Source organism: Streptomyces filipinensis, from assembly GCF_014649495.1.
GTDB classification, from domain to species: Bacteria; Actinomycetota; Actinomycetes; order Streptomycetales; family Streptomycetaceae; genus Streptomyces; species Streptomyces filipinensis.
Genome location: NZ_BMTD01000004.1, coordinates 1 through 54999 on the forward strand (window position 1 = coordinate 1; position 54999 = coordinate 54999).

Consider the following 54999-nt stretch of genomic DNA (forward strand, 5'->3'; position numbering starts at 1 on the left):
CGCAAGCAGTCCGAGGGGACGGGCCCGAACGGGGAGCGGACCATCGTCCAGCTCATCCACGACGGCGAGGTCGATCTGATCGTGAACACCCCGTACGGCACCGGTGGCCGTCTGGACGGGTACGACATCCGGACCGCGGCCGTGGCCCGCTCGGTGCCGTGCCTGACCACCGTCCAGGCCCTGGCCGCGGCCGTCCAGGGCATCGACGCCCTCAACCACGGCGACGTCGGCGTCCGCTCCCTGCAGGAACACGCCGAACACCTGACCGCGGCCCGCGACTAGGCGGTTTCGTTTGGATCACCTGTCCGACTCCCTCACCGAACTCGGCACACTTCTCCCCCTGGTGCCAAGTGCTGCTCAGCACCGTTGTCGAGTGGGCATGGGGGCGTGATCGCGCACTATGCGGTCGCAACGCCCAGGAAGCGCAGCACCGCCAGGACGCGGCGGTGGTCGGCGTCGGCCTTGGGCAGGTCGAGCTTGGTGAAGATGCTGTTGATGTGCTTGGCGACCGCGCTCTCGCTCACGACCAGCTCGGCGGCGACGCCGGAGTTGGACCGGCCGCCGGCCATCAGCTCCAGCACCTCCCGCTCGCGCGGTGTCAGCCGGTCGAGCGGATCGCTGTGCCGGCGCACCAGCAGCTGCGCGACGACCTGCGGGTCGAGCGCGGTGCCGCCGGCCGCCACCCGGCGTACCGCCTCGGTGAACTCCTCGACGTCGGCGACCCGTTGCTTGAGCAGGTAGCCGACGCCCGAGGTGTTGGCGGCGAGCAGATCGGCGGCGTACCGCTCCTCCACGTACTGCGACAGCAGGAGCACGGCGGTACGCGGGTACTGGTGGCGGATCACCAGTGCGGCGCGCACTCCCTCGTCGGTGAAACCGGGCGGCATGCGCACGTCGACCAGGGCGATGTCGGGCCGGTGCTCCTCGACGGCTGCCAGCAGCCCTTCTGCGTCGGCGACTTGCGCGCACATCTCGAAGCCGGCCGCCTCCAGCACCTTGACCACGCCGATGCGCAGCAAGAGGGAATCCTCGGCGATCACGGCGCGCACGGCAGCTCCACGGTGACGACGGTCGGGCCCCCGGCGGGGCTGCGGCAGGAGAACGTGCCGTCGACGGACGCGACGCGCTTGGCGAGCCCGGCGAGCCCGGTGCCACCCACGGCCGCCGCGAGATCCGCGCCGCCCGCGCCGTCGTCCGCGACGACCACCAGCAGTGTCTCCCCGATCCGCTCCACGGTCACGTCCGCCCGGGTCGCCTGGGCGTGTTTGACCACGTTCGTCAGGGCTTCGGAGACCACGAAGTACGCGACGGCCTCGACCGTGGGTGAGGGGCGCCGCGGCAGGTCCACCGCCACGCGCACCGGGATCGGGAGGCGGGCGGCGACCCCGGACAGCGCGGCGTCCAGGCCGCGGTCCTCCAGGACGGCCGGATGCAGGCCGCGCACCAGGTCGTTCAGCTCGGCGATCGCCTCCTTCGCCTCGCGGTGCGCCTCGTCGATCACCCTGCGGGCGTCCTCCGGCAGGTCGCCGAGGGTGGACCTGGCCAGGCCCAGGTTGACGGCGAGTGAGACGAGGCGCTGCTGTGCGCCGTCGTGCAGGTCGCGCTCGATCCGCCGCCGCTCGGCGTCGGCGGCGTCGAGCACACCGGCCCGGCTCTCGGCGAGGTCGGCCACCCGGCGGGCCAGCTTCTCCGTGCGGCTGGGGCCGAGCAGGACCTCGGCCGTCCGGCTGTCCAGCCGCAGCAGGGCGCCGGTCAGCCGGGGCCCGAGGAACAGCAGAGCGAGGCCGCCGGCGGTGATGTACGCGGCCTGCGTGGTGTACCCGAGGTCGGTGACCCGCCACTGCGGGGGCAGCGCCCAGATCCACACGTAGAGGGAGGCGGCCACGACACCGGCGGCCCAGACGGCGAGGACGGCGAGGTCCAGGACGGCGAGCAGCGGACCCGCCACGGCGTGGTAGCAGACCTGCCGCCACAAGGCCCGCGTGGTCAGGCGGCGCACCGCCGACCTCCAGTTGCGTCCGGGCCCTGGTGCGGCGGGGCGCGGGAGGTCCTTGCCGGCGAGCGCCCGGTAGCGCCGCCGCTGCCCGACGGTCAGCAGGGGTGTCACCCAGAGCGTGAGCAGCACGGGCAGCGGAATCACGGCCGGCGCCCCCGCTATCGCGCCGGCCAGCCAGAGCCACAGTGGCACCACGGCGAGGTGGAGCGGCAGGCCGGCGGCGACGAGCGCGGTCCGGTGTCCCGCCCTGCGGAACGTCCGGCCCAGTTCCAGCTGCAGCCACGTCGTGAGTTGCATGCGTCAAACGGTAAAGCCGCAGGCCATCCCCGTGCCATGACGCTCCCGCCCGGTTCGGGGGTGCACTTTTCTCCACCCCGGGTCGGAACCCTGCGTGACTGACGGCGCCCCCGTGTGCGGCGGAGGGTGGAGGACGTGAAGGGGAGAGCCGGCGGGGAGCGGGGGAAGACGATGCGTCAACGGGTGTCGTGCAATGACGAATTGGCCGGCGCCGAGGGCTTCGGCCGCGCCGAGGTCATCCCGCTCCACGAAGAGGCGGAGGAGCCGCGCCCGGCGCGGGGCATGCGGCGGGCCGGGCGGCTGCTGGTCGCCTGCGGGCTCGCCCTGCTGCCGTGGCTGTACGTGCTGGCCACCGGCCTGCCGGCCACCGCGACCGCGGCGCACTGGCCGGTCGCCTGGGTCGGGCTCGACGCGCTGGAGGCGCTCGGCCTGATCGCCACCGGCCTCCTCGCCGCCCGCGGCGACCGGCGGCACGCCCTGGCAGCCGCCGCGACCGCGACGCTGCTTGTGGTGGACGCCTGGTTCGACACCACGACCGCGGCCCCGGGCGGCGACTTCGCCACCGCGGTCGCCATGGCGCTCGGCGCCGAGCTGCCGCTCGCCGCGCTGTGCGGCCGGCTGGCGCTGCGGGCGCTGGGCCGGCACGCGTGACGCCGACCGCCCAGCCACATGCCACGGACCGAATCGATCCACTCCTCGACGTGCCGTTGCCGTTCCTGACAGCCGACCGGATGGACGCCGTACACCGAAACCGCCTGGCAGCCAGCCCCGAGGGGGACACCGGAAACGGTGTCCCCCTCCTTGTCGTTCCGTCAGTTCCGTCAGCTGGTGACGGCGGGGCCCGAGGTGTCGATGGCCAGGGTGACGGCCAGGGCGCCGAGGACCGTGCCCATCATGTAGCGCTGCACCTTCAGCCAGGAGGGGCGACGGGAGAGGAAGACGGCGATCGTGCCGGCGGCGAGCACGATGGTCATGTTGACCGCGATGCTGACCACGATCTGGAACGAGCCGAGGATGATGCCCTGAAGGAGGACGTGACCCTTGTGCAGGTCGATGAACTGGGGGATGAGGGAGAGGTACATGATGGCGATCTTCGGGTTGAGCAGGTTCGTCATCAGGCCCATGGTGAACAGCTTGCGCGGTGAGTCGTGCGGCACGTCCTGCGGGTCGAACACGGAGATGCCGCCCGGCTTGAGCGCGTTCCACGCGAGGTAGGCGAGGTAGCCGGCGCCGGCCAGTTTCACGGCGACGTACAGCTCGGGCACCGCGAGGAAGACGACCGAGAGGCCCAGGTTCGCGGCGAGCAGGTACATCATGAAGCCCAGCGCCACACCGCCGAGGGAGATCATCCCGGCGCGCCGGCCCTGGGTGATGCTGCGGGAGACGAGATAGATCATGTTCGGGCCGGGGGTCAGCACCATGCCGAGTGCCACCACCGACACACCGAGGATCCCGCTCAGTTCAACCATGAAAACCCCTCATTCGCTGTTGCGTCGTGCTGCGTTCTGTGTGTGCGCCGCGTCGGCGCCGTCGTCGCGGACGGCCTCGCCGAGGTCGTGCGCGATGTCGTGCAGGAGGTGGCGGGTGAAGAAGTCGACGGTGAGCCGGGGGTCCGCGAGGCGCGGATCGTCGCGGTCCCAGTCGTCGGCGGTGAGCGTGGCCAGACGGCGTGCCAGGGCCTCGGCGGCCCGCTCCAGCTCCTCGGCCACGCGGCGTGGCTCCTCGTCCCGGTAAGGGGGGAGTGGGTGGGGGCAGTCGGAGACGGCCCCGGTCGTCGGCGTACCGTCCGGACCGCTCGGTGCAATCGGTGATTGCCCCAGAATTGCATCGAGGCGGAGGTGGAACAACAGGCACATGTCCCGGACGTGGCAGCCGCACTCCAGGGGTGACCAGGCGGGTGCACCCCTGCGGCGGCAGCCGAGTCTCGGGGCGAGCAGCAGTCGCTGCCAGGCCGCGCAGTAGGCGCGCAGTGTGTCGGCGATCGCGTCCTGCCTGATCAGGCGAGAGTTGAAGCCGCAGCGACGGCAGTCGGGCAGAAGGGCGGGGGCGTGCCCGAGTGGTGACCGGGTTCGCGTCGTCGAGTTCACTGAGCCCAGGACTCCCTTCCTGACCTCGGGGCAATGCCTGGAGCGTATGGCAGGGCAATAGCTCGATGCAACCGATACATTGCACTGAGTGCAATGCTGTGGTTGGATGGAGCTCACCCGCACGGACGAGGGGAGCGCGGTCGTGAAGGACTATCAGAGCGTCGCCGACGCGGTGGCCGAGGAGATCAGGACCGGCGTCCTGCGGCCCGGCGACCGGCTCCCCCCGCAGCGCGAGTTCGCCCGGCAGCACGGCATCGCCAACTCCACCGCCACGCGCGTGTACCAGGAGCTGGCCCGGCGCGGTCTGACGGTGGGCGAGGTGGGACGCGGCACGTTCGTGCGCGCGGGGTCCGCCTGGTCCGGTCCGGCCGGCCCCGCGCTGACCGAGCCGGCGGCCGGCCGGATCGATCTCGAACTGAACTACCCGGCCGTACCCGAACAGAGCGCGCTGCTCGCCGAAGGGCTCGGCGCCCTGCTGCGGCCCGACGCCCTGGGGTACGCCCTGCAGCCGGTCGGCACGGCGGGACTTCCCGCGGTCCAGGAGTCCGCCGCCGACATCCTCGCCCGTGGCGGCTGGCGCCCCGACCCCGCGCGGATCCTGTTCGCCGGCAACGGGCGGCAGGCCATCTCGGCCGTCGTCGCCGCGCTGGTGCCGCCGGGCGGGCGGCTCGGTGTGGAGGAGCTGACGTACCCCGTCATCAAGGCGGTCGCCGGCCGGCTCGGCATCACGCTCGTCCCGCTGGCCATGGACGACGCCGGGCTCGTCCCGGAGGCGGTCGAGGAGGCCCACGCGGCGGCCCCGCTGCACGCCGTCTATGTGCAGCCGAGGCTGCACAACCCGCTGACGCTCACCATGCCCGAGTGGCGGGTGGAGAAGCTGGCCGAGGTCCTGGGAAGGCTGGACCTGGTGGCGGTCGAGGATGCCATCTGGGCCTTCCTGCGTGACGAGCTGCCGCCGCTCGCCGCCCACGCCCCGGAGCGGACCGTTCTGATCGACAGCCTCTCCAAGCGCATCGCCCCCGGCCTCACCCTGGGCTTCGCGGTGGCACCGCACGCCCTGTCCAGTGAGATCGCGGCGTCCCTGCGCTCGGGCGGCTGGGCCCCCATGCGGTTCGCCCTGGAGGCGGCCCACCGCTGGCAGCAGGACGGCACCGTGAAGAAGCTGGTGGACGCCAAGCAGCGGGAAGCGGCGGTACGGCAGGAGATCGCGGGCCGGCACCTCGCCGGTTTCGCCGTGCGGAGCCATCCGCTCTCCTATCACTGCTGGTGGCAACTGCCCCGCCCGTGGCGCGCGGACACGTTCGTCGCCGCCGCCGCGCGGCACGGCATCGGGGTCGTGCCCGCCGCCGCGTTCACCGTCGGCGGCAGCCACGCCCCCAACGCCATCCGCCTGGGTCTCGCCTCGCCACGGCCGGACGTCCTGTCCCACGCGCTAGGCGTGCTCGTCGAACTGGCCCGATCCGCCCCCGACGACCTCGTCACCGACTGAGCCCCCAGCCCTTCGTCCCTGACCGAGCCCCGACGGCCTCGCCACCGACTGAGTCCCGACGGCCTCGTCACCGACCGAGCCTCCAGCCCTTCACCGACGGCGCCTCCAGCCCTCCTCACCGACCGAGTCCCGACACCCTCGTCACCGACCGAGTCCCGACGGCCCCGTCATCCGACCGAGCCCCCAGCCCTCGTCAGCGACCGAGCGCCGGCACCCTCGTCATCCGACCGGGCCCCGCGCCCTCGTCACCGGCTGGGGCCCCTGGGGGCGTGGCGTGGAGCGCCTCGGCGTACGCCTGCCGGTAGCGCCGCTCGAACTCCGTGAAGGCCTCCTCCTCGGCCGACGTCCCGCACAGGAACCCGTCGAGGGCGCGGGCCAGGAGGCCGGCGCCGTGGCAGGCCAGGTGTGTCCCGTGCGCCAGCGCCGGTTCCGGTTCGACACCGCACGCGGCGTCGCCGACCAGCACCATCCCTGGACGCCACAGCCGGTCGTCGGCGTACGACCAGTGCGGGCGCATCCGGATCCCCCCGTGGCGGCCCTCGCGCACCCGGGTGGCTCCCGCCAGGAGGTCCCTGACCGGGGGGCACGACGCGGCGAAGGCCGGCAGCGCGCCCTCGGGATCCTCGCGCACCCGGTCCGCCAGGTCCCGCCGCACCACCACCCCGACCCGGACGAGCCCGCCACCGGCCGGCGCGACCCGGAACCAGCCGCCGGCGAAGGGGAAGCGCCGCGGGCCGCCCGCCGCGCCGCCGGCGGTCTCGAAGCAGGCGTACACGGCCAGTCCGGACGGCCCTTGGACGCCCGCGACATGACGGCGCAACAGACTGTCGCCGCCCGAGGCGTCCACCACCCAGCGGGCCCGCACGGTGCGGCCCGGGCCGCCGTCCGGGCGGTGGCGCAGCCCGGCCACCCGCCCGTTCTCGACCACCACGTTGACGGCGGCGCACCGCTGCCGCACCTCCACGCCGTCCAGGAGCCCCGGACACGGCTCGCGCTCCAGCAGCAGCACCCGGTGGCCCCGCCCGGCCACCAGGGCCGCGGTCATCAGCCCGGCGGGACCGCCACCGGCGACCACGACGTCGTACGCCTCGCTGGCCATGCCGTGTTTCCTCCCGAAAGCCGGTGTTCAGTGAAACTTCTTTTACCCGCGAGGGGCCGGAGTTGCCTTCCTAGGGAATCTGCTAGATCCGGCGAAAGAATTTCGTAAACTACCCGTGGGTAGTGATTGCGTGATACAGGCGTGTCTGGTGGCGCAGATTCTCTTTCTGGCCGGGATCAGCCCCAGGCGGAGTCGTCGCAGTCGGCTGTGAAGGTCACGGCAAGGGCGGTGTAGAAACGGCCGTACCGGGCGGTCTGGAACATCTTCGATACCTCTCCTCTGTGATTAGTTTCACGTTTAGTCATATCTGGCCGAGCGGGCGGCAATGATCAGCCGCGGTCCCTAGGTGGACCGAAACTTCCTGGCAGAGCACTGTTCGGCCGCGCCGTACCCTCGTGATCAGCATGCTGGGGCGCGGGGGGAGTTGCGAGGGTGACAAGACGTCGGGATCACGCAACGCGGCAACACGAAGGGGGGACATATGTGCCAGGAAAAGGGCATCGAGGAGAAGTACAACGGCGGAAACGGCGCCGCTGGATCTCCGCATGGGGTGTACTTCTGCGCGCAGGGCCTGGAGCGTTATCGCGAAGCCCTGAACGATGGAACAATATCGGGAGAGGTACCCGCGTGTCTCCTTGACTTCGGGCTGCTGCGTCCCATGCCGGGCGTCGACGGATTCTATGTCCCGATCCCCCCGAAGGTCGCCGAGGCGGAGCTTTCCCGGTCCGTCGTCCTGGAGATCGAACACCGCCAGAACACGCTGGCGTCGTTGCGGTCCTCTTTCGTGGCCGCGGAAAGCCTCTATCACCGGGCGCAGCACGACACCGGCGCCCCCATCGAGTCCCTGCGCGGTGCGGACGTGATCAGCCAGTCGCTGCGGCTGGCCGTGGAGGCGTGCGGGGAGGAGCTGCTCACGGCGCAGCCGGGCGGCGGCCGTTCGCCGGCCCTGCTCGCCGAGGCGCTGCCCCGTGACCTCGCGCTCGTGCGGCGCGGCGTCACCCAGCGGACGCTGTACCAGCACAGCGTCCGCTCCCACCAGCCGACCCTCGCCTACATAGAACGCGTGACGGCCGAGGGCGCGGAGGTGCGCACCCTGGACGAGATCTTCGAACGCGTCATCATCTGCGACCGCACGGTCGCCTTCATCCCCGGCATCCCGGAGCGCAAGACCGCGGCGCTCGCCGTCCGGCACCCCGGTGCCGTCGCCTTCCTGGTGAAGGTCTTCGACCACATGTGGGACCGGGCCCAGCCCGTCTCCATCGTCCCCGAGCAGCACCGCCCCGATCTGCTGGCCGACCGGGTCCGGGCCACCATGCTGCGCATGGTCGTCACCGGCCACACCGACGAGACGATCGCGGCCCGCCTGGGCGTGAGTTCCCGCACGGTCTCCGCGCACATCAAGAAGGTCGCCGAGATCCTGGGCAGCCGTAGCCGCGCCGAACTCGGCTACCTCATCTCCCAGCACCGGCTGCTGGAACAGGAGGAGCCGGTGGGTTCCCAGCGGCGGTGGTGACGGGGTCTGCCGGGGTGTCACATCCCCGGCCCCGGCGGTGTCTTCATGCCGAACGGCCGGACAGGCGCTCGTACGACGGCCGTACGGAACAACCCCACAGGGAGAAGACGATGACGCTGCGCGTTCCGAAGGCAGAACTGCCCGCCGAGCTGGAGGAGAACCTGATCAAGCAGGTCGGCAAGGTGCCCGAGCCCTTCGCGGTGCTGTGGCACAACCCGAAACTCGCCGAGGCCAACCAGGAGTTCTCGGCCAGTGCGGCCACGTGGGACGCGGCCGACGCGAGCCTGAAGACGTTCGCGCACATGGCCGTCGCGGCCCAGGTCGGCTGCAGCTGGTGCCTCGACATCAACTACTTCCTCGCGCTGCACCAGGACCTGGACCTGACCAAGGCGAGCCAGGTGCCGCGCTGGCGGGAGTCGGAGGTGTTCACGCCGCTGGAGCGGGATGTGCTGGAGTACGCCGAGGCCATGACGGTCACACCGTCGGCCGTCACCGACGAGCTGTCGGCGAGCCTGCTCGACCGGCTCGGCCCGGCGGCGCTGGTCGAACTCACCGCGTTCATCGGGTTCGCCAACATGGCGGCCAGGTGCAACACGGCGCACGGGATCACCTCGCAGGGCTACTCCGAGGCCTGCCCGATCCCCCTGGCCGCTCGTTCCGCGGACCGCGGGACGGCGCCGACGGCATGACGCAGGATCCGTTCGTCACCCACCGCAGCCTGCTCTTCACGGTCGCCTACGAGATGCTCGGCTCGGCGGCCGATGCCGAGGACGTGCTGCAGGAGAGCTGGCTGCGGTGGGCCGGCGTCGACCAGGCGCAGGTGCGCGACCGGCGGGCGTACCTGGTCCGGCTCGTCACCCGGCAGGCGCTCAACCGGCTGCGCAGCCTCGCCCGCAGCCGCGAGGAGTACGTCGGCGAATGGCTGCCGGAACCCCTGCTGACCAGCCCCGATGTCGCCGAGGACATCGAACTCGCGGAGAGCGTCTCGATCGCGGTGCTGACCGTACTGGAGACCCTCGGGCCCACCGAGCGCGCCGTGTTCGTGCTCCGCGAGGTCTTCGAGCTGAGCTACGGCGACATCGCCGAGGCGGTCGGCAAGACGACGGCCGCGGTACGGCAGATCGCGCGGCGGGCCCGCGCGCACGTGGCGGCCCGGCGCCCGCGCGTGCGGGTGAGCCGCTCGGAGCAGCAGGCCGTGGTGGAGCGCTTCCTGGCCGCGCTGCGCACCGGGCAGCTGCAGGAGCTGCTGGAGCTCATGGCCCCGGACGTGGTCATGGTCACCGACGGGGGAGGGGTGGTCGCCGCCGCGCTGGTTCCGTTCCACGGCGCCGGCCCGGTCGCGGAGGTGCTCGCGCGCGCACACCGGGTGGTGGACACGCTGGAGACGGCGGCCGTGTGGCTCAACGGCACACCGGCCGGCCGGGTCGAGTTCGACGGCGAACCGAGCGCGGTGAGCCTCACGGTGGAGCACGGCCGGATCACCCGCATCCACGTGGTCCGCAACCCCGGCAAGCTGACCCGCCTGAACCAGCCGTCCGCCCTCGCCCGGTAGCCCCCGGCCGTCCCGTGCCCCACTCCGCGACACACTCTTGCAAGCAGGGTGCTTGCAATTGTTAGCGAGGGTGGGGCAAGGTGGAGGCATGGCATCGCTGAACGTCGGCAACCTCGGTGAGTACCTGCGCGAACAGCGGCGGAACGCCCAGCTGTCGCTGCGGCAACTCGCCGACGCCGCCGGGGTGTCCAATCCCTACCTGAGCCAGATCGAGCGCGGGCTGCGCAAGCCCAGCGCGGAGGTGCTCCAGCAGGTCGCCAAGGCCCTGCGCATCTCCGCCGAGACGCTGTACGTCCGCGCCGGGATCCTCGACGCCGAGCGGGACCGGGACGAAGTGGAGACGCGCGCCGTCATCCTCGCCGATCCCTCGCTGAACGAGCGGCAGAAGCAGGTGCTGCTCCAGATCTACGAGTCCTTCCGCAAGGAGAACGGATTCGGGATCGGCGAGCCCGCCGTGGCCGAGGTGGCCGAGGACATGGCACAGGGAGCGGGCGACACCGCCGTGCACGGCACCGGCGGGGCCGACGGACACGATGCCGATGCCGGTCCGCGGCGGACGGCCGGGTAACCGGACCAGGGCGCCGGCCGCCCCACCGCGGACCACACCAACCTCAGCCGAACGCGAATCCGGGAGGACCTGATCACCATGGCCATCACCGACGACCTGCGCAAGACCTTCAGCGACCCGACCCCCCTCTACTTCGCCGCCGGCACCGCCGACCTCGCCCTCCAGCAGGCCAAGAAGGTGCCCGCCCTGGTCGAGCAGCTGCGTGCCGAGGCCCCGGCCCGCATCGAGGCCGTGCGCAACACCGACCCGAAGGCCGTGCAGGAGAAGGCCGCCGCCCGGGCCAAGGAGGCGCAGGAGAACCTCCAGACCAAGGTCAACGAGTTCATCGGCACCCTCGACGTCGACCTGAAGAAGCTCGGTGAGCAGGCTCAGGACCTGGCCCTGCGCGGCGTGGGCGTCGCCGCCGAGTACGCCGTCAAGGCCCGGGAGACCTACGAGAAGGTCGCCGAGCACGGCGAGCAGGCCGTGAAGAACTGGCGCGGCGAGGCCGCCGAGGAGATCGAGGAGCTCGCGATCACCGTCGAGGGCAGGTCCGAGCCGGCCGGGGACGAGCCGAAGCCGGCCGCGGCCGCGGCCGAGCCCGCGGAGGACAGGAAGCCGGCGGCGAAGAAGACCCCGGCCGCCCGCAAGGCCACCCCCGCGAAGAAGACGACGCCTCCGGCCAAGTGACCGCGGCGGGGCAGGTCACAACGGGCCGGGCACCTTGGGGGTGCCCGGCCCGTTGTACGGGTACGGTGGCTGTACGGACGACTCGACTCGGGTGGTGGGCATTGTGCTGATGACAGCAGTCGGCGGAGTGATGTGGCTGATCTTCACCGCCATGCTGGCACTCGCCATCGTGGCGTTCGTGATGGCCGCGATCTTCCGTGAGGACGCGTACCGCGCCGCGGACAAGCAGAACAAGGGCTTCTGGCTGATCATCCTCGGCGTCGCGGTCGCCGTGAACCTGTTCGTCCCCATGCTGTTCCTGCAGCTGGCCGGCCTGGTCGCCACGATCGTCTTCTTCGTGGACGTGCGGCCGGCGCTTCAGCAGGTCTCGGGCGGGAAGGGCTTCCGCCGCCGCAGGGGAAGCAGCAGCGACGGCCCCTACGGCCCCTGGAACGGCGGGCGCTGAGGGCATTTCGCCGCGCTTCCCCGCGCCCCCTTCAGGCATGCCGCGGCTGACCGACCTGGTGCGCGGGGAACCGCGCGACGAACCCGCGCCCGGCCCCGGCGAAGCACCCCTTACGGCGCCCGGTCCAGCAGGACGACCGCCACGTCGTCCGTCAGCTCCCCGCCGTTGAGATCCCGCACCTCACTCACCGCGGCCCGCAGCAGGTTCTCCCCGTGCAGGCCCTCGGACAGCTGCCGGCGGATCATCCGCAGCATGCCGTCCTGGCCGAGCCGCTCGCCGCCCTCGCCGACCCGGCCCTCGATCAGGCCGTCGGTGTAGAGCATCAGGCTCCACTCGGCGCCCAGCTCCACCTCCATCCGCGGCCAGCGGGCGCCGGGGAGCAGACCGAGGGCGGGGCCGTTGTTGTCGTACGGCAGCAGCCGCGCCGGGTGGCCCGGGCGGGCGAGCAGCGGGGCCGGGTGGCCGGCCAGGCACAGGCCCGCACGGCGGCCGTCCGAGGCGATGTCCACCGTGCACACCGTCGCGAAGATCTCCTCGTCGGCGCGTTCGTGCTCCAGCACCTCCTGGAGCGTGCCGAGCAGTTCGTCGCCGCACAGGCCCGCCAGCGTCAGCGCCCGCCAGGCGATGCGCAGCTCCACGCCGAGCGCGGCCTCGTCCGGGCCGTGGCCGCAGACGTCGCCGATCATGGCGTGCACGGTGCCGTCGGGCGTGCGCACGGCGTCGTAGAAGTCGCCGCCGAGCAGGGCGCGCGAGCGGCCGGGCCGGTAGCGGGCGGCGAAGCGCAGCGCGGAGCCCTCCAGCAGGGGCGTGGGCAGCAGCCCGCGCTCCAGGCGGCGGTTCTCCTGCGCGCGCAGCCGGCCCTCGGCCAGCCGCCGCTCGGCCGTGTCGGACCGTTTCCGCTCCACGGCGTAGCGGATGGCGCGGCTGAGCAGCCGGCCGTCCAGCTCGTCCCGGAAGAGATAGTCCTGCGCGCCCACGCGCACGGCCTCGGCGCCGCGCTCGGCGTCGCCGGAGGCGGTCAGCGCGAGTACGGCGTGCCGGGGCGCGAGCTGGAGGACGTGCCTGAGCACGGCCAGCTCGTCGTCGCTGTCGCTGCCGCCCGGCGCCGGGAGCGCCAGGTCCAGCAGGATGCAGTGGACGTCGTCGGTGAGCAGCCGCCCGGCCTCGGTGAGGTTCCGGGCCGTGCGGACGCGGATCGGCTTGCCGGAGGGGTCCAGCAGGTCGGGCACGATCGGCGAGGCGGCCGGATCGTCCTCGATCAGCAGCAGTGTGAGAGTGGCGCCGGTGCCGTTCACGGGCGTGGCGTCGCGGTGGGCCTCTTCCTTGAGGGGGCCGTCGGCAACCGGGGCGGCCTGCGCCTGACCACTCTCCACGGCCGGGATCGCTCTCTGCCGCGGTACGGGTACGGGCATCGTCTGGGTTCCTTCCCTCCCCCCGAGGGCACGGCGGTGTCGAGGGGTCTCGACCCACCGACCGGGACCATAGCGGGTGCTCCCGCCCCGATGGAATGGTGTGAGCCGGGTCGCTCCCGCGCAGGCCGCTGTCATATGCCGCTTTCCGTACGACAGTTGGACAGGACGACCCGGCGGAGGGGATGACGAAGCTCACGTACCGCCCCGGTGTGCACGGCGGTTGGAGGTGGACTGGGTCACATCGTGTGCGTCGCGTGTGTCGTGTGGAGGAATGGCGGGCGTCACATGACCTGGCTCACGCGTCCGGTCGCACGATCCCCAGGATCGGCATCGAGCCGGCGCCCGCGACCGTGATCGTGCGGCCCGGGCGGGGGGCCTGGATGACCGCGCCGTCGCCGACGTAGATGGCGACATGGCTGGCGTCGTCGAAGTAGATGACGAGGTCGCCGGGGCGCATGTCCTTCACGTCGACGTGCTTGAGCTGCTTCCACTGCTCCTGCGAGGTGCGCGGGATGGGGTGGCCGGCCGCCGCCCATGCCTGGGAGGTCAGCCCTGAGCAGTCGTAGGCCTTCGGGCCCTCGGCGCCCCACACGTACGGCTTGCCGAGCTGGGCGGTGGCGAACGCGACGGCCTTCTCGCCCTGCGCGGACGCCACGCCGTGGATCTTCTTGAGGATCCCGGTGCCGAGCCACTTCGTCTGCGCCTTCAGCGCGTCCTGCTGCTCCAACTCGGCGAGCCGTTCCCGGTCCTTCTTCTCCAGTTCCGACTGGAGCTTCTCGGCGGCGGAGATCTGCTGCTGGATCTTCTTCTTGGCGGTGGCCTTGGCCTTGCGCTCCGCGTCCAGCTTCTTCCACTGCTCGGCGGCGTCGTCGGCGTAGCCCTGCAACTGCTTCTGGGTGCCGGACACTTCCCCGATCAGGGACTTCGTCGCCCGCTGGCCCTGCAGCACCAGTCCGGCCCCGTCCAGGACCTGGCCGGGATCGTCGCTGAGCAGGAACTGGGCGGTGGGCGGCACTCCGCCGGTGCGGTACTGCTCGCGGGCGGCCGCGCCCGCCTGGTTCCTGAGCCGGGCGAGCCGCTGCTGCCCCTCGTCGATCTTCTTCGCCAGCGCGACGATCGCGGCGGACTGCTGCTTGGCCTTCTCCTCGGCCGCGTTGTAGGCGTCGGTGGCGACGGCCGCGTCGTGGTAGAGCTTGTCGAGCCTCTCGCGGACCTTCTCCAGATCCTTGTCCGGCGGGGGAGTCGGGGACGCGCTCGGTGTGGGCGCCGGGGCGGCGAAGGCCGTGCCGGGTGCGCCCAGCACGGTCACCGCGCAGACCACGGTCACGGCGGCCGAGAGGATGCCGCGCTTGCCCCAGCCCATCACACATGCCCCCAAGCTGATTTACCGTCAGTAACTTACGGTGCTCCGGGGATGGTGCCATGCCGCGGCACAAAGCGACAGAGGCCGACGGCACGGGCAGCCGGCGGCAGCGGTCGCGGAAGCGGCCGGCGCAGGTGGCTGTCCCCCGTGTCCGCCGGGCTCGGCGATCTCCCGCCGGTGTGACGAGCGGCGCACGGGAATCGTTCCGCCCCGCCGCCCCCGAACGGGTGACGTCAGCCCGACGGCGCCAACGCCCGCCACGCCACCGTCACTTCGCCCTGCCGCCAGCGGGCCGGGGAGTCCGTGACCGGCCAGTCGGCCGTCAGGTCCCGTACCGCGCGCAGCCAGCGCTGGCGGGCGCCGTAGGAGGCGTAGGGCGCGGCGGCGGCCCAGGCGCGGTCGAAGTCCCGCAGGAAGGCGTGCACGGGCTCGCCGGGGACGTTGCGGTGGATCAGCGCCTTCGGCAGCCGCTCGGCCAGGTCGGAGGGCCGCTCCAGGGAGCCCAGCCGGGTCGCGAACGTCACCGTCCGCGGCCCCTCCGGACCGAGCGCCACCCACACGTGCCGCCGCCCGATCTCGTCGCACGTCCCCTCGACCAGCAGCCCGCCGCGCGAGCCGCCGCCCGCCGGGGCGAGCCGCGCGCACAGCCGCTCCCAGACGGCGGCGACCTCGGCCTCGTCGTACTGGCGCAGCACATTGGCCGCCCGGATGAGCAGCGGCCGGCCGGGCACGGGGACCTCGAAGCCGCCGTGCCGGAAGGTCAGCCCCTCGCGCTCGTACGGCCGTGCGGCGGTGACCCGCTCCGGCTCGATCTCGATGCCGACGACGCGGGCGCGGGGTGCGACGGTGCGCAGCCGCCCGAGCAGTTCCACGGCGGTCCAGGGGGCGGCGCCGTAGCCGAGGTCGACGGCGAGCGGATCGCCGGCGCGCCGGAGCTCCCCGCCGTGGGTGGCGGCGATCCAGCGGTCCATGCGGCGCAGCCGGTTGGGATTGGTCGTCCCGCGCGTCACCGCTCCCACGGGGCGGGTCGCTGCGCGGGCTGTCATGTCTACGAGGGTAAGCGGGCCGGCCGTGGCGTACCCGCACCCCCCGGTGGAGGGCCGCCACCCTCCGAAGGTAATGATTGAGTAAAGCCGCCTGTTCGGGAAATGGCGGAGCACCCGTCCGCTGTTGCACCACCGTGGAGGGCGCGGTCGGTCCTCCGTCCGGCATGCCCGCAGCAAGGAGGACCGCCACGTGAGCCAGTACGTCAGCAGGCTCGGGCGACGCTCCCCGTCGGCCGCGTCACGGCTCCGTCTGCTCCGCCGGCCCCGCAGGGTCGCGATGCTCTCCGTGCACACCTCTCCGCTCCACCAGCCCGGCACCGGCGACGCCGGCGGCATGAACGTCTACATCGTGGAGCTGGCCCAGCGGCTCGCCGCGATCAACATCGAGGTCGAGATCTTCACCCGGGCCACGGCCGGCGGTCTCGCGCCCACGGTCGAGCTGGCCCCCGGCGTCCTCGTCCGGCACGTCGACGCGGGACCCTACGAGGGCCTGGCCAAGGAGGACCTCCCGGCCCAGCTGTGCGCCTTCACGCACGGCGTGATGCAGGCCTGGGCCGGTCACCGCCCCGGCCACTACGACCTCGTCCACTCCCACTACTGGCTCTCCGGCCACGTCGGCTGGCTCGCCGCCCAGCGCTGGGGCGTGCCGCTGGTGCACGCGATGCACACCATGGCCAAGGTCAAGAACGCCAACCTGGCCGACGGGGACTCGCCCGAGCCCGCCGCCCGGGTCATCGGCGAGACCCAGATCGTGGCCGCCGCCGACCGGCTCATCGCCAACACGGAGGAGGAGGCCGACGAGCTGGTACGGCACTACACGGCCGACCCCGCGAAGGTCGCCGTCGTCCACCCGGGCGTCAACCTCGACCGCTTCCGCCCGGCCGACGGCCGCGCCGCCGCCCGCGCCCGCCTCGGTCTGCCGCAGGACGCCCTGATCCCGCTCTTCGCCGGCCGCATACAGCCCCTGAAGGCACCGGACGTCCTCCTGCGCGCGGTGGCCGTCCTGCTCGACGAGCGTCCCGAGCTCCGCTCCCGCATCCTCGTCCCGGTCGTCGGCGGCCCGAGCGGCAGCGGGCTCGCCAAGCCGGAGGGCCTGCAGAAGCTCGCCGCGCGGCTCGGCGTCGCGGACGTCGTACGGTTCCGCCCGCCGGTCGGCCAGGAGCAGCTCGCGGACTGGTTCCGGGCCGCGTCCGTGCTCGTGATGCCGTCCTACAGCGAGTCCTTCGGCCTGGTCGCCATCGAGGCGCAGGCGGCCGGTACGCCGGTGCTCGCGGCCTCGGTCGGCGGGCTGCCGGTGGCCGTGCGCGACGGCGGCACCGGCTTCCTCGTGCCCGGTCACGATCCGGCCGACTACGCGCGCGTGCTGCGCCGTTTCGCCGACGATCCGTCCCTGTCGGCGAGCATGGGCGAGGCCGCCGCCCGCCACGCCCGGTCCTTCGGCTGGGACACGGCGGCCGCCGCGACCGCCGACGTCTACACGGCCGCGACCCAGTCCCACCGCCGTCGCGTACGCTCCCACCATGGCTGAGGGCGAGAAGGCGGTCGGACAGGTCCTGGAAGCTGCCCTGAAGGACGCCGAACTGGAGTGGGAGAGCCCCGAGCCCGGCACCTACGTGGTCAAGCTCCCCGGCACCCGCAAGCTCTCCACGACGGTCTCCTTCCGCGTGGGCCGCCACTCCCTCTCCCTCAACGCCTTCGTCGTCCGGCACCCCGACGAGAACGAGGCGGGCGTCCACCGCTGGCTCCTGGAGCGCAACCTCAAGCTCTACGGCGTCAGTTACGCCGTCGACCGCCTCGGCGACATCTACGTCACCGCCCGGCTGCCCCTCGCCTCCGTCACCCCCGACGAGATCGACCGCCTCCTCGGTCAGGTCCTGGAAGCGGCCGACGGCGCCTTCAACACCCTTCTGGAACTGGGCTTCGCCTCCTCGATCCGCAAGGAGTACGCCTGGCGGGTGTCCCGCGGCGAGTCCACGCGCAACCTGGACGCGTTCAGGCATCTGATCGAACGCCCGGCGGACTGACCGCGGATCGCCCGGCGGCTCAGGACGGGCGCGGCTCCGTTAACCGGTGGTGATCCCCGGACATGCGTCTTCCGACGATCCGCCCAAGGCGGGCGGCGCGACCCCTTCCCCTCCGAGGGCGGCGGTGGCATGCTCACGCCCGACGCATTCCTGAACATCGTTCATACAGCTGAACGAGAAGGGGCGGGTGGACATGAGCGGCACGCACCTCACGAGACGGACCCTGCTGGCCGGTGCCACGGCCGTGGCGCTCGGCGCGACGCCGGGGCGGGCGGCAGCGGCCGGGCGCCCGCAAACCCCATCCCTGTGGCGGGAGTTCGGCCGCACCCCCTTCACCCACCCCCAGATCCCGTACGTCGGCCGGGCCGGTGCCCGTGCCGGAGCGCGCCGCCTCCCCCGTCCCCGCGTCTTCGCCGACGTCACCGACTACGGCGCGGTGGCCGACGGCACCACCGACTGCGCCCCCGCGATCAACCGTGCCCTCGCCGCCGCCGGACGGGCCGGCGGTGGCACGGTCACCGTCCCGCCCGGCACCTTCCGCATCGACGGCCTGATCCGCATCGGCGACTCGAACGTGGTGCTGCGCGGCGCGGGCAGCGGCCGCACGACACTCCACGCGACGAAGAACCTCACCGAACTGATCGGCGTCTACGGCTCCCGCTACGGCGGCGACAAGTCCTCCTGGTCCTGGGCGGGCGGACTCGTCTGGCTCGCCCCGCACGCCCGTTGGGACTCCCTCGTCGCCGCCGTCCGGGCCCGCGCGTGGCCCTTCGAGGGCTGGACCGGCAACCAGCGGGACGAGTGGACGCCCCTGACCGCGGTGGAGCCGGCCGGGCGGGGCTCCTGGACCGTCACCGTCGCCGACGCCTCCGCGCTGCACCCCGGCCGGCTCGTCCTGCTCCGCCTCGCCGACGACCCCGCCCACACCCTCCTGCAGCACATGGCGGGCGGCGGCCCCGGCCCGGCGTCGTACTCCTGGGACGACAAGACCAAGCTGCTGTCGTACGTCCCCTACGAGTGGCCGGTCCGCGTCACGGCCGTCCGCGGCCGCCGCATCACCCTCGAACGCCCCCTCCCGCTCGACGTGCGCCCCGAGTGGAACCCGCAACTGACCACCCACGTCACCGAGCTGACCGGATCCGGCGTCGAGGGGCTGACCCTCGACGTGGTGCAGACCCCGCAGTCCCCGCACCTGCTCGACAAGGGCTACAACGGCGTGGTGCTGCAGTGCGCCTACGACTGCTGGGTGGACGACGTCACGGTGACGAACGTCGACAACGGCTTCGGCCTGGTCGCCGCCTCGGCCTGCACCCTGCGCCGCACCCGGGTGACCGGCCGCGGCTCGCACCACCCGTACTTCTGCCGCGAGGGTTCCCACGACAACCTGATCGAGGACTTCACCCTCGAACAGCGCACGGTCCCGGCCCCGCCGAACACCCAGCTGCACGGCATCAACGTGGAGGGACTGTCCTCGTACAACGTCTGGTCGCGCGGCGAGATGCAGATGGGCACCTTCGACAGCCACCGCGGCCTGCCCTTCGCCGACGTCCGCACCGACATCACCGTGAACAACAACGGCCGCCACGGCGGTGACGCCAGCGCGGGCCCCCTCTTCGGCGCCCGCTTCACCCACTGGAACATCCGGGTCACCAACGGCCGCGCCGGACTGATGAAGATCGACGGCCTGGCGCCGTACTCGGCCACCGTCGGCCTCGGCACGGTGACGGAGTACGACCAGACCGACGTCCCCGACTTCACCGGCGACCTGCACTCCCGCCTGGAGCTGTACGGCACGACGGACGCCGTACGCCCGCGCAACCTGTACGAGGCTCAGCGCGAACTGCGCCGGTAGCGCCCCGGCGGCACCCCGACCAGCTTCTTGAAGTGCCGGGTGAGATGGGCCTGGTCGTAGAACCCGGTGGCCGCCGCCACCTCGCCCGGCGCCAGCCCGTCCAGCAGCAGCCGCCGCGCGCGCCCGACCCGCCGCGACATCAGGTACTGGTGCGGGGCGATGCCGTACGCGCCGCTGAACGCCCGCACCAGATGGGCCGGATGGGCGTGCAGCAGGCGCCCGGCCTCCGCCAGCGTGACCCCGTCGACGACCCGGGCGTCGAGCAGCTCCCGCAGCCGCCGGCCGAGGACCGGATCCGGGCGGTGCGCCGGTGCGTCCGGCCGCCGCCGCAGATGGTCGCGCAGCCGCTCCCCGACGAGGGTCAGCCTGCTCTCCGCCTCCAGCTCGTCACCGGGCCGGGCGAGCGCGGAGTGCAGCTGCCCGACGCGCCGGCGCAACACCGGGTCCCGCAGATCGGGCCCGTCCACGGCGGCCCCGATCAGGTCCTCGCCGAGCCGGCTGCTGTCGAGGTAGACGACCCGCTTGCGGAAGCCGTCCGGGGTGGCCGGCGAGCCGTTGTGCGGGACGTGCGGCGGGAGCAGGGTGACCGTGTCGTGCGGGGTGCCGTGCTCGTGCCGGTCGAGGTCGTACCGCACGGCCCCGTCGTCCACGATGAGCAGCGTCCAGGCGTCGTGGACGTGCATCGGGTAGGAGTACTCGGTGAAGCGGGCGTGGAAGACCTCGGTGACGCCCGGGACGCGGGGGCGCCACGCGCTGACTTCCTGCGGGGCGGCCACGCAAAGAACGTACAAGACGATCGCGTACGACGCCCGGCAGTCTCATCCCATGAGCGCTGAACCCCTCCGTTTCGACACGAAGATCGCCGTGCTGCTGCGCGCGGACCTGGAGCCCTGGCAGCGGCTCAACGTCACCGCGTTCCTGGTCAGCGGCCTGGGTACGACGGTTCCCGAGGTGATCGGGGAACCGTACGAGGACGCGGACGGGGTGTCGTACCTCCCCATGTTCCGCCAGCCCGTGCTGGTCTTCGAGGGGTCGAAGGAGACCCTGGAGGCGGCGCACGACCGGGCCCTGAGCCGCGCCCTGCCCCGCGCCGTCTTCACCTCGGACCTGTTCGCCACGGGCAACGACCGCGACAACCGCGCCGCGGTCCGGGCCGTGCCGACGGCCGAGCTGGACCTGGTGGGACTGGCGGTCCACGGCCCCCGCAACGGGGTGGACAAGGTGCTGAAGGGGGCCCGGATGCACCCGTGACCGCGGCTCTCCCCGCCTTCGCCGGCGTCCGCGTCAGCCGAACATGCCGGGCACGTAGTCGCCGGCGGGCTGCTGGACGAGGACGTTGACGCGGTTGTAGGCGTTGATGAGGGCGATCAGCGCGACGAGCGCGGCGAGCTGGTCCTCGTCGTAGTGCTTGGCGGCGTTCGCCCAGACCTCGTCCGGGACGCCGCCGGCCGCGTCCGCGATCCGGGTGCCCTGCTCCGTCAGCTCCAGCGCGGCCCGCTCGGCGTCGCTGAACACCTTGGCCTCCCGCCAGGCCGCGACGAGGTGCAGCCGCTGCGCGGTCTCCCCGGCGGCGACCGCGTCCTTGGTGTGCATGTCGAGGCACATCCCGCAGCCGTTGATCTGGCTGGCCCGGATCTTCACCAGCTCCTGGGTCGCCGCCGGCAGGCTGGACTCGGAGACCGCCTTCCCCGCCGAGTTGATGTACTTGAAGAACCTGCCGGAGACGGCGTTCTCGAAGAGGTTCAGTCGCGCGTCCATGATCTGCTCCCGTGGGGTGGCCGATGGTTACACCCCCCTGACGGAACGATCAGGGGAGATGTGACAGGACCACCGGTGACGCGCGCCACGAGCCCTGCGGGGCACCCGGACGGCCCGCCCGTCTGAAAGATCACGCCCGAATCTGCACAGCGCGTACGCAAGTGCGCGGCCGGTGGGTCCCGTTGGTACGGAGTTGTCCCGGTCGGCGCGGCGGTGGCAATACCTGTGGCCCGTCTGTGCCGTGCGGGGGTGTGGAGAAACTCCCCCCATAGCGTGACCGGGCCCGCACGGATCGGTCACCGCCCGGGACAACTGGCCCGGGGCGGGCGCCGGTTGGCTGGCTGCCCGGCGCGCTCCGTGGTTTGATCGCTCGCGCCGCCGGGTTCACGCCACGGTGTCCTGAAAGGGACGGCGTACGCCCGCGGCCGCGGTCCACCGTCTGTCCCCGGCGGTGCCGCTCCCCTGTGGACCACCCATGCGAAGGGCAGTTTCCCCATGAACTCCGCTCACCAGGTCGAGACCCTCGAGATCTCCGACGCCGACCTCGACACCGTCGCCGGCGGTCTGGCCCCCGAGGTCAGCCTCACGCTCGACAACACCACCCTCAGCAGCGCCGACGTGCTGTCCCAGCTCGGCGCCGTCCAGGGCGAGGCGCTGGGCGCCCTCGGCCAGTCGCACCAGGTCGGCTTCAACGCCGCCCTCTGATCGCTGCGATCAGCACACCGAGCCCCTGCCGGCGGACAACTCCCGGCAGGGGCTCAGCCATTCCGGTCCTATAAGATCCACACACTTTTCTCACCAAGTCTGGAACCTGGGGGGACCGGATCGTGAACCGGTATGTCATAAGAGGGGCGTTCGCGCTCGTACTGAGCGGGAGCCTCATGGGGGCCCTGCCCGCGTCGTCCGCCGAAGCGGCGGCCGCAGCGGGCACCGCAGCCGGTGCGACGGTGGCCACCGACCCCGTACAGCCCGGCGTCTGGGGCACCTCCACCGAGGTCGCCGCCACCGCCCGGCACCGCGTGCTGGGCCTGCAGGCCCGCGCCGACGGCGCCCTCGTCGCCCTGCGCGACCAGCCGCAGGACCCCGCGCAGACCGCCGAGGTCCGCCGTCTCACCGTCCAGGTCCGCCCCGCGGGCAGCACCACATGGGCCGCGCCCCAGACGCTGTCCACCACCGCCCGCCTCTACGACAGCGCCCTCGCCCCGCAGGCCGACGGCTCCTTCGTCGCCTACTGGAGCGAGAGCCTCCCGGAGGGCAAGAGCCTCCTGAAGGCCGCCACCCTGGCTCCGGGCGCCACCCGCTGGTCCGACCCCACCACCGTGGCCACCCTCTCCTCCTGGGCCGAGCACCCCCTGGTCTTCGGCAGCGCCACCGGCCGCCTCGCGGCCGTCTGGGCCGTCCGGATCACGGGCGGCCGTGAGCTGCGCATGACCGAGCGGCCGGCCCCCGGCGGCGCCTGGTCCGAGCCCACCGTGTTCGACACCGTCAAGAGCGACGCCGAGGACGGGGAGTGGTTCCTGACCGGGCTGCACGCCGCCATCGACAAGGCGGGCAACGCGGCCGTCGCGTGGAACCTCGACGACCGCCCCCGCGAGGGCGGCGGCTCGACCCCCGCGGGCGGGCCCTCGTACTACTCCCGGATCATGGAGCGCAAGGCCGGCGCGACCACGTGGGGCGACGCCGAGGACCTGACCCCGCTCACCGGCACCCAGCCCGGTGCCCTCCGCCTCGACGCCGACCCGGCCGGCGGCCTCACCCTCCTGTGGGCGAGCGTCGGCGGCCCCGTCCGCTTCGCCCGCAAGGCCGCCCCCGGCGGCGCGTGGGGCGCCGCCGAGCAGACCGGGCTCACCGGCTGGTACGCCCCCCGCGCCCTGCCCCGCCCGCTGACCGCCCCGAACGGTGACGTCACCCTCGTCGGGGCCGCGGACAAGGCGGTGATCTCGACCACCCGCTCCGCCCGCACCGGCGTCTGGGGCGCCGTCGAGCAGGCCGACGACCGCCGTCCCGCCGGCTCGGCCGTCAGCTCCGGCATCGCCGGCGACGGCACCGTGCACGCGGGCTGGGCCGTGTCCATCGGCAACGGCTCGTACCGCTTCGTCGCCGGCTTCCGCACCCGCGGCGGCTGGTCGGCCCCCAAGACGCTGGCCACCACCAGCGGCAACCGGACCGTCGACGGCGCCCTCACGGTCGCCGGCACCCGTCCCACCGCGCTCTGGTACGACAGCTCCGCACTCGGCGGCCCGCTGCACGCCGTCTCCGGTACCACCCGCGCGCTGCCCCGCGCCCGCGACTACGGCGACGACGGCCGCGCCGACCTGCTCGCCCTGACCGGCACCACCCTGACCCGGTACGACGGCGACGCCGCGGGCCACCTCGCCACGGGCTCCGTGCACAGCGGCGCGGTCACCACCGGCTGGCCCGCCGGTACCCGGTTCACCGGCTTCGGCGACCTGAACGGGGACCGCCTCAACGACGTCCTCGCCGTGCTGCCCACGGGCGAGGCCCGCGTGTACGAGACCCCGGCGGGCCGGCTGCCCGCACCGGCGTCCCCGTACGAGAAGACGAGCAGCGACTGGCGCGGCTACGACGTCCTCACCAGCCCCGGCGACCTGACCGGCGACGGCCGCGCCGACCTGCTGGCCCGCTCCGCCTCCACCGGTGACCTCTACCTCTACGCCGGCAACGGCACCGCCGGATTCGTCCCGCGCGTCAAGATCAGGTCCGCCTGGAAGGGGTACACCCGGGTGATCGGCGCCGGGGACCTCACCGGCGACGGGCGCGGGGACGTGCTGGCCCTCGACAGCTCCGGCGAGCTGTGGCGCTACGACGGCACCGGCACCGGCAAGCTCGCCGACCGTGTGCTGGTCTTCCGCGACTGGGGCAAGAGCTACCGCCAGGTGCTCGGCGCCGCCGACCTGAACGGGGACGGCCGGGCCGACCTGCTCTCGGTCGACACCGCCGGCGTGGCCTGGCTCAACCCGGGCACCGGACACGGCACCTTCGGCAGCCGGGTCCGCGTCGGCTCCGGCTGGACCGGCCGCACCCTGTCCTGACCGCGGTCCCGCACGCGGAGGAGGGGCACCCCTCCTCCGCACCGTCTATTCGGGTGCTTGTGTGCACGTCACCGCTTCTCGCCGGCGGGCCGGCGGCATACGTCTGGCGAGCACACACCGACCGAAGGAGACGCTTATGCGTGTAACCACCGTACTGGCCGCCACCGCTCTCGCCGGGACCGTTCTGTTCGGAGGAGCGGCCCAGGCCCTCGCCGACGACGGCGACGACATGGGCAACGTCGGAGTCGATTTCGGGACCAGCGCCCCGGCCGCGTCCGAACTCGGCCAGGGCGCGTCCGACTCCGGTCAGGGCGCGTCCGACGACAGCCAGGACATGCCCAGCTTCAGTAAGACCGGGGCCATCTTCGACAAGTCACCGGCCGCCACCCACTAGGCCGTCGCTCCCTTCCTGCCCTTCCTGTCCTTCCTGGCAGACGCCCCGCACCGTGCTGCGCTCGGTGCGGGGCGTGGGACGTAGGGTGCGGGATGTCGGGTTGGGGCGTGTGGGGCGGCTTCCGGATCAGCCTTCCACGACCCGGACCGCAGCGGACGCCCGCGGCGCCGGGACCGGCCCTTCGCCCGGCAGCCTCCGCATGAGGAGCCCGTACCCCAGCCCGGCCACCGTCCCCACCGCCGCGCACATCCCCCACAGCCACTGCGCGCCCAGCCGGTCGATGACCGCACCGGACATCAGCGGCGCGATCAGCGAGGCGACGGACCAGGACAGCGTGTAGACGCCCTGGTACCGCCCGCGCCCGTGCACCGGGGACAGCCGCACGACGAGCCCGGTCTGCGTCGGCGCGTTGACGATCTCGGCGAGGGTCCACACGCAGACCGTGAGCGCGAAGACGCCGACCGATCCGGCGAAGGCGGTGAGCCCGAAGCCGTACCCCGCGAGCACCGAGGAGACCACCAGCAGGGTGCGCGGGTCGCGGTGCTCGATGAAGCGGGTCACCGGGATCTGCAGGGCGACGATCAGGACGCCGTTGACGGCGATGGCGAGGCCGTAGTCGGCGGGCGAGAACCCGGCCCGGCCCATGGCCACGGGCAGGCCCACGGACCCCTGCTGGAAGACCAGGGCGACCAGGAAGGACAGCCCGACGACGGCCATGTACCGCCCGTCGCGCAGCACCGTGCCGAGGCTGACGTCGGTGTCCGCCTGCCGGGCCGTGGCCGCGGGCCGCGACTCGGGCAGCTTGAGGAAGACGACGACCGCGCAGACGGCCGTCATCCCGGCCTCGATCAGGAACCCGGCGCGATAGCTGAACTCGGCGATGAACCCGGCGCCCATCGAGGAGACGGCGAAGCCGAGGTTGATCGCCCAGTAGTTGAGGGAGAAGGCGCGGATCCGGTCCTCGGGGCGGACGATGTCGGCCATCATCGCCTGGACGGCCGGCCGGGAGGCGTTGGAGGCCATGCCGACGAGGAAGGCGACGGCGGCGATGGTGACCGGGCTGGTCATGAAGCCGAGCAGCGCGACGGAGACGGCGGTGGCGGACTGGGCGATGAGCAGCGTCGGCCGCCGTCCCAGCCGGTCGGCCATCACCCCGCCGCCCAGCGAGGAGACGACACCGCCCAGCCCGTGCAGGGAGGCGACGAGACCGGCGTAGGACGCCGAGTAGCCGCGGTCCAGGGTGAGGTACAGGGCCATGAAGGTGGCCACGAACGCGCCGAGGCGGTTGACGAGGGTGCTGGTCCACAGCCACCAGAACTCACGGGGGAGTCCGGAGACCGTCTCCCGGGCGGCACGTCTGAGACGGGCGGCGGACATGGCAGGATCCCCCCATGGATCGAAGGCACCCGGTGCGGATGCTGTAAGCGGCTCTGGCGGTATCCACAACTTACATAGGTGATCCACGGGCGGCCACTCGTTTAACAGAGGCCGTCAACGGTCCACCCACCGGTCGGCCGGGGGCGGGCGCGGGAGGCCGTGGATTACGCTCTTTCCCATGGCCGACGCACCGTACAAGCTGATCCTCCTCCGCCACGGCGAGAGCGAATGGAACGCGAAGAACCTGTTCACCGGCTGGGTGGACGTCAACCTGAACGAGAAGGGCGAGAAGGAGGCTGTCCGCGGCGGCGAGCTCCTGAAGGACGCCGACCTCCTCCCCGACGTGGTCCACACGTCCCTGCAGAAGCGCGCGATCCGCACGGCCCAGCTGGCCCTTGAGGCCGCGGACCGCCACTGGATCCCGGTCCACCGCAGCTGGCGCCTGAACGAGCGCCACTACGGCGCCCTCCAGGGCAAGGACAAGGCGGCGACGCTGGCCGAGTTCGGCGAGGAGCAGTTCATGCTCTGGCGCCGCTCGTACGACACCCCGCCGCCCGCGCTCCCCGACGACTCCGAGTTCTCCCAGGCGCACGACCCCCGCTACGCGACGATCCCGCCGGAGCTGCGCCCGGACACGGAGTGCCTGAAGGACGTCGTCGTCCGGATGCTCCCCTACTGGTACGACGGCATCGTCCCCGACCTCCTGGCCGGCCGCACGGTCCTGGTCGCCGCCCACGGCAACTCGCTGCGCGCCCTGGTCAAGCACCTGGACGGCATCTCCGACGCCGACATCGCGGGCCTGAACATCCCGACCGGCATCCCGCTGTACTACGAGCTGGACGCCGACTTCAGGCCGACCACCCCCGGCGGCAGGTACCTCGACCCCGAGGCGGCCGCAGCAGCGATCGAGGCGGTCAAGAACCAGGGCAAGAAGAAGTAATCGCCCACGAACAAGCCCCCTGCCTGCGGTTTCTCCGCTGGCAGGGGGCTTTTTCTCTTGTCCTGGGTTGGGCGCTCTCATCTGGGCAGCGTGCTGGTTTGGGCGGGGCAGGCGGTTGGGCTGGTCGTGGCCGGGCGGGCGGGAAGCGGGGTCAGGGGTGTGCAGACAGGTGTGGCGACCCCGATGAGTTCGACCAGGCCGTTGCCGCCGGTCGGTGGCACGAGTTCGGACCAGTTGTCGGCCAGCCAGACGTTGCCGGACTGGTCGAGTTGGATGGCGGTGAGGTGCTGGATGGAGCTGCTGCGATAGCCGTGGGACGGTGTCAGCAGGGAGCCGGTGGAGGATCCGGGCGGGCAGGCGCTGGTGTTCACGCCGCACAGGACGGAGACGGAGGGGGCGCCGAAGCCGGCGATCCATACGCGGTCGGACCCGTCGATGGCCACGGACCAGGGAGCGATGGCGGTTGGCAGTTTGTATACGCCTGTGATCTTTCCGCTCGGCGCGATCTCGGTGACCGAGTTGCTGACGAAGCTGGGCACCCAGACGTTGTTCTTGGAGTCGACGGCCAGGGCGAGAGGCCAGTCGAGTGAGTTGTCCTTGATGGGGGAGAACGTGGTCGGCTTGAAGTCGGGTCCGATCACGGTGACGCTCCCACCGACGTGGCCCTTGGGTACGCGTGAGTCCAGGAGCTTTGCCCCGTTGAGGCGGGCATTGCTGACCCAGGCCCGGCCGTAGCCGTCGATCTGGATGGAGAACGGGTGGTCGAGACCGCCGCCCTTGATGGTGATCGCCTTTGAGGGGTCCCCGTGGGGGTAGACGATCACGCTTCCCTGGCCGCGGTTGCCTTTCAGGCCATAGAAGTTCGCAATCCAGATGTTGCCCTTCTGGTCGACTGCGGTGCCCTGGGGATGGTTCAGGTCGCCGTTCTTGAATCCTGTGCCGGGCGACAGCGGCTTCCCTGCCGCTGAGTACTTCGCCATGGCATCGCCGCCGTAGCTGGGCACCCACACGGCGCCGTCGTGGTCGATGGCGATGCCCCAGGCGCCTGCCTTCATACCGCCGCCGCTGATGGGGCTGTTCAGTGTGGGGTTGCCCACCGGGTCCTGCACGGTGACGTAGGGGCTGGGGTTTCTCGTTCCGGGCAGCCAGTTGTTGGAGGCCCAGACGTTGCCCTTGGCGTCGATGGCCATCCGCCCGGGGGCGTAGACGTCGGGGGCGGTGTAGTGCAGGGCCAGGACCCAGGCCGCTGGTGCCGCGGTGAGCGCGGGGGCGTAGGTGTGTGCCCGGCCGGTCAGGGCGTACAGCTTGCCGGTGGCCAGTCTCGGGTTGTGGGCGAGGTTGAGCACGGCTTGTGCAGTGTCGGCGGGAGTGGTCCCGTGCTGCGGTGTCGCCAGGCGCAGCATGTCCTGGCATCGCCCGGTGTCCGCTCCCGGCGCGCAGAGGGAGACGAGGTTGGCCAAGGCGTCAAGGGTGGCCAGCGTGTCGTTCTTGCTGCCGTTGTTCCGGTCGGTGACGACCTTGCCGGGTCTGCCGGAAGCCGGATCGGCGAGGTTGTAGGACGTGGCTGCGGCGTTCTCCAGGCCGGGGCTCGGCCCGGTGATGCCGTGGGGGCCGGTGAACTGGGCCAGTGCGTAGGCGGCGGCGACGGTGGTGAGTTCGTTGACCGTGACAGCGGTCTCGGAGCGTTGGGCGACGCCGCCTCCGGAGCCGAATCCCACGACGGAACGCAGACGCAGCGACCGGCCGCCGTGGGGCGCGGCGTCGACGTACAGCACCGAGCCCGTGGGCCGGGTGGACCGGATCTGGAAGGCTCCCTTTGCGTCGGTCATGGCGCGCCCCAGTTCCCGGACGCCTTGCCGGTCTCCGGTGAGGAGAGTGACGTCGGCGTGAGACAGCGGTTTTCCCGCGCTGGTGACTGTTCCGCGCAGCGCTGTCGGCGTGCTGGGGGGTGTGGCGGCGGGCAGTCCCGTCAGCGCCAGTGCCATGGTGGCCGATGCCGCCAGGGCAGCGGCCGGCCGGTGCCGGGAGAGCCTGGCTGCCCTGCCGCGCGAGGTGTGGGCCGCGACTGTGCGGGGGCAGTTCACAGGGACTCTGCGGGGGCGGTTCATAGCGGGAGACAAGGTCAGGACCTCTCGTGATGTCGCATGGTGCCGAACCCTCACCCGCGGACCGGACACCCGACGCGCTGCCGGGTCTCGCTGCGTGTTCGCGGGCAGGCCGCCCTGTCGCGGCGGGCGCTCGGAACGGCGGTGATCAGGGCACCGCGGTTTCGGCGCGGTCGGACCTATGCGTTGCCGTTGTCCGCGGTGTCCGGGGCGCGCAGCGTGAACCATCCGATCTTGCGGCCGGCCAGCCAGATCAGGCCCAGGTACAGGTCCGGACCGACCTGACGGAGCTCGTCGCGCACGCCTCCGCACACCAACGACGTGTGGGAGTAGTCGATGACGATGCACTCCTGGTCGTCCAGACGGCTCGGGCCGGGCCTGACCATGGCGACGATGGACAGGAGGTCCATCGCGGTGAGCCGGTTGCTGAGATAACCGTCCGGGCTGAAGACCTTGCCTCGCCACGCGGTCAGGTTCACGAGGCTGGCGAGCAGCCGCGCTCCCGCACGTCCTGCCACGGGGAAGATCGCCAGACCCTCCATGGGGCCTTTGGGGATCTCACCGGCCGGACTCTTGCGAAACAGCTCCTCGAGCCGCTGATCGTCGGATGTGAGCAGTTCGGCCTCTGTAGCCATCGCAGCCTTCCTCACCCCGGCACCCCTGCGTTCAAGGACTGGTCTCCAAGCAGCCGGCACGCCAGGCAACTCCGTGGTAATTCCCTCGGCCCGCGCTCGGCGAGAGCACCGGCACAAGCGGCGGAGCGCTACGAATTCATGACCAGGACCAGTCCAACCGCATGATCACCGCTTTGGCATGTGATCCGCCGCTGTCTCCATCCTGAACCCCCGGGGCGGGGCTCACCACCGGTGCCGACGGCCGAGGGCCGAGGGCCGAGGGCCGCGCAATGGTGCGGGGCGGAAACCTGGACCGTCCGAGGTCGCTCGACATCGGCCAGGGACGCTAGACCTTCCGTCTGGTCAGGCAGAAGGGATGACCGGCCGGGTCGGTGAGGACGCGCCACCTGTCACCACCTGGTTGACAGTCCGGTCTGGCCGCGCCCAGCGCCAGCAGCAGCGCCTCACCCTCGTCGAGGTCGTCGACCTCGAAGTCGAGGTGGATCTGTTGCGGCACGGTCTGGTCGGGCCAGCGCGGAGCCTGATAGCCGTCGACCCGCTGGAACCCGATGAAGAGCCCGTGGCCGCCGTCGAGTCCGGCGAAGTCACGATGGGATTCGGGGTGGATCCCGAGGCCGGTGGCCTGTGCGTAGAACGCAACCAGCGCCTCGGGGTCGGGGCAGTCGAGTGTTATCGCCGTCAACTTCATCTGCAAGGCCATGGCGTCACACCCTAGTGATCGGCTCCGACCACCGACCGGGCGGCGGATTCCGGGTGCCGTCAGCTCGTCAGGGTGGTCAGGCCGCATGCCAGGAGGGCGATCCCCATGAGCCCGAAGTTGATCCGCATGACGGTCAGGCTCCGCCAGGGCGCTCCGTACGCCGTGCGCCGCTTGACCACCACGTCCGCCCAGTCCCACACCCACACGTCGACCCCGCGGTAGCCGCAGGCCACCGCCGTGCACGCGCCGCCCGCGAGCAGCAGGAGCAGTGTCAGCACCACACGAGCGATCACGCCGTTCCCTCCCCGACCCCACGGCCGGTGCCGCGTGGCGGCATTGTCGCAGGGGCGGTGGCAGCCGCCGCAGGGCCTTCCGGAGGCAGTCGTCGAAAGCGGTATGTCACTCGGCCCAAGCTGGGCACTCGGAGTGCGGGACAACCGTCCGGGGCTGCCCGACGGAATACTGGTGGATCATGTCTGCTGACGACGCGCTGCGACGGAGGTGTTGACCATGTCGCCCGAGCGGCCGGAGGAGCCGGCCGGCGGCGGAGGGCCGTCGGACGGTCAGGCACGGCTGTGGGTCACCGAGACGCTCGCCGCCGCCGCGCGGGGTGCCGACGCCCCCGAGCGGGTGCCGGGCGCGCTCTGCGCGGCATGCCTACGGCTGCTGCCGATCAGCGGCTCCTCGGTGTCGATCTCAGGCGGGAAGGGCATACGCGTCACCTGGTGCGCCAGTGACCGGGTCGCGGCCCGGCTCGCCGAACTGCAGTACACCGTGGGGGACGGCCCCTGCCAGAGCGCTCTCGACCGGGGCGCCCCGGTCGTCGCGTCCGACCTCACCGGCGGCCCGGACGCCCGCCGCTGGCCGATCTTCGCGTACGAGGCGGTGGCACTGGGCGTACGCGCGGTCTTCTCGCTGCCGCTCGGCGTCAACGGCGCCGCGGTCGGCACCCTGGACCTGTACAGCGAATCCGTCGGCGGTCTGACCGAGCGGGACATGCGGACGGCGCTGTGGGTGCGTGACGCCGTCACCTTCGCGCTGATGAGCCTCCAGGCGGCCGGGCCCGAGGCGGCCGAGGTGGACACGGAGGACGAGGTAGCGTCGTGGATGGCGGCCTCCGAGGCCGACCACACCGAGGTCTACCAGGCGGTCGGCATGGTGATGGTGCAGCTGGACCTGGACCCCGAGCAGGCACTGGACCGGCTGCGGGCCCGTGCGTACGCCGAGGGCCGCACGGTCAGCCAGGTGGCCCGCGAGGTCCTGGCCCGCAGGCTCCGCTTCCAGGTGGAGCGGGAGCCCCAGGCCGACGACGACGGTGACCGCAGGGACTAGGCCGGTGGGGACGGGCGCGGCGTTCCAGAGCTGGGCTCTGGGCGTGCGCCGGGACTACGCTGAGAGAGGGGCTGAGCCGCGGGACCCGGGCGATCCTGCGGCCTGCAGGCAGGGGCTCGACATGCAGCACTTCTCCTGCCGGACCGTGGCGGACCTGGCCATGCCCGGGCTGGCGACCGGCAGGCTGACCGTACTCGCGCTGTACGGCGACGCCGACTCCGGTGCCGAGCTGGAAGCCGCGCTGCGCGCCCCCGGTCCGAGCCAGCTCGTCCTCGACCTGAGCGGACTGCGGCGGCTGTCTCCCGCCGCCGCCGAGGCCCTGTACCGGTTCGCCGAGGGTGCCGTCGAGCACGGCCGCATGCTCTTCCTCGCCGCCTGCCCCGCCGACGCCGTCGCCGCCCTGGCCCGGGCGCGGCCGCCCGGGGGAGCCGGGTGCGGGCTGTATCCGACGGTGTCCGACGCCCTGAGCGTCATCCTCACCTCGGTGGCCGGCCCGGAGGCCCCCCACCTGCGCCCGTACGCCGTGGAACTGCGCCACGCACTGCTCGCGCACGCCCTGGTCGCCCGCGCGCAGGGCATCCTCCTGGAGCGCTACGGCCTGCGCAGCGCCCACGGTGCCGCCGCCCTGCTGCGGACCGTCGGCCGGGAACACGGTGTGGGTGTCGTCCGGCTCGCGGCGGCGCTCGGCCAGACCCCCGCGCCGCGCGCGGGCGAGCCCTGGTTCCCCGGTCGTGTGCGGCTTCCGGCGCCCGCCGTCGGGTTCGTCGGCGGGCGGGCGGACCGGCCGTCGCTGCCGGTGTTCCTCGACGCGCTCCGGGACGCCGTCTGCGCGATCGCCCGCACGGGCATGGCCGACGTCCAGCTCATCGACGCCAGTGACAACACGATGCGGCTGGAGTCCCACTGCGGCTTCCCCAGCGAGTTCGTGCACTTCTTCGCCGTGATCGACGACACCAGCACCCCCTGCGGGCACGCCGCGCGCAAACGCGAGCGGGTCGTCGTCGACGACGTCGCCACCACGCCGGACGTCGACGAGCCCTCCCGGGCCGTGCTGCTCGCCGCCCACAGCCGTTCGATGCAGTGCACCCCCATCCCGGGCCCGGCGGGCCGGCCGCAGGGCATGGTCTCCACGCACCACGACCAGTCCGGACACACCTACACCGGGGCCGAGCTCGGCGCGCTGGACCGGGTCGCTCGGGAGGCGGGGGCGTGGCTGGACTGGTACCGGACGACCACGGTCCGGGACGCCCTGGAGGATCTGCACCGCAGGGCGCAGGGGCACGAAGGAGGGCCGGTGTGAAACGTGTTCACACCGGCCCTACGCCGTCGTACCGTTCGTCAGCCGCACTGGCAGGGCGCGCCCGACTGGCACCCGCACCCGCAGCCGGAACCGCAGCCGCACGCACCGATCAGTGGAAGGCTCGTCGGGGCGGCGGGCTGCTGGGTCTCGCGCTCCTGCGTGGGGTCGGGCGTGGTGCTGGGGGATTCGGCCATGGGTCCCTCCTAGACGCTGGGGCAGGGGTGCCCTCGTCCATTTCATGCCCGTTTCCCCGGGCGCATCAACGGCGCACGGAGGCGCCCACGCGCCCCCGGCGCCGACCCGCGGACTCCGGGAGCCGCACCCGCCCCACCGCCCCCGCCGCCCCCGTCCGTGCGCGGGGCCGGCGGGCCCGGGTCAGGCGCCCTCGACGCCCGTGACCGGCTGGATGTCCTGCTGGAGTTCGTCCGCGTGCTCGCCCGTGACCAGGTAGACGACCCGCTTGGCGACGGCGACGGCGTGGTCGGCGTACCGCTCGTAGTAGCGGCCGAGCAGGGTGACGTCGACGGCGGTCTCGATGCCGTGCTTCCAGCGGTCGTCGATCAGGTGCTGGAACAGCGTGCGGTGCAGCAGGTCCATCTCGTCGTCGTCCTGCTCCAGCTGGAGCGCGAGGTCGATGTCCTTCGTGATGATCACCTCGGCCGCCTTCGCCATCAGGCGCTGCGCGAGCTGGCCCATCTCCAGGATGGTCGCGTGCAGGTCCTGCGGGACGCCCCGTGCGGGGAACCGCAGCCGCGCCAGCTTCGCCACGTGCTGGGCGAGGTCGCCGGACCGCTCCAGGTCGGCGGACATGCGCAGGGAGGTGACGACGATACGGAGGTCGGTCGCCACCGGCTGCTGCCGGGCGAGCAGGGCTATGGCCCGCGCCTCCAGGTCGTGCTGCAGCTCGTCGACCTTCTGGTCCGCCTCGATGACGCTCTCGGCCAGCTTCAGGTCGGCGTCCAGGATGGCGGTCGTGGCGCGTCCGATCGCCGACCCGACCAGCCGGGCCATCTCCACCAGACCGTCGCCGATCGAGTCAAGTTCCTCGTGGTACGCGTCCCGCATCAGGGTTCCCTCTCATAGGTGTGCTTGGTCCCCACGCTCCCACGTTCTGCCCCGCACGCGTCCGTTTCCGCCACCCCAAATGAACCAATCCTGGCCCCAAGGTGAACTCTGGGCGACGAGTGTCCGAGGTCGCCCCTCGACGGCTGTGGCCATGTCGTACGCCCTGCTTAACCTTGAGGCATGGACGTGAACGCGGCGGTCGCCGCAGCGGCAGCGATCGCCGGGGTGCTCACCGGCGTCATCGCCATGCTGGCGTTCCGCTGGAGCGAACGCGACCAGAAGCGACCGACCAGGACTTCCTTGCACACCGATCCCGTACTCCCGCCCGGCGTGGACACCGTACTGTCCGTGCTCCGCTCCTCGGCCGTCGTCCTCGACGAGGCCGACGCCGTCGTCAAGGCCAGCTCCGCGGCCTACGCCCTCGGGCTGGTCCGCGGCGGCAAGCTCGCCGTCGAGCCGATGCTCCAGATGACCCGGGACACCAGACGTGACGGGGAGATACGGCAGGTCGAGCTGGATCTGCCCCGGCGTGGCACCGGACGCGGCGAGGCCCTCGCCGTCTCCGCGCGCGTGGCCCCGCTCGGCTCCCGCCTGGTCCTGCTGCTGGTCGAGGATCTGACCGAGGCCCGCAGGATCGAGGCGGTGCGGCGCGACTTCGTGGCGAACGTCAGTCATGAGCTGAAGACGCCCGTCGGCGCGCTCTCCCTCCTCTCCGAGGCCGTCATGGACGCCTCCGACGACCCCGAGGCCGTACAGCGCTTCGCGGGCCGTATGCAGATCGAGGCGACCCGCCTGACCAACCTGGTCCAGGAGCTGATCGACCTCTCCCGGGTGCAGAACGACGACCCACTGGAGGACGCCGAGCCCGTCCGGGTGGACGAGCTGGTCGCCGAGGCCGTCGACCGCTGCCGCCACCAGGCCGGTGCCAAACAGATCACCATGGCCGCCGGAGGCACGGCGGACCTGGCCGTCTGGGGCAACCGCGGCCAGCTGGCCGCCGCCCTCGGCAACCTGGTCGAGAACGCGGTCAACTACTCCCCGGCCCGCACCCGCGTCGGCATAGCCGCCCGCCGGGTCACCGCGCCCGGCGGCGACATGATCGAGCTGGCCGTGACGGACCAGGGCATCGGCATCTCCGAGAAGGACAAGGAGCGCGTCTTCGAGCGCTTCTACCGCGTCGACCCGGCCCGCTCCCGGGCCACCGGAGGCACCGGGCTGGGTCTCGCGATCGTCAAGCACGTGGTCGCCTCGCACGGCGGGGAGGTCACGGTGTGGAGCGCCGAAGGCCAGGGCTCCACCTTCACCCTCAGACTGCCGGAGGCGGGTGCGGCCCGCGACCGCGCGTCGCAGCACCCCGACCCCGACCTCGACGACGAGGCCGGCACCACCGAGTCATCCCCGTACGAACCGCTTCCCGCCCCGGAGGTCCTTCCGTGACCCGAGTGCTCGTCGTCGAGGACGAGGAGTCCTTCTCCGACGCCCTGTCGTACATGCTCCGCAAGGAGGGCTTCGAGGTGGCCGTGGCGGCCACCGGCCCCGACGGACTCGACGAGTTCGAGCGCAACGGCGCCGACCTCGTCCTCCTCGACCTGATGCTGCCGGGTCTGCCCGGTACGGAGGTGTGCCGCCAGCTGCGCGGCCGCTCCAACGTCCCCGTGATCATGGTGACGGCCAAGGACAGCGAGATCGACAAGGTCGTCGGCCTCGAAATAGGAGCTGACGACTACGTCACCAAGCCCTTCTCCTCGCGTGAGCTGGTCGCCCGCATCCGGGCCGTCCTGCGCCGCCGCGGCGAGCCGGAGGAGGTCACCCCGGCCGCGCTGGAGGCGGGCCCGGTCCGGATGGACGTCGACCGCCACGTGGTGACGGTCGCCGGCGCCAAGGTCGACCTGCCGCTGAAGGAGTTCGACCTGCTGGAGATGCTGCTGCGCAACGCGGGCCGCGTGCTCACCCGCATGCAGCTCATCGACCGCGTCTGGGGCGCCGACTACGTGGGCGACACCAAGACCCTCGACGTCCACGTCAAGCGCCTGCGCGCCAAGATCGAGCCGGACCCGGGCGCGCCGCGCTACCTGGTGACGGTGCGGGGTCTGGGCTACAAGTTCGAGCCGTAGGCCGTACGACCGCACACACCCGTCCGTGCCGAAGGGCGGCACCCCGCGCAGGGGTGCCGCCCTTCGGCATACGTCCTCGGTGCTCGGTGACCTGCGGTGCTCAGTGACCGGCCGCCGACTGGGACGCGGAGCCGCTCGGGGTGGCGCCGGTGCTCGGGCTGCCGCTCGCCGAGCCGCTCGGGGAGGACGAGGGGCTCGCCTTGCCGCCCTTGTGCGGCTTGGTGCCGGCGGAGGCACCCGGCGCCGGGGAGTTCGTCGCCGGGCCGGACGGGATCTGGCTCGGGCCCCACTTGTCGAAGTAGCTGGTGGCCGGGACCACGAAGGCGCGCAGGCTCACGTCGCCGGTCGTGCTGAAGGTGAAGGTGACCTTCTGCGCGTTGCCGTTCACGACCGACTGGTTGCCGTTGGGGATCTCGGCGGAGGCGTTGTCCTTGCCGCCGATGATCAGCGAGCCGTGCGCCGGGATCGTCAGGCTCTGGCCCTTGGCCGGGGTCAGCTTGACGGTCTCGTTGCTGCCCGGGATGGAGATGGACTGCAGGGTCTGGGGGTCCTTGTCCGCGTTGAACACGGTCGCGGAGATCACGGCCGGGCCCGGAGCCTTCAGGTCGGGCTGGGTGATGATCAGCGCGTTCTGGACCTTGATGGTTCCGACGGTGGTGGCCGCGTTGTCCGGCTTGACTTCCAGGGTCTGTGAGTCGTTGCCGGCGCCGCAGGCGGCGAGCGAGGCGATCGAGAAGACGATGGCGGAGGCGGCGAGGGCGCCGCGTCGAAGGCTGCTGCTCACGGCGGCGGCAACTCCTTGAACGCGCGGGCGGCTCCCTTATAAAGCCACCCTAAGTGTCTGTCAGCGGCCTTAGGCTACCGAGCCGTTCCGGGGCCGCCGCACCCGACCCTCCCCGAGCACCCTGCTTCCCTCCGGCTGGAGGTACCGCGAACCGGTCGTCACTCCCGTCACAAGTGACCCTCCAGTCACTTTGCCGAGGGCTCGTCCGTCATTCACATAACCGCTCGCAAATTTTCCGTGAAGGAATGCGTGACGCCCCCGATATTGATCACGCGCCACCCCCTCCGGCGGTCGTTGATCAATTTTGGAATCACCCCGCATGCGTCCGGGGTCACCGAACGGAGTAGCGGAAGTCGTACGCTTGGAAGCGGACAAAACGGGATGTTCAGCCACTTGGAGACGGCTCCGGAAGTGTGTAACGTACGCGTTTCACCCCGCCCGGAGAGCCCCTCCCACCTGCGAATTCCCCGTTCCGCAGGGCCCTCGCAGCACGTTCCTGTCGCAGTTGTCAAGCCCCGAGATATGCCCTGACCTGCGAAAACGCCATTCAGAAGACGCCGTATCCGTGTTACCCTGGATAGCCACGGAAGGGGTACCTGTCACATGACGTTCAAGGTTGGCGACACCGTGGTCTATCCCCATCACGGGGCCGCGCTGATCGAGGCCATCGAAACTCGCCAGATCAAAGGCGTGGACAAGACCTACTTGGTGCTGAAGGTCGCCCAGGGTGACCTGACGGTACGTGTGCCAGCGGACAATGCGGAGTTCGTCGGCGTGCGTGATGTGGTCGGTCAGGACGGGCTGGACCGGGTCTTCGAGGTGCTGCGCGCGCCGTACGCCGAGGAGCCCACGAACTGGTCGCGTCGCTACAAGGCAAACCTGGAGAAGCTCGCCTCCGGCGATGTCATCAAGGTCGCGGAGGTCGTGCGTGACCTGTGGCGTCGTGAGCGCGAGCGCGGACTGTCCGCCGGTGAGAAGCGCATGCTCGCCAAGGCCCGGCAGATCCTGGTGAGCGAGCTGGCTCTCGCGGAGAACACGAACGAGGACAAGGCCGAAGCCCTGCTCGACGAGGTGCTCGCCTCCTGACGCGCCACGGCAGCGATCCCTCGCTCCCGAAACGCTCAGCACAGTAAATGCCGCGGTGCCCGATGACACTGATCCTGTCGCCGGGCGCTGCGGCATGTTCGTACCCATGGCGCCGGATACCCATCGCGCCCTGGTCACGGAAAAGGCCCCGCTCTTCGCCGCTCTTCCGTGTTCTTCGGAAAGCCCCCGAGAAGCAAGCCCCCCGATACTTGATGTGCCGGGCCCGGGCAGATGGCTCGACCAGGGTCACGGAAAGGGTCCGGTCAAGGCGTCGCGCCCGGCACTCCTCCAGGCCATACCCACCTAGGTCGAGCACACAAACCTGACAGGAACCGATGTCTGACGAATCGCGCCCCTCACCCGCGTCGAACCCCGTCGCCGCCGTGATTCCAGCAGCCGGCCGGGGCGTACGCCTCGGTCCGGGGGCCCCCAAGGCGCTGCGCGCGCTGAACGGCACGCCCATGCTCATCCACGCGGTCCGCGCGCTCGCCGCGTCCCGCCATGTCGCCCTGGTGATCGTCGTGGCCCCGCCGGACGGCGCCGCCGAGGTCAAGTCCCTCCTGGACGCACACGCCCTGCCCGACCGGACCGACTTCCTCGTCGTCCCCGGCGGGGACAGCCGCCAGGAATCGGTCAGGCTCGGCCTGGACGCCCTGCCGCCCGAGTACGGCATCGTCCTCGTCCACGACGCGGCCCGCCCGCTGGTCCCGGTCGACACGGTCGACGCGGTCATCGAGGCCGTACGCGACGGCGCCGCCGCCGTGGTCCCCGCGCTCCCGCTCGCCGACACCGTCAAGGAGGTCGAGCCCGCGGCCGAACCCGACGCCCCCGAGCCGGTCGTCGCCACCCCCGAGCGGGCCCGCCTGCGCGCCGTCCAGACTCCCCAGGGCTTCGACCGCGCGACCCTGGTCCGGGCCCACGAGAGCGTCGGCGACCAGGTCACCGACGACGCGAGCATGGTCGAGCAGCTGGGTGTGACGGTCGTCGCCGTCCCCGGGCACGAGGAGGCCTTCAAGGTCACCCGCCCCCTCGACCTGGTCCTCGCCGAGGCGGTCCTCGCCCGCAGGAGGCTCAACGATGGCTTCTGAGCAGTCACCGGTGGTGCTTCCCCAGGTCGGCATCGGCACCGACATCCACGCCTTCGAGGAGGGCCGCGAGCTGTGGTGCGCGGGCCTGAAGTGGGAGGGCGAGGGGCCGGGCCTGGCCGGGCACTCCGACGCGGACGTCGTCGCCCACGCCGCGTGCAACGCCCTCTTCTCCGCCGCCGGACTGGGCGACCTCGGACAGCACTTCGGCACCGGCCGCCCCGAGTGGTCCGGAGCCTCCGGAACCACCCTGCTCACCGAGGCGGCCCGGATCGTCCGCGAGGCGGGCTTCACCATCGGCAACATCGCCGTCCAGGTGGTCGGCCCCCGCCCGAAGATCGGCAAGCGCCGCGACGAGGCCCAGAAGATCCTCTCCGAGGCGGCCGGCGCGCCCGTCTCCGTCTCCGGCGCCACGACCGACGGCCTCGGCTTCCCGGGCCGCGAGGAGGGTTTGATGGCGGTGGCGACGGCACTCGTGGTGCGGGTGGACTGAGGCCGTGCGAGGGTACCCACACGGCCACCAGTGATCCCTGGATTCCGGAGGGTGCCCATGTCCGCCGTACTGTCCGACCGTCTGAAGTCCCTGCTCGACGGCAAGGTGTTCGTCGTCGTCGGCACCGTCCAGCCCGACGGCAGCCCCCAGTTGTCCCCCGTCTGGGTGAAGCGTGACGATGACGACCTCCTCTTCTCCACCACGGTCGACCGCCGCAAGAAGAAGAACCTGGACCGCGATCCCCGGGTGACGGTCGTCGTCATGGACCCCGACCAGCCCTACGAGTACGCCGAGATCCGCGGCACCGCCGAGATGACGACCGAGGGCGCCGCGGAATTCATCGACGAACTGAGCGAGAAGTACACGGGCAGGAAATACGCCGACTTCAATCCCGCCGCGGCGAACGACGCCCAGCGGGTGATCGTGCGGATCAGGCCGAGGAAGGTCGTCGGGGCGCTCTGAGCCCCGGCATTGTGGGGAAGGGGCGTGAGGCACCCTCTCGCGCCCACTACCCTGGAGGGGTGACCATTCGCCTGTACGACACCAGCGCCCGGCAGATCCGCGATTTCACCCCACTCAAGCAGGGTTGTGTCTCGATCTACCTCTGTGGCGCCACCGTGCAGGCGGCACCGCACATCGGACACATCCGGTCGGGTCTGAACTTCGACATCATGCGCCGCTGGTTCTCCTACCGCGGCTACGAGGTGACCTTCGTCCGCAACGTCACGGACATCGACGACAAGATCATCGCCAAGGCGCAGGAACAGGGCCGGCCGTGGTGGTCGATCGGGTACGAGAACGAGCGCGCCTTCAACGAGGGCTACACGGCGCTGGGCTGCCTGCCGCCGACGTACGAGCCGCGCGCGACCGGCCACATCACCGAGATGGTCGAGATGATGCAGCGCCTGATCGAGCGCGGGCACGCCTACGCCGCCGACGGCAACGTCTACTTCGACGTACGGTCCTTCCCCGGGTACCTGCAGCTGTCCCGGCAGGAGCTGGACAACCTGCTGCAGCCGTCCGGCGAGGGCGAGACCGGCAAGCGTGACCCCCGGGACTTCGCCATGTGGAAGGCCGCCAAGCCCGGCGAGCCGACCTGGCCCACCCCATGGGGTGCGGGCCGGCCCGGCTGGCACCTGGAGTGCTCGGCGATGGCGCACAAGTACCTGGGCTCCGCGTTCGACATCCACGGCGGCGGCCTGGACCTGATCTTCCCGCACCACGAGAACGAGATCGTCCAGTCCAAGGCCTACGGCGACGACTTCGCCCGGTACTGGGTGCACAACGCCTGGGTGACGATGGCCGGCGACAAGATGTCCAAGTCGCTCGGCAACAGTGTCCTGGTCAGCGAGATGGTCAAGCGGTGGCGGCCGATCGTGCTCCGCTACTACCTGGGTGCCCCGCACTACCGGTCGATGCTGGAGTACAGCGAGGAGTCGCTGCGCGAGGCCGAGTCGGCGTTCGCGCGGATCGAGGGCTTCGTGCAGCGGGTCACCGAGCTGGCCGGCAAGGGAGTGGAGCCGGCCGCCGAGGTCCCGCCGGCGTTCGCCGAGGCCATGGACGACGACCTGGGCGTCCCGCAGGCCCTGGCCGTGCTGCACACCACCGTCCGGCAGGGCAACAGCGCGCTGGCCGCGGACGACAAGGAAGCCGCGGTGGCACGGCTCGCCGAGGTGCGGGCCATGCTGGGCGTCCTGGGCCTGGACCCGCTGGACGAGCACTGGGCCGGCGAGGACACCGGCCAGGGCGAGGACCTGCACGACGTGGTGGACAGCCTGGTCCGCCTGGTCCTGGACCAGCGCGAGTCGGCCCGCGCCCGCAAGGACTGGGCCACCGCCGACGCCATCCGCGACCAGCTGGGCCAGGCCGGCCTGGTCATCGAGGACAGCCCGCAGGGCCCGCGCTGGAGCCTCGGCTCCCGGTAGCCCCCGGTCCTTGATCGATTGTGCCGCCCGGCTCCCCGGGCGGCACACTGCATAGACGTACGCACACTTTTTCGCAGAGAACAGGTAGGTCATGGCCGCGAACAACCGTCGCATGTCCGGCAAGAAGGGCGCGCAGGTCGGCAGTGGCGGCCAGCGGCGCAAGGGCCTGGAGGGCAGGGGGCCGACCCCGCCGGCCGAGATGCGCAAGGGCCACAAGAAGAACCGCATCGCCACGGCCAAGGCGAAGCAGGCCGCGCGCCGCCCCGTGGCCCGGGGCCGTGGCGGCAAGTCGGCCTCCGAGCTGGTCGTCGGCCGCAACCCGGTCGTCGAGGCACTCCGCGAGGGCGTCCCCGCCTCGACGCTCTACGTCCAGCAGTTCATCGACAGCGACGAGCGCGTCCGCGAGGCCCTCCAGCTCGCCGCCGAGCGCGGCGGCATCAACCTCATGGAGGCCCCGCGTCCCGAGCTGGACCGCATGACGAACGGCCTCAACCACCAGGGCCTGGTCCTGCAGGTGCCGCCGTACGAGTACGCGCACCCCGAGGACCTGCTCGACGCCGCCGCCGACGGGGGCGAGGACCCGCTGGTCGTCGCGCTCGACGGCGTCACCGACCCGCGCAACCTCGGCGCGGTCGTCCGCTCCGTCTCCGCCTTCGGCGGGCACGGCGTGGTCGTGCCCGAGCGCCGCTCGGCCGGTATGACCGCCGGCGCCTGGAAGACCTCCGCCGGTACGGCGGCCCGCACCCCGGTCGCCCGTGCCACCAACCTCACCCGCGCCCTGGAGGCCTACAAGAAGGCCGGCCTCACGGTCGTCGGCCTGGCGGCGGACGGCGAGGCCGAACTCGGCGAGCTGGAGGCCCTGGAGGGCCCCGTCGTCATCGTCGTCGGCAGCGAGGGCAAGGGGCTGTCCCGCCTGGTCGGTGAGACCTGCGACTTCCGCGTCCGCATCCCGATGCCGGGCGGCGCCGAGTCGTTGAACGCGGGTGTCGCGGCCGGGATCGTCCTGTACGAGGCGGCTCGCAGGCGGAGCTGAACAACCGTCCGTAACTTCACCCCCGCGGGGGAATTTCGGCGCCCATATGGCGTTCGAGGCGGCTTTGACGGGGTCCGGACACATCCGCCCCGTCAAAGCAGTGTCCTAACACCACGTCACTCGGTTAGATGCGTGTGGACACCAGAACACCCCGCACACCCACGGGGGACCGCTCGTCGGGATACGACGACGCTCCCGCGCTGAGCATGGTGAAGGTGCCGAGCGATCCGGCGCAGGTCATCGTCAATCACGTCAGCTTCCGCGTGCAGCTGGGCGCGTCGGCGAAGCGCACCCAATCCCCGCGGATCGCCCGGCATCTGAGCGCCACCCAGGACGCCGCCCGCATGCCCGTCGTGGGCGCGGCGGCCCGGGCCGCAGCCGGCCGCCGCCGCCCCGTCGTGTGGAGCGGCAAGTCCGCCCCCGACGACACCGGCGCCCACCGGCTCCTCCAGGCCGTGCGGGGCAGCAGCGTCCGCCACGCCGACGAGCCCGAGGCCGGAGCCACCCAGGTCATCCCGCGCGTCCAGACCGGTTACGCCGACACCTACGACGCGCTGGACCAGACCGTCGAGACCCCCGTCGTCGGCCACCAGCGCACCGCCCCCGACGCCGACGGCACCCGCCTGCTGCCGCACATGCGCACGGTCGGCGGCGCCTACGACGACCCCCCTTACACCGACGACGACCTCGGGCCCTACGACGGTCACGACGACCTCGACCACGACGACGACCCCGACGACTCCCGGCCGGGCCGGCGGCACGCGGACGACCCGTCCCGGCACGCCTACTACCCCGGCCGCCGGATGAACCTCGGCGTGGTCCTGCTGCCGCTGCGCGTCTTCCTCGGCTTCATCTCCATCTACGCCGGCATGGGCAAGCTGTGCGACCCCGTCTACTTCGACGGCGGCAAGCGCGGCTCGATGGTCAAGTGGCTCAACACCCTGCACCCGTGGGACGTCGCCGAACCCCTGCGCCAGTTCGCCCTGCACCACCCGGTCGGCTCCGGCCTGGTGATCGCGTTCCTCCAGGTGGTCGTCGGCGTCCTGACCGTCCTGGGCTGCTGGCAGCGCGTGGCCGCGGTCGTCGGCGCCCTGCTCTCCGCGGCGCTGATCGTCACCGTCAGCTGGAAGACGGTCCCCGCCTACGACGCCCCCGACATCGTCTACCTCGCCGCCTGGTCCCCGCTGATCATCGCCGGCGCCCCCGTCTACTCCGTGGACGGCCGTATCGCGGCCAGCGCCTGGCGCCGCCTCGGCCCCCGCGCCGACATCTGGGACCTGCGCCAGTACGTCCTGCGCCGCGGCGCGCTGGTCACCGTCGTCACGGTCGGTCTGACCCTGCTGGCCGGCTCCCTGCTCGGCGGCGCCGTCCGCGACTCCAGCCGTGTGGTCGTCCCCGGCCCCGGCGAGGCCCCCCGCAACAACCTCCCCGGCTCCCCGCTCCCGCAGGACACCGGCCGGCGCGACAAGCGGACCCCGGCGGCCTCCAGCTCGCCCACGGGCGGCGCCACGGCCGGTGCGAGCCCGTCCGGCGCGCCGACGACTCCGGGCGCCACCCGGACGGCCGGCGGCACGGCCACGGCTCCCAGCCAGACCCAGGGCACCTTGGGCCAGACCTCGCCCCGCCAGTCCTCCCCGACCGGCGGCGCCCCCAGCACCACGGCCGGCCCGACGAGCACCGGTGGCAGCTCCACCGGGGGCAGCTCGTCGTCGGGCGGCGGCACCGGTGGCTCCGGCGGCAACTCGTCCGGCGGCCAGGAAGGCCTGGTGGGCGGCCTGCTCGGGTAACCGTCCCCAGAAGGAGGAGGCCCCGCACCCGGTGAGGTGCGGGGCCTTTTCGCGGACGACTACCGGCCCAGAGCCGCGAGCTCCTTGGCCGCCTCGGTCAGGTCCTTGGCCGTGTCGATGGCCCGCCAGTACGCCCCCTGCGGAATGGGGAACCCGAAGAGCTTCTGCTGCCGGGCCAGCCGGGGAAACGTCGTGCGCTCGTGGTCCCCCCGCTCGGGCAGCGACTCGGCGAACTCGGGCGAGAAGACGTACACGCCCGCGTTGATCTCGAACGTCGACGGCGGAGCCTCGATGAAGTCGGTGATGTGCCCGAACCCGTCGGTCTTCACCGCCCCCCAGGGGATACGCGGCCGGGCCAGGGCCAGGGTCGCCACCGCGTCCCGCTCGGTGTGGAAGTCGGCCATCTCCCGCAGGGAGAAGCGGGTCCAGATGTCGCCGTTGGTGGCGTACCAGGGCCGGTCGGGGCGGGGGAGACGCGCGGCGGCGTACTTGAGGCCGCCGCCGCGGCCGAGGGGTTCGCTCTCCACGACGGTGGTGACGGAGACGGGCAGGTCGGCGGAGTCCAGCCACTTCTGCAGGACGTCGGCGAGGTGGCCGCAGGAGACCACCACGTCGGTCACGCCTTCCTCGGCGAGCCAGGTCAGCTGGTGGCCGATGATCGGGGTGCCCGTGCCGGGGATCTCGACCATCGGCTTGGGCCGGTCGTCGGTGTACGGACGCAGCCGGGAGCCCTGGCCACCGGCCAGGACCACGGCCTGGGTGGGGCGCGACGCGGCGTTGGGATGGGTCATGACCGCACTGTACGTGGCGCCCCCGCCCGGGTCGTCCGGCAGCGGCGCGTTCCGGCACCGGCCTGCCCGGAACCTCAGCCGCGTGCGGCGAGGACGCCGGAGGCGAACGACGTGTCGCACACCGGGCGGGCATAGGACTGGGCGCGCGGAACGCCGTAGATGCGTGCCGCGGCCTGGCCCAGGGAGCGGGCGATGGCGGCGCAGTGCCGGGCCAGCGAGGGGTGGCCGTTGACGGCCTGCTGCAGGTGGGTCAGGACGACCCCCGGGTCCTTCTTCTGCAGCTCGGTGATCAGCTGGTCGCGGAGCACGTCCTGCGGGGCGCGGGAGACCGTCTTGGCGGAGACCTCCGCCGAGGAGACGTCCGAGGCGGCCAGCACCGAGCTGGAGGGGCTCCCCGTCCAGTTGACCCGGGTGACCGCGAGGGTCCCGGAGAGCACCAGGACGACGGGCAGGACGAGGGCGAGAGTGCGGCCGATCCGGCGGGCAGGGCCGCCCCGATGGCCGCGTCGCGTCTGAGGGGTGGTGGAGTGCTTCACGCGTGTGAGGGTAGCGCGGGGTAATGATTTGGCGACATTTGGTCACCCCTTCGGGGGATGAACTCGCCCTTGTTTCTGGGTAGGGGGTTGACGCGCCGCGCCCGAAATGATCGCTGTGCCGGGATATATCCGAGGGTATGGGTCACACGAAAGGGGCCCCGCGGCACTCCGCGGGGCCCCTTTCGTCAACGTGGGCGCAAACGCGCTGCTCAGTCGGAGAGGCGCTCACCCGTCGAGGTGGAGAACACGTGGATCTCGCCCGGCCGCGGCACGACGTGCAGGGTGGAGCCCTTCTCCGGCACCTGGCGGCCGTTGACGCGGACCACCAGGTCCTTCGTCTCGCCGCCGACCTCGGCGGTGCCGTAGACGTAGCCGTCGGCGCCGAGCTCCTCGACCACGTTCACGGAGACCGCGAGACCGGCCGGCGCGTCCGCGCTGTCCTTCGTCAGGGAGGCGGCGGCACCGCCGCCCAGCTCCACCACGTCGAAGTGCTCGGGGCGCACACCGACCGTCACCGTGCGGTCGCCCTTGTCCGAGGCGGCCGTCAGGGCGTCCCGGCTCACCGGGACGACGCTGTTGCCGAACTTCACGCCGCCGTCGGCGATCGGCACCTCGACCAGGTTCATGGCGGGGGAGCCGATGAAGCCGGCGACGAAGAGGTTCGCGGGCTTGTCGTACATGTTCCGCGGCGAGTCCACCTGCTGGAGGAGGCCGTCCTTGAGGACCGCCACACGGTCGCCCATCGTCATGGCCTCGACCTGGTCGTGGGTGACGTAGACGGTGGTGATGCCGAGGCGGCGCTGCAGGGACGCGATCTGCGTACGGGTGCTCACACGGAGCTTGGCGTCCAGGTTGGACAGCGGCTCGTCCATGAGGAAGACCTGGGGCTCACGCACGATCGCGCGGCCCATGGCGACGCGCTGGCGCTGACCGCCGGAGAGCGCCTTCGGCTTGCGGTCCAGGTACTCGGTGAGGTCGAGGATCTTCGCGGCCTCCTCGACCTTCTGCCGGATCTCCGCCTTGTTGACGCCGGCGATCTTGAGCGCGAAGCCCATGTTGTCGGCGACCGTCATGTGCGGGTACAGGGCGTAGTTCTGGAACACCATGGCGATGTCCCGGTCCTTGGGCGGCAGGTGCGTGACGTCGCGGTCACCGATGCGGATGGCGCCGCCGTTGACGTCCTCCAGGCCCGCGAGCATGCGCAGCGAGGTGGACTTTCCGCAGCCCGACGGGCCGACCAGGACGAGGAACTCGCCGTCCTCGATCGCGATGTCGAGTGCGTCGACGGCGGGCTTGGTGGAACCCGGGTAGATCCGGGTCGCCTTGTCGAACGTGACAGTGGCCATGGTGAATGGGCCCCCTTCTACCGGCAGGAACGTGCCGGACGATCCGTTGTAGGAAGGTGGTTGATGTAGTCCACGCAGGTGAACTGGGCGAACTGGCTCAGGACGCTACCTGGCGACCACTCGTTCTGTCAGTACCCCGGCCGTCGTGAACTTCGCGGAAATTTTCGACGGGAGCGGGCCCGGACCTGGGTACACTGCACGGGCGCCCATGCGCAGGCCTCCTTAGCTCAGTCCGGCCAGAGCAACGCACTTGTAATGCGTAGGTCGTCGGTTCGAATCCGACAGGGGGCTCTGGAAAAACTCTCCGACCTGGGGGTTCTCCCCGGCAAGACGCTGTTTTCGGCCGTGGACCGCCCGGCCGTCGTCAGCGCGTCCGTGGCCGGATGGCGCCGAGGATCACCTGCAGCTGGCCGATCAGGCGCGGTGGGTCGAACATGCCGGGATCGGTCAGCGCGAGGCGGCCGAAGTGTTCCGCGCAGGCGACGAGTGCGTGGGCGAGGACCTGCGGGTCGAGCCGCGGGTCGGGTGCCGTGCCGCTCCGGTCGGCCAGCGCGAGGGAGATCCACGCCTCGACCCGGAGCCGGAACCGCTCCCTGTCCGCCTCGATGCGGTCGCGCACGACCGCGGGCATGTTGCCCGGGGGCAGCAGGATCAGCCGCCAGGTGTCCGGGTCCTCGTGGAGCATCGCGGACATCCGGCGCACGGTCTCGGCGGCGAACGCGGCCGGGTCGCGCAGTTTCTCCGGGCCGGGGATCGTCCGGAGAAGGCGTTGGAAGGCGCGTGCCTGCTGCCGGTCGAGCAGGGCGGCCAGCAGGGCGTCGAGGTTCTCGTAGGCGCCGTAGACCACCGACCGGGCGACCTCGGCCCGCTTCGCGATGGCGTCGATGGAGACCCGGTCGTAGCCGTCGTTCACGATCACGGTGAGGGCCGCGTCGAGCAGTTGCTCGCGGCGCTGCTCGATCGGCACGCGCGGGGCGTAGGGGCGCCGCTTGCGCGGCCTGTCCTGCGAAGAGAGGGGCGCTGACACCTTGGCAGTTTACGACACGCGTGTCTTAATTTAAGACAGCAGTGTCGTAATTGAGGGCGGCATACGCCGCGGACGCACGAGGAGCGGCCCCATGGCGAAACGGGAGCACGACGGGATCGAACCGCACGAGGACTACGGCTTCTTCGGTCCGGGCTCGGTGGTCTGGAAGGTCTGGAGCTATCCGACGGCACCGACGGTGGGCTTCCAGCGAGCCGTGGTGGTGGAGGAACTCGACCCGCCGCTGGTGGCCGCCGTCCATGCCACCCAGGGCATCTACCGGCGCTCCCGCACCCGTTACGACCGGACCCTGAAGTACTTCGCGATGGTGGCCTTCGCCGGTTCACGACAGGTGTGCGAGGCCGCCGACATCCTGGTCAAGATCCACTCCAAGGCGATCGGCCAACTGCCCTACGGCGGCGGGACCTACGATGCCAACGACCCCGCCTCGCAGCTGTGGATCCAGCTCACCGGCTGGCACTCGATCCTCTACGCCTACGAGAAGTACGGGCCCGGCAAGCTCTCCGCGCAGGAGGAGAAGGAGTACTGGGAGGCGTGTGCCCTGGCCGCGGAACTGCAGACGTGCTCCCCCGACGACGTTCCCCGCAGCCGTGAAGGAGTCCGGGCGTACTTCGAACGGATGCGCCCGCGGCTGTCCGCCAGCCCGATCGCCCGGCAGGCCATGCACCACCTGCTCAGGACCGAGCTCGTCCTGCCGCCGGTGCCGCGCTGGGCGAAGCCGGCGAGCCTGGCCGTCGCGAAGGCGCAGCGGATCGCCACGATCGCCACGATGCCGCGCTGGATGCGTGAGATGGCCGGGATCCGGCAGTCACGCCTCCTCGACATCCTCATCGTGCCCGTCATGAAGACGGCCTTCGCGCTCGCCCACCTCGACCCCAGGGTCGAACTGCGCCTGCTGGGCAGGATCTCGCCCTCCACGGTCGCGGTGGTCGCGCCGGTCAAGCTCGGCATCCCGCCCCGCAGGCAGGAGGTGCTGACACCCGCCGAAGCCCGTGCCCGCCACGGCTACCCCAGGCCCGCCGAAGCACATCTCGCGTTCCGGGCCCGGCAGGCCACACGCGTCCTCGGTGACGGTGAGGCCCCCAGTGAGCAGGGGCTCATCGAGTCCCAGGAGATCCTGGGACCGCTCTCGTGACCGGGGCCCTTCTCGTCGTGTCGCCTCAGTGCCGTCCCGCCAGCCGGTCCGCCACCTTCGCCAGCCGCGAGGACTCCGTCCCCGGGTGGAGGCGTTCGCGCCGGTCGGCGGTGCGGTAGGTGGCGTACATGCCGTGGACGCCGAGCCAGCGGAAGGGTTCCGGTTCCCACTTGCGGACCTTGTGGTCCACCCAGGGCAGGTCCGTCAGCTCGGTGCGGCCGGCCTGGCCGGAGTCCTGCTGGACCAGGTCCCGCAGGGTGCGGGCGGCCAGGTTGGCGGTGGCCACGCCGGAGCCGACGTAGCCGCCGGCCCAGCCGAGGCCGGTGGAGCGGTCGAGCGTCACCGTGGCGCACCAGTCGCGGGGCACACCCAGCACACCCGACCAGGCGTGTGCCACCCGCACGCCCGCCAGCGCGGGGAAGAAGCGGGTCAGGATCTCGTGCAGGGCCTCGATGGTCGCCGGCTGGGTACGGCCGTCGTTGTCCGTCCTCGACCCGAACCGGTACGGCACCCCGCGGCCGCCGAGCGCGATCCGGCCGTCGGCGGTGCGCTGGGCGTACATGTAGGCGTGGGCCATGTCGCCGAGGGTTTCCCGGCCGTCCCAGCCGATCGCCGCCCACTGGTCGTCGGTCAGCGGCTCGGTGGCGATCATGGAGGAGTTCATGGGGAGCCAGGTGCGCTTCTGGCCCTTCAGGGACGCCGTGAAGCCCTCCGTGCAGCGCAGGACGTAGGGGGCGCGGACGGTGCCGTAGGGGGTGACGGCGTGCCGGGGGCGGATCTCCGTCACCGGGGTGCATTCGTGGACGGTGACGCCCAGGGACTCCACCACGGCCGCGAGTCCCTTGACCAGTTTCACGGGGTGCAGGCGGGCTCCGTGCGGGGTCCAGGTGGAGCCGACCGCGTCCGCGACCCGGATGCGCTCGGCCGTCTCCCGGGCGCCGTACAGTTCGCGGTCCTTCTCGCCGTAGGAGAGCTCGTGCTCGTGGAAGGCCTTGAGGCGGGCCAACTGGGCGGGGGTGGTGGCGACTTCGAGGACGCCGCCGCGGTGCACGTCCGCCTCGATGCCCTCGGCCCCGGTGACCGTGATGACCTCGGTCACGGTGTCGTTCATCGCCTTCTGCAGCCGTACGGCGGCCTCGCGGCCGTGCAGCCCGGCGTACCGGTCGCGGCCGGCGATGCCGTTGTACAGCCAGCCTCCGTTGCGGCCGGAGGCGCCGTAGCCGCAGAACTTCTGCTCCAGGACGGTGATGCGGAGGAAGGGGGCCGCCTTCTTGAGGTAGTACGCGGTCCACAGGCCGGTGTAGCCGCCGCCGACGATGACGACGTCGGCCGTGGCGTCCCCGGACAGCGGCTCCCGCACCGCCGGGATGCCGTCGTCCGTGTACCAGAAGGAGATCCCGCCGTTGACGACACTGCTTGCCGAGCTGCTCATGGCCGGGACGTTAACCCCTGAGTGCGGCCAGTGTCTCCTTCGGATTCCATGCTTTTCCGCGGCCCCTCGCCAGCGGGTAGCAGGCCAGCCCGATCAGTACGGAGACGAAGTGGCCGAGTTCGGTGAAGGACCGGCCCACGGCCAGGGACACCCCGAAGAGGACCAGGACCACCGGCAGGTAGGCGTACCGCCAGGGCGCCGCGATCCGGTAGCTGAGCACGCCGATGACCCCCGCCAGCGCGTAACTCACCCCGACGTCCAGGGTGTTGACCGCCGAGTGCGGGGCGATGCCGTCCCGGATCGCCAGCAGCAGGGCGCCCTCGCTGATCAGCGTGGCCAGCACGTGCGCCAGGGCGCACACCGTGAACCAGCGGAGGGTGCCCAGCCAGCGTTCGGCCTGCGCGTGGAACACCGTGTACAGCACGACGTACGGGATCCAGTGGCCGCCGTCGATCCACATCGCGCTGGCCACGAGCACCCGCACCGGGTTGCGGGACAGCTCGTGGATGTTGGTCGACCGCTGCCGCAGGAAGTGCTCTTCGAACTCCGGCGACATGTGGTGCAGGGCGACGGTCGTGACGAAGAGGATCGTCAGCCACACGTAGGTGCCGGGAGCGCTGCGGATGTACGCCCGCACGCCGCCGGTGCCCCGGATAATTCGCATGAGCCGATTCACGCACGCCAGTATCGTCCGGTCCGTGATCGACATCCCCGGTGATCTGGCGGAAGCGCAGGAGAGGTACAACGGCGCGGCGGGGCGGGCCTTCGTCGCCGGGCTGCCGGATCTCGCGGCGGCCTTCCTGGACCGCTGGCGACTGCGGCTGGACGGGCGCTCGATGAACGGTGTCAGTGCGCTGGTGCTGCCGGTCGTCCGTGCCGACGGCGGCCCCGCGGTGCTCAAACTGCAGCTGCGGGACGAGGAGAGCGAGGGCGAACCGGTCGCGCTGCGGGTGTGGGACGGTGACGGGGCCGTACGGCTCCTCGACCACGATCCGGCGACGGGCACCATGCTCCTGGAGCGGCTGGACGCGTCCCGGATGCTGTCCGCCGTGCCCGACACGCACGAGGCCGTGCTGGTCATCGCCCGGCTGCTGGCGCATCTGACGTCGTTCCCGGCGCCGCCGGGCATGCGCCGCCTAGGTGACATCACCGAGGCGATGCTGGAGCGGACCCCGTGGGCGCTGGAGCGGATCCCCGACGTCCGCACCCGCCGTACGGTCGCGGACTGCGCGGCCGCCGTGCGGGAGGTGGCCGCCGAGCCCGGTGACCGGCTGCTGCACTGGGACCTTCACTTCGAGAACGTCCTCGCCGCCGACCGTGCCGACTGGCTCGCGATCGATCCCAAGCCGCTCGCGGGTGACCCCGGCTTCGAGCTGTGGCCCGCGCTGGACAACCGCTTCGAGGCGGCCGGGGTGCGCCGGCGTTTCGACGCGATGACGGAGGTGCTCGGCCTGGACCGGGAGCGAGCCCGTGCCTGGACGCTGGGCCGGCTGCTGCAGAACGCCCTGTGGGACGTGGCCGACGGCCGGCCGGTCGAGGAGCGTCAGCTGGAGCTCGCCCGGCGGCTGCGCACGGCGTGAGACGGCCGGATGCCGCGGGGACGTGTCCGGTTGGCCTCCTCGCATGATTCGTACCGCGACCCCCGCCGACATCCCCGTCATCCATGACCTGATCCGTGAACTGGCGGAGTACGAGAAGGCCCCGGAGGAGGCCCGGGCGACGCAGGAGCAACTGCGGGAGGCCCTGTTCGGGGAGCGGCCGGCGGCGTTCGCGCATGTCGCGGTGGACGACGTCAGCGGTGAGCCGGCGGGGTTCGCGCTGTGGTTCCCGAACTTCTCCACCTGGCGCGGGGTGCACGGAATCTGTCTGGAGGACCTGTACGGCCGGCCGGGTGCACGCGGCGGCGGGCACGGGCGGGCGCTGCTGACGGGACTGGCGCGCATCTGCGTGGAGCGCGGCTACGAGCGTCTGGAGTGGTCGGTGCTCGACTGGAACCGGCCCGCGATCGGCTTCTACGAGGCGCTCGGTGCGCGTCCGCAGGACGAGTGGACGGTGTACCGGGTGACGGACGGGGCGCTGGCGGCGCTGGGCTCGGGCGACTGAGGCCGGCAGCGGCGCCCTCGCCCGGATGCGGGCCGGCACTCCTGGCGTCCGGCGGGTGCCTCACGGCTCCAGCACCACCTTCCCTGTCGTGCCGCGGTTCTCCAGTGCGCGGTGTGCCTCGGCCGCCTTTGCGAGGGGGAAGCGGGTGACGGCGGGGCGCAGCCGGCCGTGGGCGGCCTCGGCGAGGGCGCGCCGTTCGAGTGCGCGCAGGCCGCCGGCCCTGCGGAGCATCTTGGGGCCGAGCACGGACTCGGAGAGGCCTTCGACGGCGTAGCCCGCGCCGGCGCCGACGCCCTCCGCGGACCAGCCGAAGACCAGGTGCCGGCCGCCGGGGCCCAGGAGGGCCACGGCCTGCCGGGCCGCCTCGCCGCCGACGCCGTCGTAGACGATCGTGGCCGGCCGTCCCGCGAGGTGGGCGCGGACCTTCGCGGGCCATGCGGTGTCGGTGTAGTCGGCGGCGAGATCCGCGCCGTTCGCCCGGACCCGGGCCGTCTTTCCGGCGCCGCCGGCGAGCCCGATGACGGTGGCGCCGGCGTTCCTGGCGTGCTGCACGAGGAGGGTGCCGATGCCGCCGGCGGCGGCCGGTACGACGACCACGTCGTCCGGTCCCGGTTCGGCGAACCCCGCGACGCCCAGCGCCGTGCGGCCCGTGCCGATCATGGCGACGGCCGCCGCGAAGTCCAGGTTCCCGGGGATCTCGTGCACGCGGTCGGCGTCGGTGACGGCGAGTTCGGCATAGCCTCCGGGCGCGAAGCCGAGGTGGGCCACGACCCGCCGGCCGAGCCAGAGTCCGTCGACGCCGTCGCCGAGGGCGTCCACGACGCCCGCGACCTCCCGGCCGGGCACGGTCGGCAGGGCGGGCCGCTCGGGCAGCGGGCCCCGGTGACCGGCGCGCAGGGCCGCGTCGAGCAGGTGGACCCCGGCCGCGGCGACCGCGATCCGTACCTGGCCGGGGCCGGGGACCGGGTCCTCGGCCCGCTCGTAGAGCAGGTTCTCGGCCGGCCCGAAGGCGTACAGACGGACGGCGTGCATGGCGACCCCCGGGAAGACGACTGTCTCGGACTGTTGCGGCAGGGCCAACCCTCCGGCCTCAAGCATGCTTGAGGTCAAGCGCGGGCCGGCCGAGGATCAGGGACACGGCCGTGACCGCGCTGTTGAAGGACACCTCCGACAGCACCCCGGGCGCCGCCACCTGGTCGCCCGCGAGGTAGACCCCGTCGCCCCGGTCCACGCCGGGCCGGTCCCGCCAGCTGAGGCCGGGCGGGTCCACCGCCCCGGTACGGCCGTCGGCCACGGCGTCCCGCCGCCAGGTCACCCGCTCCCGCCAGCCGGGGAAGCCCAGATCGAGCAGTTCACCGGCGCGGGCCAGACCGTCGGCGCGCAACTCGCCCGGCCCGATCGGGATCTGCCCCTGGATCAGCTGCTCCCCGGCGGGTGCCAGGGTCCGGTCCGGCGCCGTGCACCGTTCGAGCCAGCCGGTCGCGTCGAGGTCGGAGAGGACGAAGGGGTCACCGCGCCGGGCGCGTACGGCGAGGTCGAGCAGGACGGTGCGGCCGCTGGGCCAGGTCAGTGAGTCGTCGCCGAGCAGCCGGCGGGCGGCGGGCAGGGAGGTCGCGACGATCACGGGGGTGCCGGTGGGCAGTGCGTCGACGCGGGAGAGCGTCTCGATCCGCACGCCCAGCTTCCAGGCCCGCGCGGCCATCCGGTCGATGACACGGGCCCAGCCGCCGACCGGGTAGTGCGCCTCCGGCGGCAGCTTGGTGGCCCGGCGCAGGCGTTCCTGCACGAACGCGGCGGACAGGGCGCCCGGGTCGTGGTGGAAGAGGGCGACGGCCGCGTAGTGGGCCGCGGCGCGGGCGCCCTCCTCGCCGGCGATCTCGCTCGCCCAGCTCAGGAAGTCGGCGTCGACGGGGGCCGGGCGCAGGCCGGGGCGCAGCAGCTTGAGCATGCCGAAGGGCGGGGTGCGGCGCAGGGCGCCGTGGTGGCGCAGCCGCAGCCGGGCCGCCTCCAGCGGCGGGATGGGGGCGAGCGGGCCGATCAGGTCGCGCTGCTTGAGCCAGGTCCAGTGCGGGCCGCCGTTGTAGAGGGCGTGCGGGCCCTCGTTGGTGCGGTACGGGCCCGCGGCGGTGCGGGCCCTGCCGCCCAGGGTGTGGTGGGCCTCGTACACGGTGACCCTGGCGCCTGCCTCGGCGGCGGTGATCGCGGCGGTGAGTCCGGCGAAGCCGCCGCCGAC

At 72.1% G+C, this 54999-nt stretch carries 56 protein-coding genes and 1 tRNA gene (1 of these 57 only partly in view); 32 read left to right on the plus strand and 25 right to left on the minus strand.

Features of this window, described 5'->3' with window-relative positions; all coding sequences use genetic code 11:
• Nucleotides 1-282, plus strand: a 282-nt coding sequence (locus IE244_RS10895) for a hypothetical protein (RefSeq protein ID WP_191872939.1), incomplete at its 5' end; no start/stop codon positions are given.
• A gap of 116 nt (nt 283-398) precedes the next feature.
• On the opposite strand, the gene IE244_RS10900 is transcribed toward IE244_RS10895, so the two are convergent.
• Both IE244_RS10900 and IE244_RS10905 read right to left on the minus strand, forming a co-directional pair.
• Complete coding sequence (locus IE244_RS10900; RefSeq protein ID WP_191872942.1) at nt 399-1049, minus strand: response regulator transcription factor; 651 nt, start codon at nt 1047-1049, stop codon at nt 399-401.
• Nucleotides 1037-2293, minus strand: a complete 1257-nt coding sequence (locus tag IE244_RS10905; protein ID WP_191872944.1) for a sensor histidine kinase — start codon at nt 2291-2293, stop codon at nt 1037-1039. The genes IE244_RS10900 and IE244_RS10905 overlap by 13 nt, the downstream gene beginning before the upstream one ends.
• A 135-nt stretch (nt 2294-2428) precedes the next feature.
• On the opposite strand from IE244_RS10905, the gene IE244_RS10910 reads away from it, so the two are divergent.
• Entirely contained in the window at nt 2429-2944 is a 516-nt protein-coding gene (locus tag IE244_RS10910; RefSeq protein ID WP_191872946.1) for a hypothetical protein, read from the plus strand.
• 170 nt (nt 2945-3114) lie between these two features.
• Here IE244_RS10910 and IE244_RS10915 read toward each other — a convergent pair whose 3' ends face one another.
• Together IE244_RS10915 and IE244_RS10920 are read right to left on the minus strand one after the other, a co-directional pair.
• Complete coding sequence (locus IE244_RS10915) at nt 3115-3762, minus strand: LysE family translocator (protein ID WP_191872948.1); 648 nt, start codon at nt 3760-3762, stop codon at nt 3115-3117.
• A gap of 9 nt (nt 3763-3771) precedes the next feature.
• Entirely contained in the window at nt 3772-4503 is a 732-nt protein-coding gene (locus tag IE244_RS10920; protein ID WP_308436259.1) for a DinB family protein, read from the minus strand.
• Between the two features lie 19 nt (nt 4504-4522).
• Here IE244_RS10920 and IE244_RS10925 point away from each other — a divergent pair, with 19 nt between their 5' ends.
• The gene (locus IE244_RS10925; RefSeq protein WP_191873685.1) at nt 4523-5869 is read left to right on the plus strand and encodes an aminotransferase-like domain-containing protein; all 1347 of its coding nucleotides are present in this window, start codon (nt 4523-4525) and stop codon (nt 5867-5869) included.
• 193 nt (nt 5870-6062) lie between these two features.
• Here the strand turns inward: IE244_RS10925 and IE244_RS10930 are convergent, their stop codons facing one another.
• Nucleotides 6063-6968 carry a tryptophan 7-halogenase gene (locus tag IE244_RS10930; RefSeq protein WP_191872952.1) on the minus strand — a complete coding sequence of 302 codons (906 nt, stop codon included), beginning with the start codon at nt 6966-6968 and terminating at the stop codon, nt 6063-6065.
• 481 nt (nt 6969-7449) lie between these two features.
• Here IE244_RS10930 and IE244_RS10935 point away from each other — a divergent pair, with 481 nt between their 5' ends.
• The 6 genes from IE244_RS10935 to IE244_RS10960 all read left to right on the plus strand — a co-directional run bounded on the left by IE244_RS10935 (nt 7450) and on the right by IE244_RS10960 (nt 11715).
• Nucleotides 7450-8481 (plus strand): LuxR C-terminal-related transcriptional regulator, encoded by a 1032-nt coding sequence (locus IE244_RS10935; protein ID WP_191872954.1) that lies wholly within the window; start codon nt 7450-7452, stop codon nt 8479-8481.
• A gap of 110 nt (nt 8482-8591) precedes the next feature.
• Nucleotides 8592-9170, plus strand: a complete 579-nt coding sequence (locus IE244_RS10940) for a carboxymuconolactone decarboxylase family protein (RefSeq protein WP_191872956.1) — start codon at nt 8592-8594, stop codon at nt 9168-9170.
• Entirely contained in the window at nt 9167-10033 is an 867-nt protein-coding gene (locus tag IE244_RS10945) for an RNA polymerase sigma-70 factor (RefSeq protein WP_191872958.1), read from the plus strand. Before IE244_RS10940 ends, IE244_RS10945 begins: the two co-directional genes overlap by 4 nt.
• Before the next feature lie 88 nt (nt 10034-10121).
• Complete coding sequence (locus tag IE244_RS10950) at nt 10122-10601, plus strand: helix-turn-helix domain-containing protein (protein ID WP_191872960.1); 480 nt, start codon at nt 10122-10124, stop codon at nt 10599-10601.
• A 78-nt stretch (nt 10602-10679) separates the two neighbouring features.
• The gene (locus IE244_RS10955) at nt 10680-11270 is read left to right on the plus strand and encodes a hypothetical protein (RefSeq protein ID WP_191872962.1); all 591 of its coding nucleotides are present in this window, start codon (nt 10680-10682) and stop codon (nt 11268-11270) included.
• Between the two features lie 109 nt (nt 11271-11379).
• Nucleotides 11380-11715 carry a DUF2516 family protein gene (locus IE244_RS10960; RefSeq protein ID WP_373305735.1) on the plus strand — a complete coding sequence of 112 codons (336 nt, stop codon included), beginning with the start codon at nt 11380-11382 and terminating at the stop codon, nt 11713-11715.
• A 110-nt stretch (nt 11716-11825) separates the two neighbouring features.
• Here IE244_RS10960 and IE244_RS10965 read toward each other — a convergent pair whose 3' ends face one another.
• The 3 genes from IE244_RS10965 to IE244_RS10975 all read right to left on the minus strand — a co-directional run bounded on the left by IE244_RS10965 (nt 11826) and on the right by IE244_RS10975 (nt 15536).
• Nucleotides 11826-13127: a PP2C family protein-serine/threonine phosphatase gene (locus IE244_RS10965; RefSeq protein ID WP_191872964.1), complete on the minus strand. Its 1302-nt coding sequence runs from the start codon at nt 13125-13127 to the stop codon at nt 11826-11828.
• Nucleotides 13128-13422: 295 nt separating this feature from the next.
• Nucleotides 13423-14490, minus strand: coding sequence for a C40 family peptidase (locus IE244_RS10970; RefSeq protein WP_191873686.1), 1068 nt, complete (start codon nt 14488-14490; stop codon nt 13423-13425).
• A 233-nt stretch (nt 14491-14723) separates the two neighbouring features.
• A complete protein-coding gene (locus IE244_RS10975; protein ID WP_191872966.1) occupies nt 14724-15536 on the minus strand; it encodes a class I SAM-dependent methyltransferase in 813 nt (270 codons plus the stop codon).
• A 190-nt stretch (nt 15537-15726) separates the two neighbouring features.
• On the opposite strand from IE244_RS10975, the gene mshA reads away from it, so the two are divergent.
• The 3 genes from mshA to IE244_RS10990 all read left to right on the plus strand — a co-directional run bounded on the left by mshA (nt 15727) and on the right by IE244_RS10990 (nt 19412).
• On the plus strand, nt 15727-17064 hold the full coding sequence (mshA, locus tag IE244_RS10980) for a D-inositol-3-phosphate glycosyltransferase (protein ID WP_191872968.1): 1338 nt from the start codon (nt 15727-15729) through the stop codon (nt 17062-17064).
• Nucleotides 17057-17560 carry a type III secretion system chaperone family protein gene (locus IE244_RS10985; protein WP_191872970.1) on the plus strand — a complete coding sequence of 168 codons (504 nt, stop codon included), beginning with the start codon at nt 17057-17059 and terminating at the stop codon, nt 17558-17560. The genes mshA and IE244_RS10985 overlap by 8 nt, the downstream gene beginning before the upstream one ends.
• A gap of 193 nt (nt 17561-17753) precedes the next feature.
• Nucleotides 17754-19412, plus strand: a complete 1659-nt coding sequence (locus IE244_RS10990) for a glycosyl hydrolase family 28-related protein (protein WP_191872973.1) — start codon at nt 17754-17756, stop codon at nt 19410-19412.
• Here IE244_RS10990 and IE244_RS10995 read toward each other — a convergent pair.
• On the minus strand, nt 19391-20188 hold the full coding sequence (locus IE244_RS10995) for a helix-turn-helix transcriptional regulator (protein WP_191872975.1): 798 nt from the start codon (nt 20186-20188) through the stop codon (nt 19391-19393). The genes IE244_RS10990 and IE244_RS10995 overlap by 22 nt on opposite strands.
• Nucleotides 20189-20237: 49 nt before the next feature.
• Between IE244_RS10995 and IE244_RS11000 the strand changes: the two genes are divergently transcribed.
• Nucleotides 20238-20663 (plus strand): DUF2000 domain-containing protein, encoded by a 426-nt coding sequence (locus tag IE244_RS11000; RefSeq protein ID WP_191872977.1) that lies wholly within the window; start codon nt 20238-20240, stop codon nt 20661-20663.
• Nucleotides 20664-20696: 33 nt separating this feature from the next.
• On the opposite strand, the gene IE244_RS11005 is transcribed toward IE244_RS11000, so the two are convergent.
• Nucleotides 20697-21170 (minus strand): carboxymuconolactone decarboxylase family protein, encoded by a 474-nt coding sequence (locus IE244_RS11005; protein ID WP_191872979.1) that lies wholly within the window; start codon nt 21168-21170, stop codon nt 20697-20699.
• A 495-nt stretch (nt 21171-21665) separates the two neighbouring features.
• Here IE244_RS11005 and IE244_RS11010 point away from each other — a divergent pair, with 495 nt between their 5' ends.
• From IE244_RS11010 to IE244_RS11020, 3 genes are all read left to right on the plus strand, one after another.
• Nucleotides 21666-21875 (plus strand): hypothetical protein, encoded by a 210-nt coding sequence (locus IE244_RS11010; RefSeq protein WP_031170811.1) that lies wholly within the window; start codon nt 21666-21668, stop codon nt 21873-21875.
• Between the two features lie 122 nt (nt 21876-21997).
• Nucleotides 21998-24223, plus strand: a complete 2226-nt coding sequence (locus IE244_RS11015; protein ID WP_191872981.1) for an FG-GAP repeat domain-containing protein — start codon at nt 21998-22000, stop codon at nt 24221-24223.
• A gap of 136 nt (nt 24224-24359) precedes the next feature.
• Nucleotides 24360-24617, plus strand: a complete 258-nt coding sequence (locus IE244_RS11020; protein ID WP_191872983.1) for a hypothetical protein — start codon at nt 24360-24362, stop codon at nt 24615-24617.
• Between the two features lie 126 nt (nt 24618-24743).
• Here the strand turns inward: IE244_RS11020 and IE244_RS11025 are convergent, their stop codons facing one another.
• Complete coding sequence (locus IE244_RS11025) at nt 24744-25994, minus strand: MDR family MFS transporter (RefSeq protein ID WP_191872985.1); 1251 nt, start codon at nt 25992-25994, stop codon at nt 24744-24746.
• Nucleotides 25995-26172: 178 nt separating this feature from the next.
• Here IE244_RS11025 and IE244_RS11030 point away from each other — a divergent pair, with 178 nt between their 5' ends.
• Nucleotides 26173-26934 (plus strand): phosphoglyceromutase, encoded by a 762-nt coding sequence (locus tag IE244_RS11030; protein WP_191872987.1) that lies wholly within the window; start codon nt 26173-26175, stop codon nt 26932-26934.
• A 77-nt stretch (nt 26935-27011) separates the two neighbouring features.
• Here the strand turns inward: IE244_RS11030 and IE244_RS11035 are convergent, their stop codons facing one another.
• The 4 genes from IE244_RS11035 to IE244_RS11050 all read right to left on the minus strand — a co-directional run bounded on the left by IE244_RS11035 (nt 27012) and on the right by IE244_RS11050 (nt 30667).
• Entirely contained in the window at nt 27012-28763 is a 1752-nt protein-coding gene (locus IE244_RS11035) for a Vgb family protein (RefSeq protein WP_229854051.1), read from the minus strand.
• Nucleotides 28764-29218: 455 nt separating this feature from the next.
• Nucleotides 29219-29674: a hypothetical protein gene (locus IE244_RS11040; protein WP_191872991.1), complete on the minus strand. Its 456-nt coding sequence runs from the start codon at nt 29672-29674 to the stop codon at nt 29219-29221.
• Between the two features lie 325 nt (nt 29675-29999).
• Nucleotides 30000-30374 (minus strand): VOC family protein, encoded by a 375-nt coding sequence (locus tag IE244_RS11045; protein ID WP_191872993.1) that lies wholly within the window; start codon nt 30372-30374, stop codon nt 30000-30002.
• A gap of 59 nt (nt 30375-30433) precedes the next feature.
• The gene (locus tag IE244_RS11050; RefSeq protein WP_229854052.1) at nt 30434-30667 is read right to left on the minus strand and encodes a hypothetical protein; all 234 of its coding nucleotides are present in this window, start codon (nt 30665-30667) and stop codon (nt 30434-30436) included.
• A gap of 217 nt (nt 30668-30884) precedes the next feature.
• Here IE244_RS11050 and IE244_RS11055 point away from each other — a divergent pair, with 217 nt between their 5' ends.
• Together IE244_RS11055 and IE244_RS11060 are read left to right on the plus strand one after the other, a co-directional pair.
• Nucleotides 30885-31706 carry a GAF and ANTAR domain-containing protein gene (locus tag IE244_RS11055; protein ID WP_191872997.1) on the plus strand — a complete coding sequence of 274 codons (822 nt, stop codon included), beginning with the start codon at nt 30885-30887 and terminating at the stop codon, nt 31704-31706.
• Between the two features lie 121 nt (nt 31707-31827).
• Nucleotides 31828-33006, plus strand: coding sequence for a GAF and ANTAR domain-containing protein (locus IE244_RS11060; protein WP_191872998.1), 1179 nt, complete (start codon nt 31828-31830; stop codon nt 33004-33006).
• Between the two features lie 375 nt (nt 33007-33381).
• Here IE244_RS11060 and phoU read toward each other — a convergent pair whose 3' ends face one another.
• A complete protein-coding gene (gene phoU, locus IE244_RS11065; RefSeq protein WP_031170828.1) occupies nt 33382-34071 on the minus strand; it encodes a phosphate signaling complex protein PhoU in 690 nt (229 codons plus the stop codon).
• Between the two features lie 180 nt (nt 34072-34251).
• Between phoU and phoR the strand changes: the two genes are divergently transcribed.
• Together phoR and phoP are read left to right on the plus strand one after the other, a co-directional pair.
• A complete protein-coding gene (phoR, locus tag IE244_RS11070; protein WP_191873001.1) occupies nt 34252-35508 on the plus strand; it encodes a two-component system sensor histidine kinase PhoR in 1257 nt (418 codons plus the stop codon).
• Between the two features lie 5 nt (nt 35509-35513).
• Entirely contained in the window at nt 35514-36185 is a 672-nt protein-coding gene (phoP, locus tag IE244_RS11075; RefSeq protein ID WP_467267396.1) for a two-component system response regulator PhoP, read from the plus strand.
• 100 nt (nt 36186-36285) lie between these two features.
• On the opposite strand, the gene IE244_RS11080 is transcribed toward phoP, so the two are convergent.
• Nucleotides 36286-36969 carry a DUF461 domain-containing protein gene (locus tag IE244_RS11080; protein WP_191873003.1) on the minus strand — a complete coding sequence of 228 codons (684 nt, stop codon included), beginning with the start codon at nt 36967-36969 and terminating at the stop codon, nt 36286-36288.
• Nucleotides 36970-37572: 603 nt separating this feature from the next.
• On the opposite strand from IE244_RS11080, the gene IE244_RS11085 reads away from it, so the two are divergent.
• The 7 genes from IE244_RS11085 (at nt 37573) to IE244_RS11115 (ending at nt 44378) form a co-directional block, all read left to right on the plus strand.
• A complete protein-coding gene (locus IE244_RS11085; protein WP_003953493.1) occupies nt 37573-38055 on the plus strand; it encodes a CarD family transcriptional regulator in 483 nt (160 codons plus the stop codon).
• A gap of 335 nt (nt 38056-38390) precedes the next feature.
• Nucleotides 38391-39143, plus strand: a complete 753-nt coding sequence (ispD, locus tag IE244_RS11090) for a 2-C-methyl-D-erythritol 4-phosphate cytidylyltransferase (RefSeq protein ID WP_191873005.1) — start codon at nt 38391-38393, stop codon at nt 39141-39143.
• Nucleotides 39133-39633 carry a 2-C-methyl-D-erythritol 2,4-cyclodiphosphate synthase gene (ispF, locus tag IE244_RS11095; RefSeq protein ID WP_031170837.1) on the plus strand — a complete coding sequence of 167 codons (501 nt, stop codon included), beginning with the start codon at nt 39133-39135 and terminating at the stop codon, nt 39631-39633. The genes ispD and ispF overlap by 11 nt, the downstream gene beginning before the upstream one ends.
• A gap of 57 nt (nt 39634-39690) precedes the next feature.
• Nucleotides 39691-40095 (plus strand): PPOX class F420-dependent oxidoreductase, encoded by a 405-nt coding sequence (locus IE244_RS11100; RefSeq protein WP_191873007.1) that lies wholly within the window; start codon nt 39691-39693, stop codon nt 40093-40095.
• Between the two features lie 59 nt (nt 40096-40154).
• A complete protein-coding gene (gene cysS, locus IE244_RS11105; protein ID WP_191873009.1) occupies nt 40155-41558 on the plus strand; it encodes a cysteine--tRNA ligase in 1404 nt (467 codons plus the stop codon).
• Nucleotides 41559-41649: 91 nt separating this feature from the next.
• Nucleotides 41650-42591, plus strand: a complete 942-nt coding sequence (gene rlmB, locus IE244_RS11110) for a 23S rRNA (guanosine(2251)-2'-O)-methyltransferase RlmB (RefSeq protein WP_191873011.1) — start codon at nt 41650-41652, stop codon at nt 42589-42591.
• Nucleotides 42592-42719: 128 nt separating this feature from the next.
• The gene (locus tag IE244_RS11115) at nt 42720-44378 is read left to right on the plus strand and encodes a DoxX family membrane protein (protein ID WP_191873014.1); all 1659 of its coding nucleotides are present in this window, start codon (nt 42720-42722) and stop codon (nt 44376-44378) included.
• A 59-nt stretch (nt 44379-44437) separates the two neighbouring features.
• Here IE244_RS11115 and IE244_RS11120 read toward each other — a convergent pair whose 3' ends face one another.
• The 3 genes from IE244_RS11120 to msiK all read right to left on the minus strand — a co-directional run bounded on the left by IE244_RS11120 (nt 44438) and on the right by msiK (nt 47051).
• On the minus strand, nt 44438-45169 hold the full coding sequence (locus tag IE244_RS11120) for a nucleotidyltransferase family protein (RefSeq protein WP_191873016.1): 732 nt from the start codon (nt 45167-45169) through the stop codon (nt 44438-44440).
• A gap of 74 nt (nt 45170-45243) precedes the next feature.
• Nucleotides 45244-45705, minus strand: a complete 462-nt coding sequence (locus tag IE244_RS11125) for a hypothetical protein (RefSeq protein WP_191873018.1) — start codon at nt 45703-45705, stop codon at nt 45244-45246.
• Nucleotides 45706-45914: 209 nt separating this feature from the next.
• Nucleotides 45915-47051 carry a diacetylchitobiose ABC transporter ATP-binding protein MsiK gene (gene msiK, locus IE244_RS11130; protein WP_031170853.1) on the minus strand — a complete coding sequence of 379 codons (1137 nt, stop codon included), beginning with the start codon at nt 47049-47051 and terminating at the stop codon, nt 45915-45917.
• Between the two features lie 216 nt (nt 47052-47267).
• On the opposite strand from msiK, the gene IE244_RS11135 reads away from it, so the two are divergent.
• Nucleotides 47268-47342: transfer RNA gene (locus tag IE244_RS11135), tRNA-Thr, on the plus strand.
• Between the two features lie 73 nt (nt 47343-47415).
• Here the strand turns inward: IE244_RS11135 and IE244_RS11140 are convergent.
• Complete coding sequence (locus tag IE244_RS11140) at nt 47416-48078, minus strand: TetR/AcrR family transcriptional regulator (protein ID WP_191873020.1); 663 nt, start codon at nt 48076-48078, stop codon at nt 47416-47418.
• A gap of 91 nt (nt 48079-48169) precedes the next feature.
• Between IE244_RS11140 and IE244_RS11145 the strand changes: the two genes are divergently transcribed.
• Complete coding sequence (locus IE244_RS11145) at nt 48170-49231, plus strand: oxygenase MpaB family protein (RefSeq protein WP_191873021.1); 1062 nt, start codon at nt 48170-48172, stop codon at nt 49229-49231.
• Nucleotides 49232-49256: 25 nt separating this feature from the next.
• Here the strand turns inward: IE244_RS11145 and IE244_RS11150 are convergent, their stop codons facing one another.
• Both IE244_RS11150 and IE244_RS11155 read right to left on the minus strand, forming a co-directional pair.
• Nucleotides 49257-50663, minus strand: coding sequence for an NAD(P)/FAD-dependent oxidoreductase (locus IE244_RS11150; RefSeq protein WP_191873023.1), 1407 nt, complete (start codon nt 50661-50663; stop codon nt 49257-49259).
• A 10-nt stretch (nt 50664-50673) separates the two neighbouring features.
• Nucleotides 50674-51327, minus strand: a complete 654-nt coding sequence (locus IE244_RS11155; protein WP_191873025.1) for a rhomboid-like protein — start codon at nt 51325-51327, stop codon at nt 50674-50676.
• Between IE244_RS11155 and IE244_RS11160 the strand changes: the two genes are divergently transcribed.
• Together IE244_RS11160 and IE244_RS11165 are read left to right on the plus strand one after the other, a co-directional pair.
• Complete coding sequence (locus IE244_RS11160; protein ID WP_191873027.1) at nt 51326-52243, plus strand: aminoglycoside phosphotransferase family protein; 918 nt, start codon at nt 51326-51328, stop codon at nt 52241-52243. The two genes, IE244_RS11155 and IE244_RS11160, sit on opposite strands and share 2 nt — an antisense overlap.
• Nucleotides 52244-52286: 43 nt before the next feature.
• A complete protein-coding gene (locus tag IE244_RS11165; RefSeq protein WP_191873029.1) occupies nt 52287-52766 on the plus strand; it encodes a GNAT family N-acetyltransferase in 480 nt (159 codons plus the stop codon).
• A 60-nt stretch (nt 52767-52826) separates the two neighbouring features.
• Here IE244_RS11165 and IE244_RS11170 read toward each other — a convergent pair whose 3' ends face one another.
• On the minus strand, nt 52827-53798 hold the full coding sequence (locus tag IE244_RS11170; RefSeq protein WP_191873688.1) for a zinc-binding dehydrogenase: 972 nt from the start codon (nt 53796-53798) through the stop codon (nt 52827-52829).
• Nucleotides 53799-53856: 58 nt separating this feature from the next.
• Nucleotides 53857-54999, minus strand: the 3' portion of a protein-coding gene (locus tag IE244_RS11175) for an FAD-dependent oxidoreductase (protein WP_191873031.1). The gene runs 18 nt beyond the window's last position; only the last 1143 of its 1161 coding nucleotides appear in the window; its start codon lies off the right edge, out of view; the stop codon is at nt 53857-53859.

Coding starts and splice junctions, on each gene's coding strand:
- IE244_RS11035 (WP_229854051.1), bottom strand. CDS start 28,763: ATGACCGACGCAAAGGGAGCCTTCCAGATCCGGTCCACCCGGCCCACG.
- IE244_RS10915 (WP_191872948.1), bottom strand. CDS start 3,762: ATGGTTGAACTGAGCGGGATCCTCGGTGTGTCGGTGGTGGCACTCGGC.
- IE244_RS10990 (WP_191872973.1), top strand. CDS start 17,754: ATGAGCGGCACGCACCTCACGAGACGGACCCTGCTGGCCGGTGCCACG.
- IE244_RS11000 (WP_191872977.1), top strand. CDS start 20,238: ATGAGCGCTGAACCCCTCCGTTTCGACACGAAGATCGCCGTGCTGCTG.
- IE244_RS10935 (WP_191872954.1), top strand. CDS start 7,450: ATGTGCCAGGAAAAGGGCATCGAGGAGAAGTACAACGGCGGAAACGGC.
- IE244_RS10945 (WP_191872958.1), top strand. CDS start 9,167: ATGACGCAGGATCCGTTCGTCACCCACCGCAGCCTGCTCTTCACGGTC.
- IE244_RS11060 (WP_191872998.1), top strand. CDS start 31,828: ATGCAGCACTTCTCCTGCCGGACCGTGGCGGACCTGGCCATGCCCGGG.
- IE244_RS11020 (WP_191872983.1), top strand. CDS start 24,360: ATGCGTGTAACCACCGTACTGGCCGCCACCGCTCTCGCCGGGACCGTT.
- IE244_RS11030 (WP_191872987.1), top strand. CDS start 26,173: ATGGCCGACGCACCGTACAAGCTGATCCTCCTCCGCCACGGCGAGAGC.
- IE244_RS10950 (WP_191872960.1), top strand. CDS start 10,122: ATGGCATCGCTGAACGTCGGCAACCTCGGTGAGTACCTGCGCGAACAG.
- IE244_RS11160 (WP_191873027.1), top strand. CDS start 51,326: ATGAGCCGATTCACGCACGCCAGTATCGTCCGGTCCGTGATCGACATC.
- msiK (WP_031170853.1), bottom strand. CDS start 47,051: ATGGCCACTGTCACGTTCGACAAGGCGACCCGGATCTACCCGGGTTCC.
- IE244_RS10970 (WP_191873686.1), bottom strand. CDS start 14,490: ATGGGCTGGGGCAAGCGCGGCATCCTCTCGGCCGCCGTGACCGTGGTC.
- IE244_RS11120 (WP_191873016.1), bottom strand. CDS start 45,169: ATGACCCATCCCAACGCCGCGTCGCGCCCCACCCAGGCCGTGGTCCTG.
- IE244_RS10940 (WP_191872956.1), top strand. CDS start 8,592: ATGACGCTGCGCGTTCCGAAGGCAGAACTGCCCGCCGAGCTGGAGGAG.
- IE244_RS11010 (WP_031170811.1), top strand. CDS start 21,666: ATGAACTCCGCTCACCAGGTCGAGACCCTCGAGATCTCCGACGCCGAC.
- ispF (WP_031170837.1), top strand. CDS start 39,133: ATGGCTTCTGAGCAGTCACCGGTGGTGCTTCCCCAGGTCGGCATCGGC.
- IE244_RS10965 (WP_191872964.1), bottom strand. CDS start 13,127: ATGCCCGTACCCGTACCGCGGCAGAGAGCGATCCCGGCCGTGGAGAGT.
- rlmB (WP_191873011.1), top strand. CDS start 41,650: ATGGCCGCGAACAACCGTCGCATGTCCGGCAAGAAGGGCGCGCAGGTC.
- ispD (WP_191873005.1), top strand. CDS start 38,391: ATGTCTGACGAATCGCGCCCCTCACCCGCGTCGAACCCCGTCGCCGCC.
- IE244_RS11100 (WP_191873007.1), top strand. CDS start 39,691: ATGTCCGCCGTACTGTCCGACCGTCTGAAGTCCCTGCTCGACGGCAAG.
- IE244_RS11170 (WP_191873688.1), bottom strand. CDS start 53,798: ATGCACGCCGTCCGTCTGTACGCCTTCGGGCCGGCCGAGAACCTGCTC.
- IE244_RS10975 (WP_191872966.1), bottom strand. CDS start 15,536: ATGACAGCCCGCGCAGCGACCCGCCCCGTGGGAGCGGTGACGCGCGGG.
- IE244_RS11040 (WP_191872991.1), bottom strand. CDS start 29,674: ATGGCTACAGAGGCCGAACTGCTCACATCCGACGATCAGCGGCTCGAG.
- IE244_RS11045 (WP_191872993.1), bottom strand. CDS start 30,374: ATGGCCTTGCAGATGAAGTTGACGGCGATAACACTCGACTGCCCCGAC.
- IE244_RS10960 (WP_373305735.1), top strand. CDS start 11,380: ATGACAGCAGTCGGCGGAGTGATGTGGCTGATCTTCACCGCCATGCTG.
- IE244_RS11115 (WP_191873014.1), top strand. CDS start 42,720: ATGCGTGTGGACACCAGAACACCCCGCACACCCACGGGGGACCGCTCG.
- IE244_RS10955 (WP_191872962.1), top strand. CDS start 10,680: ATGGCCATCACCGACGACCTGCGCAAGACCTTCAGCGACCCGACCCCC.
- IE244_RS11145 (WP_191873021.1), top strand. CDS start 48,170: ATGGCGAAACGGGAGCACGACGGGATCGAACCGCACGAGGACTACGGC.
- IE244_RS10905 (WP_191872944.1), bottom strand. CDS start 2,293: ATGCAACTCACGACGTGGCTGCAGCTGGAACTGGGCCGGACGTTCCGC.
- IE244_RS10985 (WP_191872970.1), top strand. CDS start 17,057: ATGGCTGAGGGCGAGAAGGCGGTCGGACAGGTCCTGGAAGCTGCCCTG.
- IE244_RS11165 (WP_191873029.1), top strand. CDS start 52,287: ATGATTCGTACCGCGACCCCCGCCGACATCCCCGTCATCCATGACCTG.
- IE244_RS11005 (WP_191872979.1), bottom strand. CDS start 21,170: ATGGACGCGCGACTGAACCTCTTCGAGAACGCCGTCTCCGGCAGGTTC.
- phoR (WP_191873001.1), top strand. CDS start 34,252: ATGGACGTGAACGCGGCGGTCGCCGCAGCGGCAGCGATCGCCGGGGTG.
- IE244_RS11155 (WP_191873025.1), bottom strand. CDS start 51,327: ATGCGAATTATCCGGGGCACCGGCGGCGTGCGGGCGTACATCCGCAGC.
- phoU (WP_031170828.1), bottom strand. CDS start 34,071: ATGCGGGACGCGTACCACGAGGAACTTGACTCGATCGGCGACGGTCTG.
- IE244_RS11085 (WP_003953493.1), top strand. CDS start 37,573: ATGACGTTCAAGGTTGGCGACACCGTGGTCTATCCCCATCACGGGGCC.
- IE244_RS10930 (WP_191872952.1), bottom strand. CDS start 6,968: ATGGCCAGCGAGGCGTACGACGTCGTGGTCGCCGGTGGCGGTCCCGCC.
- IE244_RS11025 (WP_191872985.1), bottom strand. CDS start 25,994: ATGTCCGCCGCCCGTCTCAGACGTGCCGCCCGGGAGACGGTCTCCGGA.
- IE244_RS11055 (WP_191872997.1), top strand. CDS start 30,885: ATGTCGCCCGAGCGGCCGGAGGAGCCGGCCGGCGGCGGAGGGCCGTCG.
- IE244_RS11150 (WP_191873023.1), bottom strand. CDS start 50,663: ATGAGCAGCTCGGCAAGCAGTGTCGTCAACGGCGGGATCTCCTTCTGG.